Genomic DNA, 57,671 nt, shown 5'->3' with positions numbered 1-57,671 from the left:
AACTACGCCGGCTGGAAGGTGCTGGCCAACGGCCCGATCCGCTCGATCTTCGAGCTGCGCTACGACAGCTGGGACGCGGCCGGCACGTCCGTCACCGAAGTAAAACGCTTCACGGTGGACGCGGGCCACCAGCTCGACCGCATCGACAGCACGTTCGAGTTCAAGGGCCCGTCGTCGCTGACGGTGGCCGTGGGCCTGAACAAGACCCCGACCGACAAGGGCGAGAACGGCGTGGTCGACGTCAAGCGCGACAAGGCGACCGGCACGCTGCTGCAGTGGATCGAGCAGCGCAGCAAGGGCGCCTTCGGCATCGCCGTGATCCTGCCGGGCGCGCAGGACTTCACGGACGATGCGCTGAACAACCTGGTGCTGGCACAGGTGAAATCCGGCGAGCCGCTGCGCTACTACGCGGGCGGCGCCTGGAGCGGCGCGAAGGAGATCACGACGGCGGCGCAGTGGCAGTCGTACGTGGCCGACTTCGCGAAGCGCGCCGCGCACCCCGTCAAGGTCGGGCTGCAGACGCAGCCCTGACCATGAAGGCCGGCACCGCCGGCCTTTTTCTTTGCTAGAGGATCTCGTGCACGATGGCGGGCGGCCGGCACAGCCGCACGCCCTTGTCGGTCACCACGAACGGCCGGTTGATCAGCGACGGGTTCGCATTCATCGCATCCAGCAGCTGGTCATCCGTCAACGCCGGGTCGGCGAGGTTCAGCTGTTCGTACACTTCCCCCTTGTCGCGCATCGCGGCGCGCGGCGACAGGCCCGCGCGGACGATGATGTCCGCCAGCTCGGCGCGCGTGGGCGGGTTCTTCAGGTAGTCGACGATCACGGGCTCGATGCCCGCCTCGCGGATCAGCGCCAGCGCACCGCGCGAATTGCTGCAGGCGTTGTTGTGGTAAATGGTGACGGCCATGGAAAATCCTCGGTCATGTTGACGAGGCGGGATCATAACGGAACCAGCTACGCAAAGGCCCGCCGGCATGGCGGCAGCGAAAAATTACCGCTGAGATAGTTGCCATAATCCCTGAAATCTGGTCTAATAATGCCTCACCAGTCGGGGTGTAGCTTAGCCCGGTAGAGCGCTACGTTCGGGACGTAGAGGCCGGAGGTTCGAATCCTCTCACCCCGACCAAGAATTTCATGCAAAACAGCAGACCTTTGGTCTGCTGTTTTGCTTTGGGCTGCTTGTTATTCCGCCACTGCCACCTCGGCCACTTTGGCCAACTGTACTGCCTGTCCCGCCTGTCCCCTCGCCCCACCAGCAGGCGATACCACAACCGGCTCATCGAACTGGTAATCCCCCGCCGCCAGCACCTCCCAGCACCCCTCCCCCTTCAAATGCAGCACATGGGTGTGATGCCGCAGCACCGCCGGCCGGTGCGCAATGCTGATCAAGGTCGTCCCGCTTTCCCGCAAGCGTCCATACAGCGAGGCTTCGTTGCCGCAGTCGAGCGCGCTGGTCGCCTCATCCAGGATGACGATGCTCGGGCCGTGCACCAGCACGCGGCCGAACGCCAGGCGCTGCTGCTCGCCGACGGACATCAGCTTGGCCCAGTCCTGCACCGCATCCAGCCCGCCGACGCGTTCGGCCAGGTCGGGCAGGTGAACCTGCTCGAGGATGGCCAGCAGTTCCTCGTCGGCCAGATCCGAATGCGCACTTGGGTAGATCAGCTGGCTGCGCAGCGACCCGTGCTGCAGGTAGGGTTGCTGCGGCAGGAAGAAGAAATCTTCCATCGGCGGATGGTGGATCGTGCCGCTGCCCGTGTCCCACAGGCCGGCGATCGCGCGCAGCAGCGAACTCTTGCCGCAGCCGCTGTCGCCGGTGATGAGCAGGGCGTCGCCGGGCTTCAGCGCCAGTGACAGTTCCTTGATCAGCACCCGTTCGGATTGGGGTGGATGCAGCGTGAGCGCTTCCAGCGACAGATGCTTGCCCTGGCGCTTCTCGATGCGCGGGTGCTTGTTGTCGGCATCGGCATCGGCCGTCGGCGCCGCGCCCGGCAGCACGAGGTTCGACAGCGCCTGCAGCCGGCCGATCCCCGCCACGAAACGGCTCAGGCTCTCGAAATTGTCGACGATGATGCCCACCGCCGTGAGCACGGCGGTGAACGCGCCCGCCGCCTGGATGGCCCGCCCCACTTCCAGTTCGCCCGACAGCACGCCGTCGGCCAGGATCACGAACGGCAGCACCAGCGTGAGCTGGCTGAACGTGCGCTGGAAGAAGTTCAGGTTGCGCTGCTTCTTGATCAGCCGGGCGAAATTATGGATCACCTTCTCGAACTTGCTGTTGATATGCGCGCGCTCCTGCGCCTCGCCGCGGTAGAAGGCGATCGATTCGGCATTCTCGCGCAGGCGCATCAGGCTGAAACGGAAATCCGCCTCGCGCCGCAGCTGCCAGAAATTCAGGTGGATCAGCGGGGTGCCGAAGATGTAAAGGGCGATACCCGTGCCCACCAGCGCATACACCGCCAGCACACCCACCAGCACATGGGAGATCGACCACAGCACGGCGCTGAACGCCACCAGCTGCATGATCGAGCCCAGGAAGATCAGCAGGAAGTGCGTGGACCTGCCGGTGAACGTGTTGATATCCTCGCTGATGCGCTGGTCGGGGTTGTCGATCTCGCCGTCCGATTGCAGCGCATAGTATTTACGGCGCTTCAGGTAGCCATCGAGGAAACGGCCCGTGAGCCAGCGCCGCCACTGGTTGGCGAAGAGATCGCGCATGTAGTAATAGAAGGCATAGATCGGAATTGCGAACGCCAGGATGATGAGGCAGGTCCGTACCGAATCCCAGAACCGGCCGCCGCTTCTGGCGGCCAGTGCCGAGGTCATCTCGCCGGCCTGGTCGTTCAGCATGACCGCCAGCTGGGTCTCCACCAGCATCAGGCCGATCAGCAGCGCCAGCAGGAGCCAGGCCTGCTTTTTCTGGTCTCCCTGCCAATAGGGCTTTGCCACGCTGAGGAACTGTTTCCATGCCTCGATCGACAGGGGTGCGGCACGCTGTCTCTTTTTTGGTGCCGGCGTATCGTCGATCGCGGCTTTGGTCTTTGCGGTGCTCATTTCGATGCTTCCAGTAATTGGCCAGGGTGCGGACGTGCTACCTGAGCCATACCTGCAGCATACGAGCCGGAATGGAATCATTCGGTGCGGAAACGGACATAACAACCCAAATCGTTTCCTTGGAAAAAAAGCGACACTGTCTGATGCGGCTGCGCGGCAGGCACGCAACGACCCGGCGCGGCAAGGCACCTGCAGCGCGCGCATTACGTCGGCAAGGCACTGCCGCAAATCAGCCGACCGCCTGACCTGCGCTCGTCTACATTGCCTGCCCTGCGTGCTCCGGGATCGGCCGCACCACCAGGAACAGATAGGACATGGCGCCCAGGAAGGCGATGCCGGCCCCGGTCAGCAGCGCCGGCACGAACGACCACGTTTGCGCGATATAGCCGGTCAGCAGAGGCGCCAGCGCGCCGCCCAGGAACCCGCCGAAATTCTGCAGCGCGCCCAGCGAGCCCACGCCGCTCGGCGGTGCCACCACGGTGGCGAGCGACCACGCACAGGCCGAGGAAGCGTTGGCGAGGAAGATCACGATGGAGATGCAGGCCACGGCCACCACATTGCTTTCGGCCAGCGCCGCCGGGATCGTGAAAGCCACCATGCCCAGCGTGGCCACCACGACCGCGTTGCGGCGGCCCGCCACCTTCGATGTCGATGCCCGGGCCACGCGATCCGAAGCCCAGCCGGCCACCAGCGCGCCGGCGAAACCGCACAGGAACGGGATCGACGCGGCGATACCCGCGTAGGCCAGGTCCATGTGGCGCTCCGTGCGCAGGTAGCCCGGCAGCCATGTCAGGAACACCCAGTTCAGGTACACCGAGCCGAAGAAGCCCAGCATCATGCCCCACGTGGCGCGGTAGCGGAACAGTGCCCGCCAGGCGGCAAAGCCGGCCGCCGGCGCGGCCTTGCCGGCGTCGTCCACTTCGAGATAGGCGCGTTCCTCGGCGGTCAGCTGCTCGCGCACGGGATCGCGATAGACCGCGATCCACACGACCGCGGCAACGATGCCCAGTGCGCCGGTGACGAAGAACGCCCAGTGCCAGCTGGTGGCGGCGATCAGCGGCGGCAGGCACAGGGGGGCCAGCGCCACGCCCAGCGGCGACGCCGAATTGAAAACGCCGGTGGGCGTACCGCGCGAGCGGGCCGGGAACCAGTTGGTGACGACCCGCGCGGCCGCCGGGAATTGCGGAGCCTCGCCGATGCCCAGGGCGATCCGCACGAGCAGGAACCAGCCGAACGTGGAAGCCAGTCCGCCCGCGGCCTGCGCCAGCGACCACAACACGAGGCCGCTGCCGAGCAGCCAGCGCGGTCCCACCTTGTCGACGAGGGCGCCCACCGGCAACTGGCACAGCGCATAGCTCCACGAAAACGCCGACAGCAGCACGCCCATCTCGCCCAGCGACAGGCCAAGGTCGGCGCGGATGTATTCGTTGGCCACGGCCAGCGTGGCGCGGTCCAGGTAATTGATGACGCCGCAGACCACGAGCAGCACGAGCGAGATGGCCTGGCTGCGGCGGATACGGGGCGGAATGGTGGCCGGGGCCGGGTGATTGCGCATGGTCGGATGCAGCCCGTGCCCTGCCCCGGGGCGACAGGCCGGCTGCCTGTGAAAGAAAAATGGACGGGGAAATGACGGCGAGTATAGTCCACCGGCCCTGGCGTTGCGTAAAGAATCGATGGGCACTGGCCGTGCGGCCGCGGGCGCGCCGCGAGCATTACAATGCCCTGGCCAGCACAGACCACAACGACATGGAGACAACATGCACCAAAGCCTGAGCTATGTACACGGAGCGCACGACGTTCCGCTGATCGGCGAAACGATCGGTTCCTTCCTTGCGGGCGTCGCCGCGCGCCATGGCGCCGACGAAGCGCTCGTCGTGCCGCACCAGCAGGTGCGCTGGAATTATGCCGAACTCGATGCGCGCGTGACGAACCTCGCGGCCGGCCTGCTCGGCCTGGGCTTGCAGCCCGGCGACCGGGTCGGCATCTGGTCGCAGAACTGCGCCGAATGGGTACTCGTGCAGTTCGCCACGGCGCGCGCCGGCCTGATCATGGTGAACATCAACCCCGCCTACCGGCGCACCGAGCTCGAATATGTGCTCGACAAGGTGCAGTGTGCGGCCCTGATCCTCGCCCCCGCGTTCAAGTCGAGCGACTATCTCGCCATCGCCGGGGAAGTGCTTCCCGAACTGGCCGGCAGCGCTCCCGGCAAGCTGCACTCGGCAAGGCTGCCGCACCTGCGGCATGTGATCAGGCTCGGTGCCGAAGCGACGCCAGGAATGCGCAACTTCGAGTCGCTGCTCGCGCCGCCCGACGCGGCACGGCGCGAACAGCTTGCCGCCATCGAGGCCGCGCTGCAGTTCGACGATCCCGTCAACATCCAGTTCACCTCGGGCACTACCGGCTCCCCCAAGGGCGCGACGCTCACGCACCACAACATCCTGAACAACGGTTTCTTCATCGGCGAGGCGATGAAGCTCACCCATCGCGACCGCCTGTGCATCCCGGTGCCGCTCTATCACTGCTTCGGCATGGTGCTCGGCAACCTGGCATGCGTCACGCATGGGGCCACCATGGTGTTCCCCGGTGAAGGCTTCGAGCCGAAGGCGGTGCTGGAAACGGTGCAGGCGGAACGCTGCACCGGCCTGCATGGCGTGCCGACCATGTTCATCAGCCTGCTCGATCACCCGGCGTTCGGCCAATACGACCTGTCCACCCTGCGCACCGGCATCATGGCCGGCTCGCCCTGCCCCGCCGAGGTGATGGGCCGCGTCATCGAGAGGATGCACCTGTCGGAAATCACGATCGCCTACGGCATGACGGAAACGTCGCCAGTCAGCTTCCAGAGCTCGGTGGACGACCCGGTCGCGCTGCGCGTGTCCACGATCGGCCGCGTGCATCCGCACCTGGAAGTCAAGATCGTCGATGCCGAAGGCCGCATCGTGCCGCGCGGCGTGAAGGGCGAACTGCTCACGCGCGGCTACTCCGTCATGCTCGGCTACTGGGGTGAAGAGGAAAAGACCCGCGAAGCCATCGACGCGTCGCGCTGGATGCACACGGGCGACCTGGCGGTGATCGACGAACAGGGCTTCGCGGCCATCGTGGGCCGCGCCAAGGACATGGTGATCCGCGGCGGCGAGAACATCTACCCGCGCGAGATCGAGGAATTCCTGTACCGCCACCCCAAGGTGCTCGACGTGCAGTGCGTGGGCGTGCCGGACCCGAAGTATGGCGAGGAACTGTGCGCCTGCATCGTGCTGCGGCCCGGCGCGTTGGCAAGCGAGGACGAGATCCGCGAATTCTGCCGGGGCCAGATCGCGCACTACAAGGTGCCGCGCTACGTGCGCTTCGTGAACGCCTTTCCGATGACGGTCACCGGCAAGATCCAGAAATACGTGCTGCGCCGGCAGGTGACGACGGACCTCGGCCTGGCTGAGTAACGCCGGGCCGAGGGCTTGCCTGCTACGTTGCCCTTACTTTGCCTGAGCCGGCGTCAGCGCCTGCACCGCGGCCGACACGTACACCAGCGGCGCATTCCAGTTGATGGCCACTTCGTTGCTGGCATACGAACAGCCATGGTCCAGGAACGATTTCGCCGGCAGCGCCGATGGGTAAGGCGCGGGGCAGTCGTTCTTGTCCTGCTGCGCCGGCTGCGGTCCGCCGACGATCCAGCCCGGCACCGGCGCCTCGATGCCATCGGCTTCCGAAGGCCGGTGGTGCGGATGCATGGGCGATGCCGTGCCGAAGCCGGTCACGAACGAGATGCCCACGGCATTGCGGCCCAGCGCATAGTCCAGGCCCGCCTGCGCCGCGTCCAGGTACTCGCGCTTGCCCGTCAGCCGGTAGCCATGCGCCAGCACCATCGCCTGGTTCAGCGCCACGGCGCTGCTGCCCCAGATGTAGTCGGCAGGCTGCATCGGAATGCCGTAGGCCGACTTCTTCCAGCCCGCCGCCAGGCTGGCTGACAGCTTGTCGATCCGGTTCGCGATGAGGCCCTGGTCCGCGGCCGCGCCCAGCTTCTTGTGGTGCCGCGCCAGCGACATCCATGCCAGCCCGCGCACTTCGGCCCACGACGGCACCGTCGCCTGTAATGCGGGCGCGTTCATCGCCTTGTAGTAAGCCGCGTCGCCCGTGGTGATGAACAGCTCCGCCGCGGCCCAGCCGAATTCGTCGCTCACATCCTTGTCGCCGTATTCGCCGGTCTTGATGTCCGCCGGCTGCTGGTAATACACCCGGGGATGCGCCTGCCCCCATTGCCATGCGGCCTTCGATGCCGCCAGCATGCGCGCCGACAGGCCCGGCAGCTGCTGTTCATACGGCGCGAACACGCGGCTGGCCGTTGCCATCACGGCGGCGAAGTTCAGCGCCGCCGCCGTGGTCTTCTGCACCACGTAGCGCGGCTGCGTGGCCTGGTCCGGCATCACCATGCCGTCGAAACTCTTGTTGGTGAGCTTGTGGTACACGCCGCCGTCGGCCGGGTCCTGCATGGTGAGCATCCACTCCAGGTTCCACAGCGTTTCGTCGAGCAAGTCGGGCAGCCGGTTGCCGCTCTCCGGAATGCCCAGGTCCTGCCTGTCGAACAGTGCCGGGAAGTCTTCGTATGCCGCCAGCAGCGTGTACGTGGAGATGCCCGAGTTGACGATGTACTTGTTGTAGTCGCCGGCGTCGTACCAGCCCTTGGGGCTGGCGATGACGGTGCCGGCCGGCCGCGCCGGCGATGCGGCCGATTCGTGCACCAGCACGCGCGTGTCCGGGTGCCCCGCCGCCCTCTTGTACACACCCGCGTGCTTTTCATCCAGCGCCGTGCTGTTGCGGTTGAAGTAAAAGGCCTTGATGGAGGCGGCGTTCACGGCCTGCAGGACGGCCGGGCCGATGTCGAACGGCGGCGAATCGGGCAGGCCGGCAACGCGTACCTGGTAGCGGCCCGGCGTGGCCAGCGCCGTGAAATCGGCCAGCCGCACCTTGTCGCCCGACTCGGGCGAAGGCCGCGCCGCCGCCAGAGTACCGGTCCGCACCACGGTACCGGTGCCCGCCTTGACGATGGCGAAGCTGGCCGCCTTTCCATCCGGGACCACGGCGAACTTCGCCGCGCCGGGCAGGAAGCCGAGCTGGTTGACGTGGATGGCCGGGGCTGGCGCTGTCGCCCATGCCGCGGCGGGAATGGCCAGGCAGGCCAGCGGCACCAGTGGTGCAAGCATCCGGTAAATGGGGTGGCGTTTCCGTGCGAGATGTCTCAATGTCGTTATCCTTGGCCGCGTTAGGGGTGAAAACGTTTTCACATGATAGTGGCGCAATTCGGGGCGAAGATCAATGCATGGCGGCGACTTTTCCCGGAAACGGCCGCGCAACGGTTCGACCCGGCGGGGATGCCGGCATCGCGGGTGACGCGGCATGGCGCAACGCCGAAGTCAGTCGAACCGGGGGTCGGCGACCTCCTCCAGCGTTCGCGCGAAACTGCATTCGCGCAGGCGCCTTTCCAGCATGTCGTGGGAAGGCATGTCCATGTTGACGATGCGATGTAAACCTTCGACGTCGGTGTCGTCGAACCCCTCGATGCGGTAGTCGGTCTGCACGGTGCAGCGCGCGTAGAACTCCGCCTTGGGCGACTTGCGCAAGGCCGCGATCATGCCGTCGGCATAGGAGCCCTGCGGCACCGGCTGGACAGCCGCCTCCAGCGTGACTTCCCGGCCCCCGCGCAGCACGCCGAAATACATGGCGCCGGCCAGCACGTTGAACAGTGTATCGACATGGCAGAAGCAAACCCCGTCGTGCGGGAAGCCGTCGCGCAGGTAGGAGTTGGTGGCCACCACGCCGAAGACCCGCTTCACCCTGCCGCGATAGCCATCGTCGCCGGCCCATTCGGCGATCTGGTCGAGGTCGCACGCCAGCGCGGAACATTGTGCCCGGCATTGCCTGGCCTTGTCGTCCAGGCGCTTTTCCGTGTCGTGGAACTCGCGGGGCTCCGCCGGACACGGGATGGAGGCGGTTTCGATGACGAATGCCGCGTCGTCGATGACGATCAGCAGGTCGATCTGCTCGCCCGGTTTGTGACGCGGACGAAGGTGCGAGCCGATAAAGCGCATGCGGTCCCGATACGGATTCTTCGCGATCGCTTCACGAACAGCCTGCAGCAGGATCGCTTCGTTGGCGGTCCCCTTCCTGCCAAAGGCGATTCCAAGTTCGCGATGATCTTTCGCCCAGGCGTTCAGCACGCGGGCATGGTGCGCTCCCATGAGCGGCCACCACAGCAGGACCACATCGCTCCCTGCCGGCAGCAGTGGCCGGTCCCACAACGTCGCGCGCTTGCTGGCGGGCGTATGGCAGAGGAAATCGATGCATTCCCTTACCCTGTCGGCGGACAGCACCACGCATTGCCGTATCACGCTGGCGATCTCCTCGCGCGGCAGGCGGCTCTCGACGATCGTCGCCAGGGCGCCCGCGTCCTTTACCTTGTCCAGCGGGCGTGCCAGTTCATGAAGCTGTCCCGCCATCATGGCCAGCTCGCCCCAGACGAGCAGGATCTCGCGGATCTGCAGTCCCACTTGCGGATGGATTTCGTCCAGAAAATCGCCAAGGGCCGCAACCTGAAACAGGCCACACTCGCGGCGCGCCTCCAGCAATTGTTCGCGCTCGCCATCGGGCACCTGGAATGCCGGCACGCGCCGCACCGTCAGGCGTCCGTCATGCAGCCGCACCCAGGGTACGTAGACATTGCCGTTCGGCGCAGCCGGGTTGCTTTTCCTGAAGTTGGCGAAGTCGCGGGCCATCAATGCCGGCCACCGCGCCAGGTCGATGGCGGCGCGCAAGGCCAGCTCGCTCGCGCTGTCGTCGACGCCATAGCACAGGCAATCGGGCGTGACCGCGACAGTGGACTTCCACCAGACCACCGAATTCCACACCCTCCGGATCGACACGTCGTGCTGGGCAAGGGCCATGAGCCGATCCAGCGCAACGTCGAAGGCGATATCTTCCGGCTGCGCGATGCCCTGCTTGCCGAATCCCCTGTCGCGCCGCAGCAGTTTCAACATGCCGCCGATGGCGTCCACGACCGCCTCGATGGCCCCCGACAAGGCGTGGGAGTTGCCGGCAGAATCGGTGAAACAGCGCATTTGCTGCATCTGCTCGATGGAAACGACATCGACGGTTTCCAGCGCCTTGCCGAGACTACGGAATACCTCGACATGCACCTGATTGATCCGCGCCGAGAAAGAAGGGGCCAATTCGTCGAGCTTGCGAAAGCGAAGGTGCGACGCAAGTTCATCGATGCTTGCCTGCACACGCCCGCATTGCGCACCGATCGCAATGCCCAGCAGGTAGACGTGGTGGTCCGCGGGGCTGCCGTCGCGCTGCGCCAGGAAGGCCTGCTCCCATACCTGCCGGTCGAAGCCTTCTGACGTGGGACCGCGCAGCGACTTGCGCTTCTGCCTCAGTGTTTCAACGAAGTTCAGTCGCATGGGACACCCCTCCCGTCGATGATCCAGGCATGAATATACATGCGGCGTCGCGACGCGAAAAGCCGTTTCGGCACGCGCCGACAGGGTGTCAGGACGACAGCCGCCGAACACGCGCCGGCTTCGAATCTGCTACTGGTCGTAGCTGTGATAGAACGGCCGGTACACATCTTGCGCGGCCGCCGGCTTGCCGAACCACCGCACCAGCGCGCGCGGCCAGCGATCCGCAAGCGGTACCAGCGTGAACGAACCGGCGATGCGCGGTGTCGTCTCGGCCAGGTGCGTTACCTCCGGCGTCGTTCCCTTGTTACCCAGGCTGCCGACGATCGCGTTATGGCTCAACAAGGTGCGTTCGCCGTCCCGCTCCACGGCCACGTCGGCCGGCGGCATGGCCAGCGCGAACCCGCGGCCATCGGCGCCGGTCAGCAGCGCCATGTCGGTGCCGCGCCGGTTCCCCTGGAAGCGCAGGTCGGTGCGGTGCAGGTGGAACAGGCCAAACTCGTTCAGCGCATCCTTGCCCGGATAGCCGGCATGGGGCCCCTGCCCGATCCAGCGGAACTCGCCGCTGCCGGCCGGGGCCACGATCGACAGCCCCGCTTCGCCCAGCAGCCCCGATGCGCTGACGGGGACGAAGGAATACGTGACGGCGATCGCGCCATTGTTCCCGATCTCCAGCCTGTAACCGCCCTGCAAGCCTTCCGGCCTGGTGGCCGTTGCGGTCACCGTGGCGGCACCGGCAGCGGGCGCGGCCCCCTGCAGCAGGTCGTCGAAGCGCTGCGGCGTGCCGGCCGCCTGCGCATCCGGACGTTCCCGGGCACCGGCGGGAAGCGGATAAAAGCCGGAAACCGCCAGTACCACCCGGTCGCCGCGCCGTTCCGCCTTCACTACGGCTTTCTCCAGCCGCGGCAGCGTGGACGCCATCCACAAGCCCGACTGCTTCGCCCGCAGCGCCTCCGCCATCAGCGGCTTGCGCCCGGTGTGCGGGTGGATGCCGTCGACCAGCACGTTACCGGCGCGGTCGCGGATCGTCACCTGCCCGGTGGGGCGCTGCACCGCCACCGTCCACCGCGGCAGCGTGACCTTCACTTCGGCCGCGGTATCGCTCACTACCGCCTGGCCCTGTGTCGGCAGCGCGTCCGTCCACCGCGAACGCGTGGCGCCGGCCTGCTCCAGCAGTACGGCGCGCTCGTTGACATGCATGCCCTTCTCGTCGACGGCGGCGACGTTCAGCGCCAGCACGTCGCCTTCGGCATTGGCGGGAACGTCGACAGGGATGCGCACGGTTTCGCTGCCCCGTGCGGCGGCAGCCAGGGCCGCACTGCCCTGCTGTACTGCGCGGCCGTTTCGCTGCAGGGACCACTGCAGGCGCATGCCGCGCAGCGAGCGGAAGTCGTAACGGTTTTCCACCGTCAGCGCGATGTGCTGCCGGCCGGGCTTCACTGCGGCGCTGCGCTCGCCGATCCGCACCGGCGCATACACCTTGCGCAACTGCCAGTAATCGGCCTGCGGCGTGCGGTCGGCATAGGTGACGCCATCGGTGCCGTCCAGGCCATGCGTATCGTAGAAGCGGTGCCGGTCGAGCCAGGCCTGCCGCGTGGGTTGCGACGGGTCCACCGGTTCGGCACTGGTGCGCAGGATGCCCTGGTCCATGAAGTGCCAGATGGCCCCGCCGGCGAAGACCGGGTGTTGCTGGATCATTTCCCACTGTTCCTGCAGCCGGTCGGTGGCCAGGCCGAGGGCGTGTGCATATTCGGTGAAGATGGTGGGCCGCGTAAGCGTGCGGGCATAGTCGGCCACCTTGGCATTGACCGGATAGTGAGGCGCGTAAATGTCGACCCACTCCGGGATCTTGCCGTAGTTGGCGGCGAAATAGCTGCCGATCTTCGGATAGGTGATCGGCCGCGACGGATCGAGCTTCTTCGCCAGCCGGCCCGCCTCCAGCTCCGCATCGTTGATGGGGTTCTCGTTGCCGATGCTCCAGATGAGCACCGAGGCGCGGTTCCTGTCGCGCGTGATCGTGGGTTCCACGCGCGCAAGGATGTTGGCGCGGTATTCCGGCTTATCGAGGTTCTTCTCGCCATGGCCGATCGATACCTCGTCCATCACGTAGAAGCCCATCTCGTCGCACAGCGCCAGCAGCCGCGCATCCGGCGGATAGTGCGAGGTGCGCACGAAGTTCACGTTCGCCTTCTTCATGAGCTCCAGGTCGGCGCGCATCCGGTCCACGGGGATCGCCCGGCCATGCACGGGATCGAGGTCGTGGTGGTTCACGCCGCGCAGCTTGACGGGCCGGCCGTTCAGCAGCAGCACGCCGCCGGCGATCGTCACTTCGCGCAGGCCGATGCGCTCTTCCACCAACTGCACCGCATTGCCGCCTTCGGTAACGGTGAGCTGCAGCCGGTACAGCGACGGCGTTTCGGCCGTCCACAGCGCCGGCTGGGGCACGCGCATCGTGCCGCCACGCCGCAGGCTGCCGGTGCGCGGCAAGGTGACTTCGGCGGCCGTGCCGCCATCCGGCGCCAGCAGCCGGGCATGCACTTCGCCATCGGGCTGGCTGAGCGCCACGTCGACCGACAGTTCCGCCGTACCGTCTGCGGCCAGCCTCGTGAACGTGCCGAGATCCTGCACGTGCGTGGCCGGCACCGCGAACAGCGTCACGTCGCGATAGATGCCGGACAGCGACCAGTCGTCGTTCAGGTCGAATTCATAGCCGTGCGGCCGGGTGGTGACGCGCACGGCGACCGAGTTCCCGGCATCGTGCCGTACCAGGTCCGTCACGTCGAACGTGTGCCGGTTGAATGCGCTCGCGGTCGACTTGCCCGCCATTTCGCCATTCACCCATACTTCGTAGCCGAAGGCCACGCCTTCGAAGCGCAGCAACGTGCGCTGCCCGCGCCATTCGGCCGGCACGCGGAACGTGCGGCGGTACAGGCCCTTGCCTTCCTTCAGCTCGTCGCCGTACGACGGTTCCGCAAACCCCTTGAGTTCCCAGTTCGACGGCACGGCGATCGTGTCCCAGGCGGAGGTATCGAGCCGGCGCACGTAAAAGCCGGTGTCGGCATCGGTCAGGTCGGCAGGTAGGTAGCGGAACGACCAGTCGCCGTTCAGCGAGCGGGTGAACGCCTGGTCGGCGCCTGCGTATGCCTGCGCGGCACTGGCGGCGGTATGAAAGGCAGTGGCAAGCAACGCCGCCAGGAAAATGTATTTTTGAGGGAGCATGGGTGAACGATAAGACGGTATCGCGATCCGCGGTGGAGCACGCGAAAAAACTCAGGGTGCTGATCGAACGGCTTCCACCCAGCCTATCAGCTCTGCTAGTAACGAATTCATGGCGGGACTGGTTTAATGCAAGTAACACCAACCGCAACAAGGAAGCCGCCATGCTGCATGTCCTCGCCAACGTCGTTCCCCCTCGCGCTGCCCGTTCCGGCTCCAGCGGCAATGCCGGGGTGCCCGCATGAACACCCTCGCCTCGATCGCCGCCCACACGCCGCTATGGGTGTACGGAATCTTCGCGCTGCTCGTCCAGCGCGGCATCGCGGCCGCGCGGGCCAATACCGTGACCCCGGCCCGCCTGTTCCTGCTGCCGCTGGTGATTTCGGTATCCGGCGCCGTGCTGCTGGCGCGTTCCGGTCCGCTGCTGCCGTTTGCCGTGGAGGCGGCAATCGCGGGCCTGGCCGCGGGCGGTGCCCTCGGCTGGCGGCTGTTCGCCGGCCTGCAAGGCTATCGCTGGGATGGCCGGCAACTGGCCCGCCCGGGCACGTGGCGGATGCTGGCCGTAAGCCTGGCCGCTTTCGCAATCAAGTTCGGTTCCGCCACCCTGGCGGGCTGGCATCCCGGACTGGCGGCCGGTGTACCCGGTGCCCTGCTGATGGGAGCGGCGGCCGGCTTTTCCAGTGGCCTGCTGTGGGGCGCGACGATCACGCAGCTGCAGCTGGGCCGGGCCGTTACCGCGGCCCGCGCCGCGCGGGCATAAAAAGGTATGAAGCGAATATGAAGCGGAGATGAAGCCGGCCTGTCAGCCCGGCAGGTCGGCAAGGCCCAGGCGGATCGCCTTCAGCACGACGTCGTTGCGGCGATGCACGCCGAACTTGTTGCGCAGGTTGGCGATGTGGAAGTTCACGCCCGCTTCCGAGATGGCCAGGATGCGGCCGATCTCCCAGGCGGTCTTGCCGGCGCACATCCACCGCAGGCAATCCTGCTCGCGCGGCGTCAGCACCGGCACGGGTTCCGTTGGCGCCGGGGTTTGCAAGGACGGGGCAACGAATGGCTGCAGATACGGGTGCAGCGCATCGAAGGCCACGTCGCGCAGCAGCGACAGGCTGCCCAGGTTGTGCCGCAGGTCTTTCAGGAACGCGGGGCCGGGGTGCTCGTCGCGCACGCAGGTAAGCATGCCGATCTCGCCGTCGACGCCACGCACGGGCAGCGTCACGCCCACCTTCAGGCCGAATGCCGACGCTTCCTCGTACAGCGCCCGCTGCGCGGGGGTTTCAAACGATTGCGGCATCCACACGAGCGGGGAATTCGACCTGAAGCAGTAAGCCACCGTGGGGTCGGCGGCCCGCAGGTCGTGGCGGTCGTAATGGTCGCGCCATTGGGCCGGGTAATTGCTGCGCAGGTAGACCTGGCCGGCATCCACCTTCGGCTGCGGGATCACGGCGAACAGCACGCTGTCGAAACCGAGCCCCTGCGCCGCCGATTCGAGGCGGCGCAGGGCTTCCGGCTCGTTCGCCGCGTTCTTCAGGTCTTCGAATCCCTCATCCATGCAGGCTGCCCATGTCCACCTTCGATGACTGCTTCCGGCCGGAAGGCCGGCTGCGGCGATCTTAGCATGGACAACTTGCGGGATTGAAGCTTACGGCACCACCACCTCGTCGATGTTCGCCAGGCCCATCCCGGTCGACCGCAGCTTGATGGAGTTGTTACGCCCCGCCGCCAGCGCCACCGGCACGGGCAGCGTCGACCACCTGCTCCAGCCGCCGGTCGGCGGGAACACGATCGGCCATGGCTTGCCGTTCACTTCCAGCACACCCACCTTCGGCAGCACGCTGCCATTCGCGTAGCGCAATTTCACGAGCTTGATGCCGCCATGGCCGCCATCGAGGTGGCTGAACGTTGCGCTGCCGCCGCTGGCCGGGAAATCGACGAAGCCCGGCCCGCGATACCCTTCGCGATTGACGGCAGCCGTCGCGCCGCCGCCCAGCACCGCATCCTCGCCCTGGATCGTGCCGCTGCCCGCGTAACGGATGTTCGGCCGCGGCGGCGTGGCCATGCCGTCGCCGATGAAGTAATCGGGAAGGTGCGACTGCATGTAGCCCTTGACCGTCAAGCCGTTGCGGTAGGCCGGGTTGTGCGCCATGGTGTACAGGCGCCGGTCGGTGGGGATGTCGGTCGTGAAGATCACCAGTTCCGAATATGTGGGATTGACCAGCACGACCTCGGTGCGCCAGTCGCCCAGGATATCGCCGAAGAACATCGGGTTGTGGTCCCAGATCTTCGGCGAACCGAAAGCCGCGCTGGACATCGTCAGCAGCCGCGGGGTCGCATTGCTGCGCGTCGGCGCGAGCGGGTTCCACTTCTCGATCTTGTAGTCGTTCAGGCCTTCGGTCAACGCGTCGCCGTCCCACCAGATCGAATGGGTGGGGTAAGGACGAAGGTTCGTGTCCGGCTCCGTCAGCGTATCGGTCGCGCCGTTGAACAGGCCGGAGAACGACCACACTTCGAAGCCCGGGAAGCGCGGATCGACGTCGCCCACGAGGCCGCGGCCCACGTCGCGCAGCACGCCGTCCGTATTCGAATGGCCCCACAGCACGTTGCCGTTCGTCGCATCGTAGTAGTACTCCAGCAGGCCGTTCGGGTTGTTCTGCTGCACGCCATAGCCCTGCAAGCCGGGGCTGGCGGGATCGAGCTTGCCGATGAAGAAGCGGTCGCCATGCACCACGCCGGGCAGGATGTAGCGCAGCGTGCCGTCGCTGTTGACCATGAAGTTACCGGTCGCCATTTCATCCTTGCCGTCGCCATCCACGTCGATCACGCGCATCTGGTGCGACGCCTGCCGCGCATCGCCCGGCGGCATCGGCAGCTTCCAGTTCTCGACGATCTCGCCGCCCTTCCAGCTCCACGAGGCGAAGACATCGTTGAAGCTCTTGCTCGGATTGCGGTTGCGGCCCCAGAAATAGATGCTGGGATTGAGCCCGTCCGGATAGCCGATGCCGAACTGGGTGCCGAGCGGGCCGGCCGCGGCGAAGTCGTTCGGGAACGGGCGCGTGGCCAGCGGCGTGCCGGTCAGGCCATTCAGGATCGCCACGTGCTGCTGGCTGGTGTTTTCGTCGGTGAACGTGCTGCCGTCGCCGAACGTCACGCCATCGGCCACCTTCAGGATCACCTCGGCCTTGCCGTCGCCGTTCATGTCGTACACCGTCACGCCGTCATACATGCCCATGCTGAGCGTCGTCGGGCCGGGACTGATGTTGTAGGTCTTGATGCTGCCCGGCCCCAGGTCGATCTGCCACAGCTTCGTGCCGTCGCGCTTGTAGGCTTCCAGCTTTTGCGGCGCCGTCGCGTAGTCGTCGTTCTCGGTGAACGGGGCGATGCGGTCGATCACGAAATCGTATTCGCCATCGCCATCCAGGTCGCCCACCCACACGTACTTGGTGCGCCAGCCGGGGCCGGGCAGTTCGGACAGCGGCACGCGCACGACCGGCTCCACGGCGTGGTTGGCGGACAGCGTGAAGCGCGCCCCCGCTTCTTCCCGCGCGCCGGCGGTGGCCGGGCGCACGATGTACGTGTTCGCGGCCGTGAGATCGGCGGTGGTGTCCGTGAAGTTCGTGGCACCCGTCAGCGGCGCCGTATTCAGCTTCACCGGCGCGGCGCCGCCCGTGGAACGGTACACGTTGAAACCCAGGTTCGCGGGGTCCAGGCCGAGCAGGCGCCAGTTGACGAACACGGCGTTTTCCGCGGCCCGCACGGCGATCACGCCGCGGCCGAGCTTTTCCATTACCCGGGGCACGGGTGTGGCATCCGTGGTCGCCGCCTGCGCGACCGTACCGCCGCCATAAGCGGCCAGCAAGGCGCCGGCGACGAGTGCCGGCATGGCGCGGCGCGCGAGTCTTCCTGCACGTACCTGTTGCATGGTGTGTCTCCTGTCATGGTTGAAGTGATGCTGCGGTGAGGCGGGGCCGGGCGGGATCGCCACCGCGGCAATCAGCGCCGAGAACGCTGAAATATTAGTATGTCAATGAACGGGAGCGTCCATCGTAGACCTCTCCCCGGGCGAAGTGGAGGGGGAATCCGGAGTTCTCACCAACTTGAGCAGGGTGCACGGCCCGGCGATTTCCCGGGCTTCGGGCAACGCCGGTCGAATCCGTGCGTCGGCCAGATCCGGTATCGCGCTACCATGCCGCGATGACCACGACCGACACCCTCCACCCCCGCCCCCAGCTGACCCGTTCCGAATGGCTCAGTCTTGACGGAACATGGGAATTCGCGTTCGACGACGGCGACCAGGGCCGCAACGATGGCTGGCACGACGGCCGCACGCTGGCGCGCACGATCGAGGTACCCTTCCCTTACCAGAGCGAACGCTCCGGCGTCGGCACGCAGGACGTGCACGAAATCGTCTGGTATGCCCGCACGTTCGAAGTACCCGGCACATGGCGCGAACAAGACCTGCTGATCCATTTCGGCGCCGTCGACTACAGCACCGAAGTGTGGGTCAATGGCAAACTGGCGGGCCGCAACCGCGGCGGCCACGTGCCGTTCTCGTTCAACATCGCCCCCTTCCTCGTCGATGGCGCGAACCGCATCACGCTGCGTGTCGAGGACCTGCAGGACATGTACCAGCCGCGCGGCAAGCAGTCGTCGTCGGGCAAGCCGGTGCGCATCTATTACTGGTGCACCACCGGCATCTGGCAAACCGTGTGGCTCGAGCCGGCACCGCCGGTGCGCATCGATTCGCTGCGCTGGCTGCAGGCGGAACCGGACGGGCGCCTGTCGATCGAGGTGCACCTGCATGCCCCTGCGGCCGGCTGGACCGTGGAGCTGGACGTGCTCGACGAAACGGGCGAGCGGGTCGCCTTCGCCCAGGCGGAAACGCGCTTCGCCACGGCCCGGCTGGATGCGCGCATCGATGCGCCGCAGGCCTGGTCGCCGGACACCCCTTACCTCTACGGGCTGCGCGTGCGCCTCGTCGCCGACGGCCAGGTGCTCGACGACATCGGCTCCTACTGCGGCCTGCGCCGCTTCGAGGCGCACGGTGCCCACTTCCACCTGAACGGCCAGCGCACCTTCCTGCTGATGGTGCTGGACCAGGGCTACTGGCCCGACACGAACCTGGCCGCGCCATCGGCCGATGCGCTGCGCGTGGATGCCGAGTGGGTCAAGCGGCTGGGCTTCAACGCCGTGCGCAAGCACCAGAAGATCGAGGACGAACGCTGGCTGTACTGGTGCGACCGGCTCGGCATCCTCGTGTGGGAAGAAATGCCGAACACGCGCAGCTGGTCGCTGGAAGCGGAGGAGGCGCTGCTGTCGGAATGGGAACGCGCCGTGGAGCGCGATGCCGGCCACCCTTGCATCGTGGCGTGGGTGCCGCTGGTGGAAAGCTTCGGCTTCCCGGCACTGTACCGCCATCCGGGCCAGCAGGCGTTCATCGAGAAACTCGTGCTGCGCACGCGCAGGCTCGACCCGGGCCGCCTCGTCGTCGACAACGACGGCTGGGAGCACACCGACCTCACCGACGTGTGCTCGATCCACGACTACACGCAGCCCGGCGACAAGCTGGTCGCGCGCTATGCCGAAACGGAAAAGACGGGCATCCCGCCGTCGAAAGGGTGGTACAAGGACAAGCCGCTGTTCCTGCCCGGCGGCCAGTACCGCGGGCAGCCGATCGTGCTGTCCGAAGTGGGCGGCTTCCTCAGCGAACCCGAAGGGGACGACGCGCCGCGCGACCGGCTGTTCGATTACTACGGCAGCGTGCGCACTGGCGACGAACTGCTGGCGCGCTACCGCGACCTGATGGAGAGCCTGGGCACCCTCACGTTCCTGGCCGGCGCCTGCTACACGCAGTTTACCGACGTCGAACACGAAAAGAACGGCCTGCTCACGTTCGACCGCCAGCCGAAGATCGACCCGGAACAGGTCGCCGCCCTCCACCGCGCGCTGCTGGAGCGGTACCGGAACGGATGAATGTTTTCGGCCATGACGACCGACGCCCAGTCAGTACAGCTGGGAGTGCAGCTGGGAGTGCAGCCGGGGGAGTCATGCGCCGCACTGTCTTGCAGGCTTGTAGGCTTGCAGACCATGACATGGCAGGAACGCTACCTTCGTACGCCGTAGAGACCGTAGATGCCGCTTTCCATCCATTGGTAAAATCGGTTGATGCGGTCTGAAATCGAATCACTGGTCGCGACGGCCGGGCAATTGCTGTAAGACCCCCAGTCGCCACCGCCGGCACTGATGATTTCTTCGACAAACGACACGCAGTTGTGCGGCACCCCGCCCCATAGCCATTTCTCCGCGAGCAGGCCTTCCAGGTGCAGGTAGGCGCCAGCCGGATCCGGCAACCGCAGCGAACGCCTTCTGAGCTCCCGTTTGCCCGATTCCGTCAAATACCTGCGGTAACCGCTTTCTGTCATGTATCTCGGGGCCTCATGCACACCTGCCACGTGGAAGTAATAGCCGCCCCCGCTTGGGACATACAGCAACAGATGGCCACAGGCATTGATTCCATCGCCGGAAACGGCGATAACGCTGGCATCCGACAGATCGATGTTCACAGTACCGCATGAGGTCAAGACTTCCCCGTGGTAAGGCATGGCACCCTCCTATGTTGAAAAGGTCCGCAACGAAATAAATGCGATCGAGGTTCGACCTGGCCTGCGGCTGGCCTTCTTGCGGCAGGCAGCATCTGTTCCCGCCGTGAGATATGCGTCACTATAGGAGGGCCATGCAACCCGAAATAGGGGAAAAATAGGGGGAATTTGTAACTTCAGCTTGCTCCACGGCCAGGCAAACATTTCCACCCAGAATTTCGTATCGTGTGGCAAGGAAATGTTTCAAATCGTATTATTGCGCCCGGTGTTGAGCTGTTACACTATTCCGTTAGAAATTTTTCTGGAGAGCGCATGAGCATCGCAACGAGCGGCCACCTGGCCAGGATCCTGACCGAGAACCAGGAATCATTGCTGGAGGGCTGGCTGGGCGGAATGCTGTCCCGCATGGTGCGCCGCGACAAGGCTGCCGAGGGCGAAATCCGCCAGCAGGCAAGCCGTTTCCTCGCGCTGGTTGCCCGCACGGTGGGCGCCGGCCAGACCTACGATTTCGATGCGCCGGCCTGGACGGAGGTGCGCCAGCTGCTGGCCGAGATTTCCGCCGCGCGCGTGCGCCAGGGCTTTTCGCCGACCGAAACGGCGAGCTTCATCTTTTCGCTGAAAGAGCCGCTGTTCGCGCTGCTGCGCGCGGGCCTTTCCGCCGACCCGGCAGCGCTGGCCGCCGAGGTCAGCGAAACGGGCACGCTGTTCGACCGCATGGGCCTGTTCACGATCGAGGAATACCAGAAAAGCCGCGAAAGCGTGATCATGCGCCAGCAGCAGGAATTGCTGGAGCTGTCGACCCCGGTCGTGCAGCTGTGGAAGGATGTGCTGGCGCTGCCGCTGATCGGCACGCTGGACAGTGCGCGTACCCAGATCGTGATGGAAAACCTGCTGCAGAAGATCATCGAAACGGGCGCCTCGATCGCCATCATCGACATCACCGGCGTGCCCACCGTCGATACGCTGGTGGCGCAGCACTTGCTGAAAACGGTTGCCGCCGCGCGCCTGATGGGTGCCGACTGCATCATCAGCGGCATCCGTCCGCAGATCGCGCAAACCATCGTCCACCTGGGCGTGAACCTGGAGGATGTGATCACCAAGGCCACGCTGGCCGATGCCTTCCTGGTGGCGCTGAAACGCGTGGGGGCCACCGTGGTCCGCGCCGAAACGGCAGCCTGAGGCGGCCATGGAGCGCATTCCCATCCTGAAAATGGGCGAGCTGCTGCTCGTCACGATCCAGGTCGACATGCATGACCGGCTCGCGATGACCCTGCAGGACGACCTCACCTCGCGCATCGTCAAGGACCGTGCGCGGGGCGTGCTGATCGACATCTCGGCACTGGACATCGTCGATTCCTTCATCGGCCGCATGATCAGCAACACGGCGGCCATGGCGCGCATCCTCGATGCGCGCACAGTGCTCGTCGGCATGCAGCCGGCCGTGGCCATCACGCTCGTCGAGCTGGGCCTCACACTGCACGGCGTGCAAACGGCACTGAACGTCGAAAAAGGCGTCAAACTGCTGAAGCAGACCGCGGAATAACCTGAAAGGCGATCCTTGAGCAATATCGACGTCGACGCAGTAGTGCTGCCGGTCCGTTCCGACGAGGATGTCGTGCGGCTGCGGCAATCCGTGCGCGAGCAGATGATCGCCGCCGGCTTTTCGCTGATCGACCAGACCAAGATGATCACGGCCGCCAGCGAGCTGGCCCGCAATACGCTGCGCTACGGCGGCGGCGGCGAGGCGCACATGGAAAAGCTGCTGAACGGCGCCCGCAAGGGCCTCGGCCTCACGTTCATCGACCACGGACCCGGCATTCCCGACATTCCCCGGGCGCTGACCGACGGTTACACGACCGGCGGCGGCATGGGCCTGGGCCTGTCCGGCGCCAAGCGGCTGGCGGACGAATTCGAACTCGACTCGGCTCCTGGCCAGGGTACTACTGTAAGAATCTGCAAATGGAAACCATACTAGCCGCCGAACACCGCCAGAGCTGCCATGCGCTGGCGGACGGCAGCCAGGTAGCGGCGATACGGCGTATCGCCGTCGACCTGTGCACGCGACTCGACTTCGACGAAACGGCGGCCGGCGAGGTGGCGATCGTCGTCACCGAGGCGGCAACCAATATCCTGAAGCACGCCGGGCATGGCGAGATCCTGCTGCGCCCGCTGTTCCGGCGCGGCGTGCATGGGCTGGAAATCCTCGCGCTCGATAACGGCGCGGGCATGGCCAACGTGGCCGCCAGCATGGCCGATGGCCGTTCCACCGCCGGCAGCTATGGCGTGGGCCTGGGCGCCATGCGCCGGCTGGCAACGGAATTCGACATCTACAGCGCGCCCGGGCGCGGCACGGCCGTCATGATGGGCATGTGGCCGCGCCAGCCCGTGGGCATCTCCCCGGCCGAGGCGGCCCGCAGTGCGCCGGCGCTGCACTGGGGCGCCGTGTGCCTGCCGATGCACGGCGAGGACCTGTCCGGCGACAGCTGGGCGCTGGCCCACGATGCCACGTCGGCCACGGTAACGGTGGCCGACGGCCTGGGGCACGGCCCGCTCGCGGCCCAGGCCTCCGAGCTGGCCGCCGACACGATGGCGCGCGATCCCGCCCTGCCCGCCGGCACGCTGCTCGAAGACATGCATGCGGCGCTGCGGCCCACGCGCGGCGCGGCGGCGGCCGTCGCCCGCATCGACATGCTGGAAGAGACCATCACCTTTGCCGGCGTCGGCAATATCGCCGCCCACCTGTTCGCCGGCGACGACCGGCGCCAGCTCGTGTCGCATAACGGCATCGTCGGCAGCAACGTGCGCAAGGTGCAGGAATTCGGCGCGCCATGGCCCCAGGCGGCGCTGCTGGTGCTGCATTCGGATGGCTTGGGCTCGCGCTGGCGCATGGAGGACTACCCCGGCCTCGCCGCCTGCCATCCGGCCATCATCGCCGGCGTGCTGTACCGCGATTTCAGCCGCGGCCGCGACGATGTGACCGTGCTCGTGATCCGCGATCGCCAAGGGTGGCAGTCATGACAACGATGGTTTCAAGCGCCGTCACCACCACGATCGCGCCAGCGCGGTCACGGTGGACACCAACGAGCCGGGCATCATGAGCCTGCGTATCCTCAACGTGCGCATCGAGCAGGAGCTCGACGTGGTGGCTTCGCGCCAGCGCGCGCGCCAGATCGCCGCGCTGTGCGGCTTCAACGCGCAGGACCAGGCCCGCATTGCCACCGCCGTGTCGGAACTGGCGCGCAACGTCTACAACTACGCGGGCCAGGGCCGGGTGGAATTCGCCATCGAGGGCACCACGTCGCCGCAACTGCTGGTGATCCGCATCGAGGACAAGGGGCCCGGCATCCCGCACCTGGACGTGGTGCTGTCGGGCCGCTACCAGTCGCCGGCCGGCATGGGCATGGGGATCATCGGCGCGCGCCGGCTGATGGACCAGTTCGACATCCAGGCCGCACCCGGCCTCGGTACCACGATCACGCTGAAGAAGCTGCTGCCGCACGACGCGCCGTTGATCACGGCCGCCGGCGTGGGCGAGATGAGCGCGCAGTTCGCCGCACTGTCGCCGGACGTGTCGGTGGCCGAAGTGCAGCAGCAGAACAAGGAACTGCTGGCCACGCTGGCCGAGCTGAAAGCACGCCAGGACGAGCTGCTGCAGCTGACCCGCGAACTGGAAGATACCAACCGCGGCGTGGTGGCCCTGTACGCGGAGCTCGACGAGAAGGCCGACCACCTGCGCCGTGCGGACGAAATGAAGACGCGTTTCCTGTCCAATATGACGCACGAGTTCCGCACGCCGCTGTCGTCGATCCGCGCGCTGACCCGGCTGCTGCTCGAACGCGTGGACGGCGAACTGACGCCGGAACAGGAGAAGCAGGTGCGCTTCATCCTGAAGGGCGCCGAGTCGCTGACGGAACTGGTGGACGACCTGCTCGACCTGGCCAAGATCGAGGCGGGCAAGATCGACGTGCGCGCCGCGCCGTTCGAAGTCAACGACATGTTCTCGGCCCTGCGGGGCATGCTGCGCCCGCTGCTGGTATCGGCCACGGTCGAACTGCTGTTCGACGAACCGGATGGGCCGATCACGATGATGACGGATGAAGCGAAGCTGTCGCAAATCCTGCGCAACTTCATCTCCAACGCGCTGAAGTTCACCGAGTCCGGCCACGTGCGCGTGTCGGCCACGCTGCTGCCGAAGGGCGACGCCGTGCGTTTCGACGTGGCCGATACCGGCATCGGCATCGCGCCCGAGCACCAGCAGATCGTTTTCGAGGAATTCTCGCAGGTGGAAAACCGCCTGCAGCATCGCGTGAAAGGCACCGGCCTGGGCTTGCCGCTATGCCGCAAGCTGGCCGGCCTGCTGGGCGGCTCGGTCTCGCTGAAAAGCGTGCCGGGCCAGGGCTCCACGTTTTCCGCCACCATTCCGCTGCTGCATGACGCCCTGCCGGAACCGCACGTGTTCCGCCCCGATGCGCCCGATGCGGCCGGCATTCCGGTGCTGGTGGTCGAAGACGACCGCTCGACCCAGCTGCTGTACCGCAGCTACCTGCGCAACACGGCCTACCGCGTGATTCCCGTGCGCAGCGTATGGGAAGCGGAACAGGCGTGGTCCGTGGAACGGCCCGTCGCGGTCATCCTCGACCTTTACCTGAACGGTGGCGACAGCTGGCGCTGGCTTGCCCAGATCAAGGACGACGAACGCCGCAAGCACGTGCCGGTGATCATCGCCTCGGAAGTGGCCGACCGACAGAAGGCGTTTTCGCTCGGCGCGGACGCCTATTTCAGCAAGCCCGTCGCACGCGACGAATTGCTGGCGCAGTTGAACGCGCTCTGCCAGCAGGAGAGACCATCATGAAGGTAAACCCGCACGACCCCGTGATCCTGAACGTCGACGATACCGACGCCGCACGCTATGCGAAAACCCGCATCCTGCAGCGCGCGGGATTCCGCGTACTGGAAGCGGGCAGCGGCGCGGAAGCGCTGCGCATGGCCCACGAAGCGTCCCCCGACCTGGTGCTGCTCGACACCAAGCTGCCCGACATCAACGGCTTCGAAGTCTGCCGCCAGCTCAAGCAGAATCCCGATACGTCGATGGTGCTCGTGCTGCAAACGTCGGCTTCCTACCTGTCGTCGCCCGACAAGGTGCGCGCGCTCGACAGCGGCGCCGACAACTACCTGTTCGAACCGATCGAACCGGAAGAACTGGTGGCCAACGTGCGCGCGCTGCTGCGGCTGAGCCGCGTGGAGCGCGAACTGCGCGACATGGACCGCCGCAAGGATGAATTCCTGGCAATCCTGGCGCACGAACTGCGCAACCCGCTCGGGCCGATCCGCAATGCGGTGGAACTGCTGCGCAGCCTGGACCCGCATTCGTCGCCGGCGCAGGAAAACGCCCGGCGCGTGATCCTGCGCCAGACCGACCACATGGTGCGGCTGGTGGACGACCTGCTGGATGTGTCGCGCATCTCACAGGGCAAGATCACGCTGCGCCGCGCCGAGGTGGAGTTGTGCGGCCTGCTGAAAAGCGCCGTGGAAACGGCCGACTCGAACATCGCCGCGCGCCAGCACATCCTGGCCGTGAAGCTGCCCGACCACGATATCTGGGTCGATGGCGACAGCGTGCGCCTCACGCAGGTGGTCGGCAACCTGCTGAACAACGCGGCCAAGTTCACGGCGCCCGGCGGCCACATCGCGCTGGCCGCCTGCCTGGAAGGCGGCCAGGCGGTGATCCGCGTGACGGACAACGGCATCGGCATCGCTCCCGAACAGGCGGAAACGATCTTCGACCTGTTCGAGCAGGCCGGCCATTCGCCGGACCGCGTGCAGGATGGGCTGGGCATCGGACTGTCGCTCGTGCGCACGCTGGTGAACCTGCACGGCGGCAGCGTGGACGTGCACAGCGAGGGCCTGGGCCACGGCAGCACGTTCGAAGTGCGCCTGCCCATGCTGGCCCGCACGCCGGCGGCCGACGAAACCGATTGCAACGCCGCAGCGCCCGCACGGCCTGCCGATGCCTGCCTCATCCTGGTGGTCGACGACAACGTCGATTCGGCCGAGATCGTGTCGGCCCTGCTGCAGTTCGCCGGCCATGAAGTGCACATGGCGCACGACGGAGCCGGGGCGATCGAGGCCGCGCTGCGCCTGCGCCCGGACGTGGTATTCCTCGATATCGGCCTGCCCGACATGAGCGGCGTGGACGTGGCGGAGAAGTTGCGCGGCTATCCCGAACTGGCGAAGACGGTGCTCATCGCACTGACCGGCTACGGCCAGGACAAGGATCGCATGGGTGCGATGGCGGCCGGCTTCAACCACCACCTGACGAAACCCGTCAACATGGAAACACTCAACGATACGGTGCGCACGTTCATGAAACGGGAGTGAGCACGGGCCGGTGAGCCGGCGTGCGCTAGAATGCGCGCGCCATTTCAACGTTCACCGAATCACCATGCGCAGACTCATTCCCGCGGCGCTGCTCGCCGCCGCCTTGCCCCTTCCCTCCTTCGCTGTCACACCGATCACCCTCGACCAGGCCATGGCCGCGCCGGACTGGATCGGCACGCCCGTCGAAACGGCGTGGTGGGGCTGGGACAGCAAGACCGCCTATTACCAGCAGAAGCGTGCCGGCTCGCCGTTGCGCGACACGTATACCGCCAATCCGGCGGTACGCAAGGTGCCGGACGCCGAGCTGGCCGGTGTCGATGCCGACAAGATGTTCTATAACCGCGACCGCACGCGCGCGATCCTGCTGCGCAACGGCGACCTGTTCGAGCGCGACCTGAAGACGGGTGCGCTGGCGCAGATCCGCCGCGATACGACCGCCGCGGCCGATCCGCAATACTCGGCCGATGGCAAGTCGGTGCAGTTCCGCGTGGGCCACGACTGGTTCGGCTGGAACCGCGATGTGCGGCTGGTCGTGCCGCTCGCACTGCCGCGCGCCATGAAGGACCCGGCCGCCGCCGCGGACGACGACGCACTGCGCACCATGCAGCTGCGCCTGATCGCCACGCTGCAGCGGCAAAAGGAAGAGCGCGACGCCCGGCGCGAACAGGCCGATGCCGCGCGCCGTGCCGATGGCACGCGCGCGCCCGTGCCGTTCTACCTGGGCGACAAGATCGTCATCGATGCGAGCGCGCTGTCCCCGGATGGCCGGTATCTCGTGCTGGCGACATCGCCAAAGCCCACGGAGAACGGCCGCGTCGGCAAGATGCCGCGCTACGTGACCGAATCGGGCTACGAGGAATTCGACGACCAGCGCACGCGCGTGGGCCGCAACCTGCCGCTGGCGCAGACGCTGCGCCTCGTCGACCTGAAGGACGGCACGATGCGCGAGCTGGCGCTCGATCCCCTGCCCGGCATCGCCACCGATCCGCTGGCCGCGATGCGCGCCGCGCAAAAGCTGGAACCCGTGAAGGGCAACCGCGCCGTGCGGCTGGAAGAGGACGAAGGCCGGGGCATCGCGTGGGCCGCCGACGGCAGCCGCGTGGCGCTGATGATCCGCGCGGTCGACAACAAGGACCGGTGGATCGCCGCCGTCGACCTGGCTGGCGCGAAGCTGCAACCGCTGCACCGGCTCACCGACAATGCCTGGGTCAACAACAGCTACAACGACTACGGCTGGCTGCCGGACAGCCGCACGCTGTGGTTCCTCTCCGAGGAATCGGGTTATTCGCACCTGTACACGCTGGGTGCGGATGGCAAACAGCGTGCGCTGACGGCCGGCGCCTGGGAGGCTACCAGCGTCACGTGGAATGCGGACGGCAGCGCCGCCTGGGTGATGTGCAACCGGAAGACTCCCGGCGACTACGAGGTGTGCCGTGTGTCCTTGAAGGATGGCGCAGCGGCGCAAGGTGAAGTTCGGGAAGTGACGCAGGTCGGCGGCGGCGTCGAGGAATTCACGCTGTCGCCCGACCAGAAGAAATTGCTGGTGCGCTGGTCGTCGGCCTACGTGCCTCCGCAGCTGGCGATCGTGCCCGCCACCGGTGGCGCGGCCGTGCAGCTGACCGATACCCGCACGGCGGACTACAAGGCGCGCGAATGGGTGCAGCCGCAATTCGTGCAGGTGCCGTCCACGCATGGCGCGGCGCCGGTATGGGCCAAGCTGTACCAGCCCGCGGTCCTCGAACCGGGCAGGAAATACCCGGTGGTGATGTTCGTCCACGGCGCCGGCTACCTGCAGAACGTGTCGAAGCGCTGGTCGAACTACTTCCGCGAGCAGATGTTCCACAACCTGCTGGTGGAAAAAGGCTACATCGTGCTGGACATGGATTACCGGGCATCGAAAGGCTATGGCCGCGACTGGCGCACGGCGATCTACCGGCGCATGGGCCATCCCGAGCTGGAGGATTACGTGGATGGCGCGAAGTGGCTGGCCGCGAACCGCCAGGGCGACATCGACCGCGTGGGCATCTACGGCGGCAGCTATGGCGGCTTCATGACGTTCATGGCGCTGATGCGCGAACCCGCCATGTTCAAGGCCGGCGCCGCGCTGCGTCCTGTGACCGACTGGACTTCGTACAACCACGGCTACACCGCCAATATCCTGAACACGCCGGATATCGATCCTGAAGCGTACCGGATCTCGTCGCCGATCGAATACGCCGGCAAGCTGCAGGGCCATCTGCTGATCGCCCACGGCATGGTCGACGACAACGTGTTCTACCAGGACTCCGTGCGTATGGCGCAGCGGCTCATCGAACTGAAGAAGGACCACTGGGAACTGGCCAGCTACCCGCTCGAACGGCACGCCTACACGCAGCCGGAAAGCTGGTACGACCAGTACCGGCGGATCTACCAGCTGTTCGAACGCACGCTGAAGTAATGTTTCCCAGAAAACAGGGGCGTAGCTGGGGTTTCAAGGAGCACAGCTCCTTGCCAGCGTAGCGGTACAGCCATGCATGGCTGTACTCCTCCCGTAGTTGGGGTTTCAAGGAGCACAGCTCCTTGCCAGCGTAGCGGTACAGCCATGCATGGCTGTACTCCTCCCGTAGCTGGGGTTTCAAGGAGCACAGCTCCTTGCCAGCGTAGCGGTACAGCCATGCATGGCTGTTCTCCTCCCGTAGCTGGGGTTTCAAGGAGCACAGCTCCTTGCCAGCGTAGCGGTACAGCCATGCATGGCTGTACTCCTCCCATACCCCATTTTTCTGGCAACTTTCCCTAAAAATGGGGACGTACCCCATTTTTCTGGCAACTTTTACTGCTGTGAAACTTGCCTGGACTATTCCAGGGTGGCTGGGGTTATGCATGACGAATGAGCAAAGAAGTGTGGCCTGTTGCCATCTATTTTCAGTCGATACATCTCCGACATGCTCGCGGCATGAAAGTTCACGTATATTTGACATATCCGTATTCGTATAGACAGAGCCCCCGCCATGTCCGCCCTGCCGCAACACCTCGACCTGCACCTGATCCGCATCCTGTACCTGTTGCTGGTGGAGAAAAACGTATCGCGCGTGGCGCTGAAGCTGAACCAGCCGCAGCCTTCGATCTCCGCCTCGCTGCGCAAGCTGCGCGAATTGACGGGCGACCCGCTGCTGGTGCGCGGCGCGCGCGGCATGGTGCCCACGCAGCATGGCGAAAGCCTGCTGAAGCCGGCCAAGCGCATTCTCGACGAGACCGAGAACCTGTTCGTCAAGAAGTCGCCGTTCGCACCGCAGGAAGAAGCACGCACCTTCCACATCGCCGCGCCCGATTACCTGGACAGCCAGTTCCTGCCCAGTGTGGTGGCGCTGCTGCGGCGCGGCTCGCCGAAGAGCCGCGTCGTGATCCACGGCCTGGGCCCCGGCGTCGACTACGTGCGCCTGCTGTCCGATGGCGACATGGACCTGGTGATCGCCAACTGGGATGAACCGCCCCAGCACCTGCACATTTCCAAGCTGTTCGAAGATCCGATCGTGTGCGCGATGCACGCCGCCAGCCCGTACGCGAAGCGCACCGCCGAGGATGCGATGACGCTGCACGAATACCTCACGCTGCCGCACGTGGCACCGTCGCAGATGGTGCAGGGTTCCGTGGGCGTGATCGACGCCTTCCTCGAACGCCAGAACCTGCACCGCAACGTGGCGGTGGAATCGGCCTATTTCGGCCTGATCCCCTACATGCTGACGCAATCCGACCTGGTGCTGACGACGGGCCGCCAGTTCGTGCAGTTCTACGAACGCACGCTGCCCCTGAAGATCTTCACGATCCCCGTGAAATTCCCGCCGATGCGCTTCTACCAGTTGTGGCACGAGCGCGTGCACCAGTCGCCCGAGCACAAATGGCTACGCGACCAGGTTACCACCGCCGCCAAGGCGCTGGTCAAGGGACGGTAGCGAAAACATGGCGCCGCCCGCTCGACGCCAGGGCCGGTGGCGCGGGTTGAGTGCCAGCGAAATGCGACGTCAAGTACGGCATTATGCGGTGCGCGGCTTTCGTATGGCCGGCGACCGATACGCGAGAACCGTCGGCACCATGATCCCTGCCATATGGGAGAGGGCTTGCGCACTGCAGCAAACACTGCTGGCATCGTCGCCGGTTTATGGCTAGGATTGCGCTAACTCTTCACTGGAGCGCGAATGTCCTATTCGATGCAATGCCGATTCATGCAACAGACCGCGCTCTGCTGCACTGCAAAAGGAAACATGCGATGAGTGCCCTCGGCACCGGCCATCCCTACTTCGACAGGCTGATCGACCTGGCCCGCGAGAGCGGCCCCGTCACCGTGGCAATGGCCCACCCCTGCGATGCCCATGCGCTGGAATCGGCGCTCGATGCCAGCCGGCTGGGACTGATCCAGCCGATCCTCGTGGGCCCGCGTGCCAGGATCGAACAGGCTGCTGCCGCGGCCGCGCTCGATATCTCTGCCCTCCCCCTCGTCGACACGCCGCACAGCCATGCCTCCGCGGCGCGCGCGGTGGAAATCGTGCGCGAGGGCGGCGCGCAGGCCCTGATGAAGGGCAGCCTGCATACCGATGAACTGATGGGCGCCGTCGTGTCGGCCACCACGGGCCTGCGCACCGCGCGGCGGCTCAGCCATTGCTTCGTGATGGACATCCCGGGCCATGGCGAGCCGCTGATCATCACCGATGCCGCCGTCAACATCGTGCCCGCGCTGGCCGACAAGGTCGATATCGTGCAGAACGCGATCGACCTCGCGCACATCCTCGGATTCGGCGAGGCGCGGGTGGCCATCCTGGCGGCGGTGGAGACGGTCAATCCGAAAATGCCCGCGACGCTCGATGCCGCGGCCCTGTGCAAGATGGCGGACCGCGGCCAGATCACCGGCGGCATCCTCGATGGGCCGCTGGCGATGGACAACGCCATCGATCCGGGAGCGGCCGCGATCAAGCACCTGGTATCCCCCGTCGCCGGCCGCGCCAACGTGTTGGTCGCACCGGACCTGGAAGCGGGCAACATGCTGGCCAAGAGCCTCACGTTCATGGGCGGCGCCGGGGCGGCCGGCATCGTGCTCGGCGCCCGCGTGCCGCTGATCCTCACGAGCCGTGCCGATTCGGTGGCCGCGCGGCTGGCCTCGTGCGCGGTGGCCGTGCTGGTCGCCCGCCGCAAGCTGGCGGAACCGAAGATCCTGGGCGGCTGACATGCTGGCGCCGAACGATGCCGTGGTGGTCATCAATGCCGGATCGTCGAGCATCAAGTTTTCCCTGTTCCGCGGCGCGGCGCTGGCGCCGGCACTGAAGGGCAAGGTGGAAAACCTGTACGCCGGCACGACCCGCTTCGTGGCCTTCGATGCCGCCGGCCTGCCGGTGGGGGAACGTACCTGGGACGGCGCGCCGCTCGATCACGAGCAGGCGATGGCTTTCCTGATCGACCATGCCGGGGAACACCTGCAAGGCTTGCGGGTACGCGCAGTCGGCCACCGCATCGTGCATGGCGGCGTGCGCTACAGCGGCCCTCAGCGGCTGGACAGCGCCGTGCTCGACGAGCTCGAAAAGCTCATCCCGCTCGCCCCGCTGCACCTTCCGCATAACCTCGCACCGGTGCGTGCCGTGCTGGCGCTGGCACCGCAGGTACCGCAGGTGGGGTGCTTCGACACGGCGTTTCACACGGCGCAGCCGCCGCTGGCGCAAGCCTTCGCGCTGCCGCCGTCGATTACGGAACGCGGCATCCGGCGCTACGGATTTCACGGGCTGTCCTACGAATACATCGCCAGCCGCGTGCCGGACTTCGCGCCCGGCCTGGCCGGCGGGCGTGTCGTGGCCGCCCATCTGGGCAACGGCGCCAGCATGTGCGCGATGCGGGCCGGCCGCAGCGTCGCCAGCACGATGGGCTTCACCGCCGTGGACGGCCTGCCGATGGGCACGCGCTGTGGGGCGCTCGATCCCGGCGTGGTGCTGTACCTGATCGACGAGCTGGGCATGGACGTGGCGGCTGTCCAGCGCTTGCTGTACCAGCAATCGGGGCTGCTGGGCGTGTCCGGCGTGTCGGCGGACATGCGCACGCTCGAGGCCAGCGACGAACCGCGCGCACGCCTGGCGATCGACCTGCTGGTCTACCGCATCGGCCGCGAACTCGGTTCGCTGGCCGCCGCGCTGGGTGGTCTCGATGCCCTGGTCTTCTCCGGCGGCATCGGCGAAAACTGCGTGGCGGTACGCGCCGCCGTGTGCCGCGATGCGGCGTGGCTGGGCGTGTCGCTGGACGAAGCAGCCAATGCCGCCGCCGGTGCGGACAAGATCTCCCGCATCAGCGCCCCCTCCAGCAGGGTCGAGGCGTGGGTGGTGCCGGCCAACGAAGAACTGATGATCGCGCAGCATACGGCTGCGCTGGTGGAGGAAGCATGAGCCCTGAAACAGTCCATCCGATCCTGGCGGGAAAGCGCGCGCTGGTCGTCGGCGTGGCGAACGAACACTCGATCGCCTACGGCTGCGCGCTGGCGTTCCGCAAGCTGGGGGCGGACCTGACGCTGACCTACCTGAACGACAAGGCGTTGCCGCACGTGGCCCCGCTGGCCGAGGCGATGGGTGCCGAGCTGCTGCCGCTGGACGTCGAGCAGCCGGGGCAGCTGGAAGCCGTGTTCGAGGCGCTGGCACGCCACGGCCGCCTCGATATCGCCGTCCACTCGATCGCGTTCGCGCCGAAGGCCGACCTGCAGGGCGGCCTGCTCGACTGCTCGCGTGAAGGCTTCCTCCGCGCGATGGATATTTCCTGCCATTCGTTCGTGCGCATGGCGCGCCTGGCCGCACCGCTGATGACGGAAGGCGGCAGCCTGTTCGCCATGAGCTACCACGGAGCGCGGCAGGTCGTGCCGAACTACGACGTGATGGGCCCCGTCAAGGCGGCACTGGAGGCGTCGTGCCGTTACCTGGCGCACGAACTCGGCCCGCGCGGCATCCGCGTGCATGCGATCTCGCCCGGGCCGCTGAAAACACGGGCCGCATCGGGGCTGAAGGATTTCGACCTGCTATTGGCCGATGCGGTGGCGCGCGCGCCCCTTGGGGAACTGGTCGATATCCTCGACGTCGGCAACACCTGCGCCTTCCTGGCCACCGACTATGCGCGCCGGCTGACCGGCAGCACGGTGTACGTGGACGGCGGCCTGAATATCATCGCCTGACGGCGCACCGGCAAACAACGGAGGAAACGATGCAGGTCATCCAGTTGTCGCTGCGGGACATCACGATTCCCGTGTACCTGCTGGCCGGCGCGGAAGACGACATCACCACGCCGGAACAGGTGTTCAATGCCGCTGCCCTGCTCGGCACGCCGCCGCAGGAGATCGTCACCAACCTGGTCCCCGGCGGCCACATCGGCCTGTTCATGGGCAGCAGGACGTTGCGCGATGCGTGGCCCGGCATCACGGCCTGGATCACCAGCCATGCCTGACCCGAATCACGAAAGGATCACGATGACACGTTCCTCCCTGCTGGTCGCCGGCGCGGTGTTGTGCGGCGCGCTGGCATGGCTGCCATCCGGCGCCGTGGCGGCCGACAAGGTCGAGAAGTACACGGTCGATGCCAGCATGCCTGGCATGAAAACCTTGCGCGGCAAGATCCGCGGCTACGACACGGCCGAGTACAAGGTGCGGCTGCGGCAGGGCCAGACACTGGCTGTCGGCATGAAGACGGATTCGCGGTCGAATTACTTCAACATCACGGCGCCGGGCGCGCAGGAAGCGCTGTTCATCGGCTCGATCAAGGGCCTCGATTACCGGGGCAAGGTGGAGCGCGATGGCGAATACACCGTGAACGTCTACCTGATGCGCAACGCCGCGCGCCGCAACGAACGCGCGAGCTATACGCTCTCCGTGGGCACGCAGCAGTGACGGAAAAGCGCATGAAATTCACGATTCGAGCCAGGGCGGCATGCCTGGCTATGGCGGCGCTGCTGTTGGCCGGAACGGCATCGGCGCAGGGGCGCACCGTATCGTCCGCGGTCGAACTCGCGCGGCAGTCGGCCAGCCTAAAGCCCGGCGAATGGGTGTGGGCGCCGCGCATCGCGCCGCAGGGCCCGATACTGGTCTACGTGGACCTGTCGAAACAGCTGGCCACCGTGTACCGGAACGGCGTGCGCATCGGCGTCGCGACTGTCTCGAGCGGCAAGCCCGGTTACCAGACGCCGACCGGCGTCTTCACGATCCTGCAGAAGGATGCCAGGCACCGCTCCAGCAAGTACCACAACGCGCCCATGCCCTACCAGCAGCGGCTGACCTGGGACGGTGTTGCGCTGCATGCCGGCGGGCTGCCTGGCTATCCCGAAAGCCACGGCTGCGTACACCTGCCGATGGCTTTTGCAAAGCAGCTGTTTTCGGCCACCCGGCTCGGTACCACGGTCGTCGTGGCAGGCGATTCGGCACACCCGGTGGCGACGGGTGGCGGCGAAGTACTGGCACCGTCCACGCTGGAACTGGACCGCGCTGCGGATTTCTGGACGCCGGAAAAGTCGGCTGAGGGGCCCGTTACGATCGTGCTGTCGCGTGCCGACCAGGCCGCGGTCGTGCTGCGCAACGGCGTGCCGATCGGCCGTTCCGCCGTGACGCTGCCGCGCGACGACGACGCCACGCACGTCCTGACGCTTGCCGGCGGCAGCGGCGACGGACAGCAATGGATCTACGCGGGCGTGGCCGGCCACGAAGGCGAGGACGGCCGGCCCGTGGACGAGGTGGCCCGCAACCGGGTGCAGATACCGCCGGATTTCTACCGGCGCGTGACCGCGCTGCTGGAGCCCGGTGCCACCCTGCTGGTGACCAGCGCGCCGCTGGGCGAAGGCGGCACGGGCAAGCAGCTGGCGGTGCTGAGCGGCCAGTAACGCCTGAAGCGTGGTGCCCGTCAGCCGGCGGCCCTGGCCGGCGCGGCATACGGCATTGCCCCCCGCATACCGCGCAGCAGGTACAGGCCATACAGGAAGATCGGCAGCACCAGCAGCAGCGAAGCCCAGGGCAGCAGCGGCGCCGTCTCCTCGGGTGGCGCCGACAGCAGGTGCAGCATCAGGGAAAAGTCCCAGATGCCATGCACCACGGCCATCGGCCAGACCGATCGCGTGCGCAAACGGATCGCAGCGTAGCCCACGCCTTGCAGGAATGCCCCGACGGACTGCCACAGCGCGGCCGTAACATCGCCCGTGGTGAAACCGTTCAATGCGTGGACGACGCCGAAAATGGCCGAGGATGCGAGAACCGACTGCCATATCGTATACCGCGTCAGGAGACCGGCAAGCAGCACGCCGCGAAACATCAGCTCTTCGGACAGGCCGACCGCGGCCATGTTGACTGCGAGGGTCAGCATGGCGGCATGCGGGATCGTCGACTCGTTCGTGAAGGCGATGAGCAGCGCAAAGGCCGCATACGACAGCGGCAACCAGACAAGGCCCGCGGACCGCAAGGGATCGGGCGCGCCGATGCCAGTGACGCCGCGATCCCGGGAGGCGAACGCGAACCACCCCGCGAACAGTGCCGCGACGATCCAGGCGAGGCCGATGTGCCCGGTTGCCGCATCGGCCAGCGACTGCGGCTGGCTGCCCGAGCCGATCCAGCCGCCCGCAATCGTCAAGACAAGCCAGCCCAGCAAGACGGCGAGCGACAATCGCAGCGTGATACGCACTCTTTTCATGGCGCTTCCTGGTATGCGCGTTGCAGCTTGATCGTGAATCGGCTCCCCTGCCCTTTACCTCGACTGTAGCAATGGACTTCACCGCCCTGCAGTTCGACCATGTTCTTGACCAGGGCGAGTCCGATTCCCAGGCCCGACCGGCTTTTGTCGGAGGCACGCATTTCCTGCGCAAACAGATCGAACACGCGCGGCACCATATCGCTTGCGATGCCGATTCCATCGTCGCTCACCGATAACGCCAGTCGCTCCCCATCGGCATGAAGATCGATGTCGATATGGCCGCCGGCATTCGTGTAACGGACCGCATTGTTAAGTAAATTTGCAATGACCTGTACCATGCGCTCCCGATCACAGAGCGCAAGCAATGGTTCGTCATCCATATTGACGGTCAATCTGTGCCCTTTCTGCTCGAGCATCGGCTGGATCTGCTCGATTGCGCTCGTCACGACAGGCTGGATCGGATGCGCGCCGAGTTTCAGGTGGACCTTTCCCTGTGCGACGCGCGATACATCGAGCAGGTCTTCAACCAGGCTCAATATATGCCGGGCCTGGCGGGTAATGACGCTGCCCATCTGGCGCACCTGCGCGGCGTCGGGTCCCGATTCCAGCAGCTGGGCCGCAGACAGGATCGGGGCCAGTGGATTGCGCAGCTCGTGCGCCAGGGTGGCCAGGAAATGGTCCTTGTTGCGCTCGGCATCACGCATCAGCTGGGCATCGGCCTGTCGCTGTGTAACGTCGCGGATGACCATGACTTCCCCAAGCTTTTCGCCGTCCGGCAGGCATACGGGGGTCGTGACATTTTCGATGACCTTCCTCCCGCCCAGGGGGTGTTCGACGATCACGACGGCGACCCCATCGGATGCATCAGCGGCATTCAGCAGGTCGCCCTCCTCAGGGCGTTGCAGGGCCGGATCGACGACATGGAGCACATCGCCGATCTCCCTGCCGTATGCGGATGTGGCACTCCAGCCAGTGATCTGTTCGGCTTTGCGATTGACAAAACCGATATGCCCCTCCGGGTCGACAGAAATGACGCCGTCGCCAATCGACTCGAGGGTCACCTCCACTTTCTGTTTCTGCTCCAGCAGTTGCGCCTGCAAGCTGCGGAATGCCGTGATATCCCGGGTGACCTTGCAGAACCTGACCAGTCGCCCCTGATCGTCATGGATCGCGATGAGCTCGGTCATCGCCCAGAACATGCGCCCGTCTTTTTTCTGCCGCAATGCCTGTTCCTGGAAGGTCCCCTGCGCCGCGGCGCGCCGCAGATTACGCTCCGGCTCTCCACGGTCGCGTGCGTCGGGCGAATACAGCATGCTGTAATGCATGCCGATCGCTTCCGCTGCGCTATAGCCTTTCATCTGTTCAGCGGCCTGGTTCCAGTACGTGATGTATCCATCCACATCGGTCAGGAACACCGCGTAATCGGAGATTTTCTCCATCGCGATAAAAAAACTATCCTTGATATCGGACGCTTCATCGGGAGTCATCGGTGCTCCGGTCTGTGGGTCGAAAGCAGATTGCAGATTACCATGAGCACACGGGCGATCAGTACTCGCCCGGACGGACCATACACGGCAAGGTCGAGCCACGCGAATGGCGATCGACAAATCGCTTCGGCCGGCCGATGCGATTGCCGCGCAGGGCAAGTCACCAGGCAGCGGCGATTGCCAGTTGCACCCCGAGCAGCAGCAGGGTGCCGAAGAAACAGCGCCGGAACACGTGGGGTTTCAGCCGCCCGCGCAGCCGGCTGCCCAGGGCAAGGCCAACGAGCGCGGGCAGCTGGGCGGCGAACGACATGCCGGCGTTGGCGGGCTCCCAGGCGCCATGCCCGGCCAGCATCGCGGCCAGCGCCAGCGTCGACACGGTGAACGACAGGCCCATCGCCTGCACGAGTTCTTCCTTTTCCATCCCGAGCGCCTGCAGGTAGGGCACGGCCGGCAGCACGAACACGCCCGTCACCGCCGTGAGCACGCCGGTCGCCACGCCGACCGCAGGGCCCAGCCACCACTCCTGCTCCGCGCGCACCCGCCACTGCCACGACGACAGCCCGAGCAGTGCGTACAGCACCAGTGCCAGGCCGAGCACCGCCTTGCCGTCGCCTCTGGCGAACAGCGCGCCACCGAGCAGCGTGCCGGCGCAGACGCCCAGCAGCATCGGCCGCAGCCGCAGCCACAGCGCATATAAACCCCGCCGCTCCAGCATCTGCCACATATTCGTCAAAAGCGAAGGCACGACGAGGATCGCGGCAGCCTGCAGCGGCGGCATCACCAGGCCCAGCAGTGCCATCGCCACCGTCGGCAAGCCCATTCCCGTCACGCCCTTCACCATGCCTGCCAGCACGAACACGATGCAGATGTAAAAAAGATGATTTTCCATGGCTGCAGTATGGCCTGGGGCCCCGCAGCGGAAAATGTGGAATATACTGCCCCAGCCTTCGGCCATTCCGAAGGCAGACACACTTGTTCCCTGCTTCATGCGATTCGATCTCACCGACCTGAAACTGTTCCTGCGCGTGGTGGAAACCGGCAGCATCACGGCCGGCGCCGCGCAGGCCCACCTTGCCCTGGCGTCGGCCAGCGCGCGCGTGCGCGGCATGGAAGAAGCACTCGGCGTGCCGCTGCTGGAGCGCAACCGCCGCGGCGTGGAACCGACGGCGGCGGGCCGCACGCTGCTGCACCACGCGCGGCTGATCACGCAACAGATGGAAAAGATGCGCGCCGACCTGGGCGAATACGCCACGGGCCTGAAGGGCCACGTGCGCCTGCTGTGCAACACGTCGGCGCTGACGGAGTTCCTGCCGGACGTGCTGGCCGCGTTCATGGCCAGTCATCCGCAGGTGAATGTCGACCTGGAAGAGCGGCTGTCCAGCGACATCGTGCAGGCGATGCGCGACGACCTGGCCGACATCGGCATCGTCACCGATTCGGTGGACAGCAGCGGCCTGGAAACGCAGCTGTTCTGCGAGGACAGGCTCGTGCTGGCCCTGCACCCCGGCCACCCGCTCGCCAAGGGTCTGCGGCGCAATGCCTCGTTACCCTTCCATGCCACGGTGGAGCATGACTTCATCGGCCTGGCGGGCGACAGCGCACTGCAGATGTACCTGGGCGAGCAGGCGACAAAGCTGGGCAAGCGGCTGCGCTATCGGGTGCGGGTGCGCAGTTTCGACGCCGTGTGCCGCATGGTGGCCAGCGGCGCCGGCCTGGCCGTGCTGCCGGAATCGGCCGTGGTGCGTTCGCGCGACGCGGCAAACGTGAAGATCGTGCGGCTGGCGGACGCGTGGACCCGGCGCCGCCTGCTGCTGTGCACGCGCAGCTATGCCGACCTGCCCGGCCATGCGCGCGATCTGGTCGACGCGCTGGCCCGCCATGCGACAATACCGGCCTCCGACTGAAAGACGCATCATGGAAAACTTCGCACGGCGGCGCGACCGCTTCGACCTCTTCAACGGCATGGACAGCCCGGCCGTCAACCTGTCGTTCCCCCTGGAGCTGCCGGACTTCCGGCCCTGGTGCAAGGCCAACGCCCTGCCGCCATTCCACGTGCTGCTGTGCGCGATCCTGCGCGCGGTGCTGAAGGTGGAGAACTTCCGCTATCGCATCCACGACGGCGAGGTGTTCATGATCGACCGGCTGATCCCGGCCTTTACCGTGATCAACCAGCACAACGACCTCAATTTCGCGATGTTCGACTGGTCGGACGATCTGCGCGAGTTCGTCGCGCGCGGCAGCGCCGCCCGGGAGGCGGCGTCGAACATGGAGGCGCTCAATGCCGGCTACGCCCGGCTGTCGCCGCGCGAAGCAAAGCACCAGGTGCACGTCACCTGCATTCCGTGGCTCGCCTTCACTTCCATCCAGCATCCGGTGGCGGCGCTGGACTGCCCCGACATTCCCTCGATCGCCTGGGGCAAGTTCCGCGACGGCGTGCCCGGCGAACTGCTGCTGCCGTTCTCGGTGCAGGCCCACCACGGCTTCGTGGACGGTTTCCACATCCACCAGCTGGCGCAGCAGATCGCCGCCGAAGTGGCGGCGATCATCGAAGCCTAGGCAACGTTCCTAGACCACCTTCGCCCGTTCCAGCATCGCGTGCAGCAGCACGTTGCAGCCGGCTTCCAGGTGGGCCGGCTGGGCATCCTCGATCTCGTTGTGGCTGATGCCATCCTTGCACGGCACGAAGATCATGCCCGAAGGCGCCAGACGCGCCGCATAGATCGCGTCGTGTCCGGCGCCGGACACCACGTCCATCGTCGAATACCCGAGCTTAGCCGTGGCACTGCGCACGGCGCCCACGACATTCGGGTGGAACGGGCATGGCGGGTAGTACGACACGCGCTCCAGCTTCACGTCCAGGCCCGAATCGGCCGCCACCCGCGCCACGAACGCCGTCATCTCCTCGTGCATCGTGTTCAACAGCTCGTCGTTCACGTTGCGCAGGTCGATCGAGAACTTCACCTGGCCGGGGATCACGTTGCGGCTGTTCGGGAACACCTGCATCATGCCGACCGTGCCGCGGCCGTACGGCGGGTAGCGGTTGGCGATGGCCACCACCTCCGGAATGATCTGCGCGGCCACCTGCATGGCATCGCGCCGCAGGTGCATCGGTGTCGGCCCCGCATGCGCTTCCATGCCCGTCACCGTGCAGTCGTACCACGACAGGCCCATCACGGCGGGCACCACGCCGATCACCTTGTCCGCATCCTCCAGCACGGGGCCCTGTTCGATGTGCGTCTCGAAATAGGCGCCGATCGGGTGGTCGCCCGGCACCTGGTCTCCACGATAGCCGATGCGTTCCAGCTCCTCGCCGACCGTCTTGCCGTCGACATCCCTGGCCGCATAGGCGGTTTCCAATGTGAAGGCCCCGCAGAAGACGCCGGAGCCCATCATCACGGGCACGAAGCGCGAACCTTCCTCGTTGGTCCAGAACGCCACCTCGATCGGCGCTTCCGTGCGGATGGCGTGGTCGTTCAGCGTACGCACCACTTCCAGCCCGGCCAGCACGCCGTAGTTGCCGTCGAACTTGCCGCCGGTCGGCTGCGTGTCGATGTGGCTGCCCGTCATCACGGGCGGCAGCGCATCGTTCGTGCCGGCGCGGCGCATGAACACGTTGCCGATCTGGTCCACCGTGACCGTCATGCCGGCCGCCTTGCCCCAGCCGACGACGAGGTCGCGGCCTTGCCGGTCCAGGTCCGTCAGCGCCAGGCGTTTCACGCCGCCCTTCTCCGTGGCGCCGATTTTCGCCAGCTCCATCAGCGCATCCCACAGCCGTTGGCCATCGACCCGCAGCGCCTCCGGATCCACGCCAGTCTTTACTGCCTCGGTCATGTCGTTCATCTGCTGTCCTCTCAAGATGCGGTAACGGGTTGGAACGCGGGACGGTCCACGTGCCGGCCGGCGCCTTCCACGGCCATCAGTTCGCCGCCGTGGAACACCACCTTGCCGGCGGCCACCGTGGTGCTGGGGATGCCCTTCACGGTGCGGCCTTCGAACACGTTGAAGCCGCCCTTTGCGAATTGCGTTTTCGCCGAGATCGTGCGCGTGCCGGCCGGGTCCCAGACGACGACGTCCGCATCGGCACCCGCCTGCACCACGCCCTTGCGCGGATAGATGTTGAAGATCTGCGCCGCGTTGGCGGACGTGACCTTCACGAATTCGGAGGGCGTCAGCAGTCCGCTGTTGACGCCTTCGTCCCAGATGACGGCCATCCGGTCTTCGACACCGCCGCAGCCGTTCGGGATCTTCGTGAAATCGTCTCGTCCGGCGGCCTTCTGCGCGTCGCAGAACGTGCAGTGATCGGTGGCGGTCGTGTGCAGGTTGCCGGCCCGCAGGCCCTGCCACAGCGCGCGCTGGTGTTCCTTGCTGCGAAACGGTGGGCTCATCACATGGCCGGCGGCGAAATCGAAGTCGGGATGCTGGTACACGCTGTCGTCGATGATCAGGTGCCCCGCCAGTGCCTCGCCATATACGCGCTGGCCGGCCGCGCGGGCGCGCGTGATGGCGTCCAGCGATTCCTTGCACGACACGTGCACGATGTACAGCGGCGTTTCCAGCACGCCGGCGATCGCGATCGCCCGGTTGGCCGCCTCGGCCTCCACCGCCGGTGGCCGCGACAGCGGGTGCGCCGCCGGCCCGGTGATGCCCCTGGCCAGCAGGTCGCGCTGCAGCTGGTAGACCAGTTCCCCGTTCTCCGCATGCACGGTGGGGATCGCGCCCAGTTCCAGCGAGCGCCGGAAGCTTTTCACGAGCGTTTCGTCATCGGCCATGATGGCGTTCTTGTACGCCATGAAGTGCTTGAAGCTGTTGACGCCGTGGTCGCGCACCAGCACGCCCATCTCTTCGTGCACGCGGTCGGACCACCATGTGATCGCCACGTGGAACGTGTAGTCGCCGGCCGCCTTCGCGGCCCAGCCGCGCCACTGGTGGTAGGCTTCCAGCAGCGACTGCTGCGGGTTCGGGATGACGAAATCGATGATCGTCGTAGTGCCGCCCGCCAGGCCGGCCGCCGTGCCCGTGTAAAAATCGTCCGCCGTCACGGTGCCCATGAAAGGCAGGTTCATGTGCGTGTGCGGATCGATCCCGCCCGGCATGATGTACTGGCCGGCGGCGTCGATGACTTTCGCGCCCACGGGTGCATCCAGGTTGTCGCCCACGGCGACGATCCGGTCGCCGTCGCACAGCACATCGGCGCGGAAGGCGCGGTCGGCGTTGACGACGGTACCGCCTCGAATGATCAGGCTCATTTGGTGTCTCCGTTCAGGATTGGGGTGGGCGGCCGGAATGCGGCCAGCTGCATCATCACCGCATAGGTTACGGCGGCGATCGCGATGCCCACGAACCAGGCATAGGTATAGATGGTCTTGAAGGTAGCGCCGACATTCGGGAATGCTTCGGGAAAGGCCGCGTTCAGGAAGCCGGGAATGTTCGGCAGCACGCCGAGGATGAACGCGATGACGGCGGCCAAGTTCCAGCCGGTGCCGTACGAGTAAATGCCATCTTCGCGGTACAGCTCGGACACCGTCAGCTCGGTCTTGCGGACCAGGTAGTAGTCGACGATCAGCACGCCGGCGATGGGGCCCAGCAGCGCGGAGTATCCGATCAGCCACGTGAAGATGTAGCCCTGCGTGGTTTCCAGCAGCTTCCACGGCATCATCGCCAGCGCGATGCCGGCCGTGATGTAGCCGCCCGTGCGGTACGAGATGCGTTTCGGCGCCAGCGCGGAAAAGTCATACGCCGGGCCGACCAGGTTGGCGGCCAGGTTGACGCTGACGGTATCGACCAGCAGCACGATCAGCGCGACCAGCACGGCCACGCCGGTCATCCGCGCGGCCAGGTCCACCGGATCCCACAGCGCCTTGCCATACAGGACCACGGTGGCCGACGTGACGATCACCGCCAGCGCCGCCAGTAAACCCATCGGCACCGGCAGGCCGATCGACTGGCCCACGATCTGGTCCTTCTGCGACTTGGCGAAGCGGGTGAAGTCCGGGATATTCAGCGCCAGCGTGGCCCAGAAGCCCACCATCGCCGTCAGCGACGGCCAGAAGGCGTTCCAGAACTGGCCTTCCTTCGGCTGGCCCGGCGCGAACTGGGAAGGCTTGTCCAGCAGCGGGCCGAATCCGCCCGCCTTGTCGTAGACCCACCACAGCAGCACGAAGCAGATCAGGATCTTCAGCGGTGCGGTGTAGGTCTCGAGCTTCCGGATCGAATCCATGCCATGCACGATGTAGTACATCTGGATCGCCCAGAACGCCAGGAAGCACAGCAGCTGTGCGCCGTTGATGCCCAGCCAGCCGATCTTCTCGCCGCCGATCGGGGCGCCCATCAGCACGCCCAGCAGCGTGTAGATCATGCTGCCGCCAAACCAGGTCTGGATGCCGTACCAGCCGCACGCCACGATGGCACGCAGCAGCGCAGGCAGCTTGGCGCCGTCCGTGCCGAACGATGCGCGCGCCAGCACCGCGTACGGAATGCCGTACTTGGTGCCCGCGTGGCCGATCGCCAGCATCGGCACCAGCACGATCGCATTGGCCAGGAACACGGTCCATACGGCCTGCCACGCGGACATGCCGCCCTCGATGAGGCTGGCGGACAGTGTGTACGCGGGAATGCACATCACCATGCCCACCCACAGCGCCGCGAAGTGGTACCACAGCCAGGTGCGCTGGGCGGCGGACGTGGGCGCGAGGTCTTCGTTCCACAGGTGGGGGTTGGCTTTGATGTCTTGGTTCACTGGGCTCTCCTGGTTTGGATCCTGTTTTGCTGAGTGGTCGCCTCAGCTATTTAACCCGGAGGCAGAGGCCGGGGTCAGACCCGCCGGGTCCGACCCCAGGTTCTGCTTTGGGGGTCAGGTTTGAGGGCAACTGCCTTCAACAAGTAATCACATCACGCCGCGGTCGGCACCTGCTCCGCCCGCGGATTGCGCGGATCCTGCGTCCAGTTCATGTACGCCTTGCCGCTCTGCTGCGGCACCATCGTGATGCAGTCCTGCACGGGACACGTGATCTCGCACAGGTTGCAGCCCACGCATTCGCTGTCGATCACTTCATACGTGCGCTTGCCGGTGGCCTCGTCTACCAGCCGGGCGATGGCCTGGTGCGACGTATCCTCGCACGCCACGTGGCATTTTCCGCAGCCGATGCAGTCGGCCTGGCTGATGTGCGCGATCGTCTTGAAGTTCATGTCGAGGTATTTCCAGTCGGTGGTGTTCGGCACCGCGCGGCCCCGGAACTCCTCGATGGTGCGGTAGCCCTGCGTGTCCATCCAGCGCGACAGGCCGTCCTTCATCTCCTCGACGATGCGGAAGCCATGCAGCATCGCGGCCGTGCAGACCTGCACGCAGCCGGCGCCGAGCGCGATGAACTCGGCGGCGTCGCGCCAGTTGTTGATGCCGCCGATGCCGGAGATCGGCAGGCCGCGCGTTTCCGGATCGCGTGCGATCTCGGCCACCATGTTCAGCGCGATGGGTTTCACGGCGGTGCCGCAGTAGCCGCCGTGCGTGCTCGCTGAACCGACCGTGGGCAGCGCTACCATCCGGTCCAGGTCGATCGACGTGATGGAATTGATCGTGTTGATCAGCGAGACCGCGTCCGCGCCGCCTCCTTTCGCGGCGCGCGCCGGGTGGCGGATGTCGGTGATGTTCGGCGTGAGCTTGACGATCACCGGCAGCCTGCTGTGCTTCTTGCACCACGCGGTGACCATGCCCACGTATTCCGGCACCTGGCCGACGGCCGCGCCCATGCCCCGCTCCGGCATGCCATGCGGGCAGCCGAAATTGAGCTCGATGCCGTCCGCGCCTGTCGCTTCCACCTTCGGCAGGATGTCGGCCCAGTAGTGCTCTTCGCACGGCAGCATCAGCGACACGACGATCGCCCGGTCCGGCCATGCCTCCTTGACGGCGGTGATCTCGCGCAGGTTGATGTCCAGCGAGCGGTCGGTGATCAGTTCGATGTTGTTGAAGCCGATGACTTCGCGGTTCTTGCCGTAGATGGCGGAATAGCGCGACGACACGTTGACGGCCGGCGGATCCTCGCCCAGCGTTTTCCACACCACGCCGCCCCACCCCGCCTCGAAGGCGCGGATGACGTTGTAGGCCTTGTCGGTGGGCGGCGCGGAGGCCAGCCAGAACGGGTTCGGCGACTTGATGCCGCAGAATTCCACGGCGAGGTTGCTGTATTCGTCGCTCATTATGCTGCCTCCAGTTTCGATTGAAGTTCGGCGTGGATCGCCATGGCCGCCAGCTTGCCGTGCTGGACCGCCTGCACTGTCAGGTCCTGCCCCGGCGCCACGCAGTCGCCGCCGGCGTAGATCCCCGGCAGCACGGTGCGGAAGTGTTCGTCGACGTGGATGCGGTCGCCGTCGCGCTTGAGCAGCGTGGCCAAGGGGTCGGCGAGCGCGCCATCGTCCATCGTCTGGCCGATCGCCTTGAACACGGCATCGGCGGCGATCTCGAACGTTTCGCCTGTGCCCACGAGGCGGTTGCCTTCCAGCCGTGTCTTCTCGAAGCGCATGCCCTGCACGCGGCCGGCCGCGTCGAGCAGCACCTGCCGCGGCTGGGCCCACGTGCGCATGCGCACCTGGTTGGCCTTGGCGATTTCCTGTTCGTGGTGCGTGGCGCTCATCGCCTCGAAGCCGCGGCGGTACACCAGCGTCACCTCCTCGGCGCCCAGCCGCTGGATCTGCACGGCCATGTCGATGGCGGTATTGCCCGCGCCGATCACGATCGCGCGCTTCGGCACCGGCAGCGCGGTGAGGTCATCGGCCTGGCGCAGTTCGGCGATATAGTCGACGGCGGCCAGCAGGCCCGGCGCATCTTCGCCGGTCAGGCCCAGCTGGCGGCTGGCGCCGAGGCCAAGGCCAAGGAACACGGCATCGTAGTTCGCGTGCAGGTCCTTCAGGTGCAGGTTGTCGCCCAGCTTCTGGCCCAGGCGGATCTCGATGCCGCCGATGCCCATCAGGAAGTCGACTTCGCGCTGGGCGAAATCGTTCGTGAGCTTGTACTTCGCGATCCCGTACTCGTTCAGGCCACCGGCCTTGTCCTGCGCCTCGAACACCACGACGTCATTGCCCAGCATGGCGAGGCGGTGCGCGCACGACAGCCCCGCGGGGCCGGCACCGACGACGGCGATCCTGCGGCCCGTGGCTTTCGCACGCTGGAACGGGTGCCCGGTAAAACTCATGTTGTCGGTGGCGTAGCGCTGCAGCAGCGCGATTTTCACAGGCTGGCCCTCGGCATCGTGGTTGCGTACGCAGGCGTCCTCGCACAGGATTTCGGTGGGGCACACGCGCGCGCAGCTGCCGCCGAAGATGTTCTGCTTCAGGATGCCGAGCGCGGCGCCGTCGACGTTGCGGTCGTGGATATTGCGGATGAAGCTGGCCACGTCGATGTCCGACGGACAGATGCGCGTACACGGCGCGTCATAGCAGTACAGGCAGCGGGATGCTTCGATCGCCGCCTGGCGGGCGTTCAACGGTGGCGCGAGGTCGGTGAAGTGGGTGGCCAGCTCGCTGTTCGTGGAGCTGGGGTGGGGGATGTAGTTGAGTGAGTCGAGCATGGTTCTGGTTCCTGGCTTGGCTGGGTTGGATCCTGACTTCACTGCGGGAATGAGAACCGGTGTCAGGCACCGCTCATGCACCGCGGGCTTTCATGCGCCGCGGCTTTGCGGTGACTGACACCAGTGCTCACAGGCCGCTGGCTTAGAACTACTGCTTGATTCGGCTACTTACTTCATCTGTGGGAATGCAAATTCCGCGCCAGCCGTGGCGGTGTTGGGCCACCGCTGCATCACGGCCTTGTGCCGCGTATAAAACCGCACGCCTTCGGGACCATACGCATGGTGGTCGCCGAACATGCTGCGCTTCCAGCCGCCGAAACTGTTGAACGCCATCGGCACCGGCAGCGGCACGTTCACGCCCACCATGCCCACCTGGATCTGGCGCACGAATTCGCGGGCCACGCCGCCATCGCGCGTGAACACGGCCACGCCGTTGCCGTATTCGTTGCGGTTGATGAGATCCACCGCGCTGCCCACGTCCGGCAGGCGCATCACGCACAGCACGGGGCCGAAGATCTCCTCCTTGTAGATCGTCATGTCCGGCGTGACGTGGTCGAACAGCGTGCCGCCGACGAAGAAGCCGTTCGGCCGTTCCGGCACCTGGTAGTTGCGGCCGTCGACGACGAGCTTCGCGCCCTGCTCCACGCCTTCGCCGATCAGGCGCTCGATGCGCTGCTTGGCGGCGAGCGTGACGACAGGCCCCATTTCGGCATCGTGCGCCGCACCGTCGCGTACTTTCAGTGCGGCGGTGCGCCGTTCCAGTGCGCCCACCAGCGCGTCGCCCGCATCGCCGATGGCAACCACGACGGAGATCGCCATGCAGCGTTCGCCGGCCGAACCGTATGCGGCGCCCATCAGCGCATCGACGGCCATCTCCATGTCGGCATCCGGCATCACCACCATGTGGTTCTTCGCGCCGCCCAATGCCTGCACGCGCTTGCCGCTCGCGCTGCCTTTCGCATAGATGTATTCGGCGATCGGCGTGGAGCCGACGAAGCTGATCGCCTGCACGTGCGGGTGCTCCAGCAGCGCATCGACGACCAGCTTGTCGCCCTGCACGACGTTGAACACGCCGTCCGGCAGGCCCGCCTTCTTCAACAGCTCCGCATGCAGCAGCGATGGCGAGGGATCGCGCTCGGAAGGCTTCAGGATGAACGTGTTGCCGCAGGCGAGGGCCACCGGGAACATCCACATCGGCACCATCACGGGGAAGTTGAACGGCGTGATGCCGGCCACGACGCCGAGCGGCTGGCGCATCGACCAGGCGTCGATGCCGCGCGAGATCTGGTCCGTGAACTCGCCCTTCAGCAGTTGCGGGATGCCGAGCGCGAACTCGACGACCTCGATGCCGCGCGCCACTTCGCCGCGCGCATCGGCCAGCGTCTTGCCGTGTTCGCGCGTCAGCATGGCCGCGAATTCCTCGGTGTGCTGCTGGCACAGCTGCAGGTATTTCGCCAGCACGCGGGCGCGCGCCAGTGGCGGCGTGTCGGCCCAAGCGGGAAACGCGGCGTGCGCGGCCTGCACGGCGGCGTCCACTTCTTCCGGCGTGCCGAGCGCCACGCGGGCGACGGGCTCGCCGAGCGCGGGATTGAAGACGTCGGCATAGCGGCCGCTGCGAGTGTCCGCCTTGGCGCCGCCGATGTAATGGGTGATGGTGTCAATGTCGCTCATCTTGGTCTCGTTCAGGTTATTGGGATTGAGGCGGGGGTTCAGGACAGCAGAGGATCACGCGAGGAGCATGTCGGCCGGCACATGGTCGTAGCCGAGGTCGCGGGCCACCGCTTCGTACGTGACCTGGCCCTGGCAGACGTTCAGGCCGTTCTTCAGGTGCGGGTTGGCTTGCAGCGCTTTGTGCCAGCCCTTGTCGGCCAGCGCCAGCGCATGCGTGATGGTGGCGTTGTTCAAGGCGAACGTGGACGTGCGCGCGACGGCGCCCGGCATGTTCGCGACACAGTAATGCACCACGCCGTCGACGATGAAAGTGGGTTGTTCGTGGGTAGTCGCGCGCGACGTTTCAAAACAGCCGCCCTGGTCGATCGCCACGTCGACGATGACGGCGCCCTGCTTCATCTTGCCCACCATCTGGCGCGTGACGAGCTTGGGCGCCGCGGCACCGGGGACAAGCACGCCGCCGATCACGAGGTCGGCGCCCAGCACCGCTTCCTCGATCGTGTGCGCATTCGAATACATGGTCTGCACGCGGTTGCCGAACACGAGGTCGATCTGGCGCAGCCGGTCGACGTTCTTGTCCAGCACCGTCACGCGCGCGCCCATGCCCACGGCGATCTGCAGCGCATTGGTGCCGACCACGCCGGCGCCGATGATCGCCACGTGGCCGGGCGCCACGCCGGGCACGCCGCCCAGCAGCAGGCCCATGCCGCCCTTGGACTTTTCCAGGTGCGCGGCGCCGGCCTGCACGGCCATGCGCCCCGCCACTTCACTCATCGGCGCCAGCAGCGGCAGGCCGCCGTTCGGGCCGGTGATGGTTTCGTAGGCGATACAGACGGCCTTCGATGCAACCAGCGCTTTTGTTTGCTCCGGGTCGGGAGCAAGATGCAGGTAGGTGTACAGGATCTGGCCTTCGCGCAGCATCGCGCATTCCTGCGGCTGCGGTTCCTTGACCTTGACGATCATGTCGGCACGTTCGAAGATCTCCTGCGCGGTGGCGGCGATCGTGGCGCCGGAAGCTTCGTACATCGCATCCGTGAGGCCGATGGCGGCGCCGGCATTGCGTTCGACGAGCACGGGGTGGCCGCGCAGCGTCAGTTCCTTCACGCTGGCCGGGGTAAGGCCCACGCGGGATTCCTGGTTCTTGATTTCCTTGGGTACGCCTACGAGCATGGTATGTCTCCTTTTAGGCTTTTGGGGTGGTGATGCGTGGTGCGTGGCGCGGGATACCTTGGCTGTTGGCGGCTGAGAACCGGTGTCTGACACCATTTTCCTCCGGAAAATGGTGTCAGACACCGGTCTTCCGCGGCCAACTACTGTCGCTTGTGGCGACCGATATGCAAGCAGACTGCTTAGCCCAGGTCCTTCAGGATCTTCGCCAGCTTGCCGAACAACTCATCGATATGCTGCTTCTCGAACACCAGCGGCGGCGACAGCGCGATGATGTCGCCGGTGACGCGAATGAGCACGCCGTCGGCGAAGGCTTTCTTGAAGGCGGTATAGCCGCGCACGCCGGGCTTGCCGGGGATCGGCGCCAGCTCGATGCCGGCGATCAGTCCGATGCAGCGCAGGTCGATCACGTTCGGCAAGTCCTTCAGCGAGAACACGGCGTCGGCCCAGTAGTCCTGCAGGCCTTTCGCATGTTCGATGATCCGCTGTTCCTCGAACACTTCGAGCGTGGCGAGCGATGCGGCGCAGGCCAGCGGGTGGCCCGAGTACGTGTAGCCGTGGAACAGCTCGATGCCGGCGGGCGAATCCATGAACGCGTCGTGAATGAAGCTTTTCGTGAACACGGCGCCCATCGGCACGGTGCCGTTGGTCAGGCCCTTCGCCGTGGTCATCATGTCCGGCTCGACGTCGAAGTAGTCGGCCGCGAACGGCGTGGTCATGCGGCCGAAGCCCGTGATCACCTCGTCGAAGATCAGCAGGATGCCGTGCTTCGTGCACAGCTCGCGCAGCCGCTTCAGGTAGCCCTTCGGCGGGATCAGCACGCCGGTGGAACCGGCCACCGGTTCGACGATCACGGCGGCGATCGTGGAAGCGTCGTGCAGCGCGACGATGCGCTCGAGTTCATCGGCCAGGTGCGCGCCATGTTCCGGCTCACCGCGCGTGAAGGCGTTCTTTTCCAGGTTGTGCGTGTGCGGCAGGTGATCGACACCCGGCAGCAGCGTGCCGTACTGCTTGCGGTTGCCGGCGATGCCGCCCACCGAAATGCCGCCGAAGCCCACGCCGTGGTAACCGCGTTCGCGGCCGATCAGCCGAGTGCGCGCCGGCTCGCCGCGCGCCTTGTGGTACGCCAGCGCCATTTTCAATGCCGTATCCACCGCTTCCGAGCCGGAGTTCGTGTAGAACACGTGGCCGAACTTGTGGTTCGTGTAGTCCATCAGCTTGTCCGCCAGTTCGAACGCGGTCGGGTGGCCCATCTGGAACGTGGGCGCGAAGTCCAGCGTGCCGACCATCTCGCGCACGGCCGCCACGATCTTCGGCTGCGCATGGCCGCACGGCACGCACCACAGGCCGGCGGTGCCGTCGAGCACCTGGTTGCCGTCGACGTCCCGGTAATGCACGCCGGCGGCCGAGACCAGCAGGCGTGGACTGGCCTTGAAGTCGCGGTTGTTGGTGAAAGGCATCCAGAAAGCGGACAGGGAATGCAGCTGCTCGGGTTTGTTCATGCGATCTCCTTCGGCCGGATCGGCCCGCAAATTTCTTTACCAGTTGGCAAAATCATGATGCAATAATAGACACGCCGGTCACTATGTCACATATACACAATTGGCAAGGCAATCCAACCGTACTGGTCATAAAAACACTACAGTTCAAACGATGGTACCGAGACGAAATAGCGCGGAAGAGGCTTCCGAAGTCGTGGCATGGCCGGCGATCGTCATCGAGCGGGCCAGCAAGGGCAGCCTGGTGGACAAGATCGTTGCCGTGCTGACGGCCATGATCTCGGGCAAGGCGCTACGGATCGGCACGAAAATGCCCTCCGTGCGCCAGTTCGCAAAGTGTAATGGCGTGAGTACCTTCACAGTCGTCGAGGCCTATGACCGGCTGGTCAACCTGGGCCTGCTGTCGTCGCGGCGCGGTTCGGGCTACTACGTGGCGCGGCACGACATCGCCTCGCAGCTGCCTCCGGCGGTGGTGGCCGGCCCGGTTACCATCGATGCGCTGACGTCCGACCTGTACTCCGGCGTGGCCGATGCGCTGCCCGTCGGCGCCGGCTGGCTGCCGCCGGAGTGGTATGGCGAGGACACCATCCTGGACGCGGTGCGCCACGCGATGCGCATCCCGGCCAACCGCCTGCGCGGCTACGGCCATCCGCTCGGTTTTCCCGCGCTGCGCCAGCACGTGGCGGCGGTGCTGACGGACGAGCTGTTTCCCGTCGAGGCGGACCAGGTGCTGCTGACGCACGGCGCCACCCATGCGTTCGACCTGATCCTGCGCACGCTGACGCGGCCCGGCGACACGGTATTCGTCGAAGACCCCGGCTACAGCAACCTGCTGTCGCTGATCCGCCACCATGGCTGCAACGCCGTCGGCGTTCCGCGCGGCGAACATGGCCTCGATCTCGACGCGCTGGCCGCGCATGCGCGCGAGGCGCAGCCCAGGCTCATGTTCGTCAACACGGTGCTGCAAAATCCGCTGGGCACCTCGCTGTCGCAGGCGCAGGCGCACCGGCTGCTGGCCATGGCCGAGCAGTTCGATTTCTGGCTCGTCGAGGACGACATCTACCGCGACCTGGCCGGCCGGGGCGAAGCGTCGCTGGCGGCGATGGATGGCCTGCGCCGCGTGATCCGCGTGGGCAGTTTTTCCAAGACGCTGTCGCCGGTGCTGCGCGTGGGTTCGATCTGCGCTTCCGGCTCGCTGATGCCGGAACTGCTGCGCGTGAAGATGCTGACGGGGCTGACGACTTCGGAAGTCAACGAGCGCGCCGTCTACCATGCGGTCACGGCCCGCGCCTACCGCAGGATGGTCGACAAGCTCGTGGCGCAGCTCGACGAGGGCCGCGAACGCACGATCGAGGCGCTGGCGGAGGTGGGCATGGAACCCGTGGCGCGGCCGCGCGGCGGCATGTTCGTTTCCGCCGGCTGGAACGTGGCGCCGACGCCGCAGCACAATGCCCGCACCATCGCCGATGCCGCGCTGCGGGCCGGCATCCTGCTGTCGCCGGACGAATTCTTCCTGCTGCGGCCCAGCACCACGATCTGGTTCCGCTTCAACGTGGCGTATGCGCACGATCCCGTGCTGCGCGCCTTCCTGCAATCCGCACTCAGGAACCCCGCAGTCCAACGTCCCGCATCGAACATCCCTTAAGGAGACCGCAATGGCCGGCAATAACGAAGTGCGCACCGGCGCCGCCTCGCGCCGCATGCAGAACCGCGACCGGGTGGAGGCCGACATCGCCGCCGTGGCCGTGCGCGTGTTCGCCGAATGCGGCTACGAAGGCACGTCGGTCGCGGCGATCGCGGAAAGCGCCGGGCTGTCGAAGCAGAACCTGATGTATTACTTCCCCACCAAGCTGGAGCTGTACCATCGCGTGCTCGACGAGGTGCTGGACGACTGGCTGGAGCGCATGTCCAGCCTGGCCCAGGCCGGCGGCAACGATGCGCCGGCCGACGTGCTGCGTGCCTATGTGCAGGCGAAGCTGCGCTTTTCACGCGAGCAGCCCTACGCATCGCGCGTGTATGCGATGGAGGTGATCGGTGGTGCCCAGCTGTATGGCGGGCAGATCAGGGAACGCGTGGTGCCGGTGCTGAAACGCGACATCGAGGTTTTCGAACGGTGGATCGCCACTGGCCGCATCGCTCCCGTGAGCGCCACGCACCTGCTGTTCGCGATCTGGGCGATGACGCAGTCCTATGCGGACTTCGCCCCGCAGATGGCGCTGGTGCTGGACCGGCGCCAGTTGCTGAAGAAGGATTACGACGAGGCCGAGGAAACGATCCTGGCCCTCGTGCTGGCCGCCACGCGGGCCACCGGCTGAAGGCGGGCGCCGGCCACGCTCATTCGCGTGCGAAGCATTCCTTGCGGCGTGCGCGGCCAATGCCGAAAACGGCCAGGCCTGCCATGATCATCGCGACCATGGTCGGTTCCGGCACGGGCGACAGGAAACCGACGTTGCCGGTGAACGGCTGCACGTGCACCTGGGCCTGCAGGTCCAGCGCGTTGGCGAACAGGCCGCCTTCGATGTCGCGGGTATTGGTGACCAGCGCGCCGGTGGCGAGCACCGAGCCGCCGAACTGCGTGCCGATCGCCAGGCTCGTGGCGTCGTGGAAGTTCCAGATCACCTTGCTGCCGATCTTCTGCGCGGCGCCGCCCAGGAAATCCGCATGGATCGACGCGGTGGTCACGTCCGAATTCATGATCACGGTGGTGGCACCGTTGAGGTTGAATTCGAACCCGTCCAGCGTGAACAGCTTGTCGTCGAATCCGGTCAGGTCGAACACCGCCACGCCGCCGGCATCCGCGACCGCCGTGAAGGTGGCCTTGGTGCCGCTGATGTCGACGGTGCTGCCGGTCGATTTCATCTGCGCCAGCGAATCGGAAAGGCCGTTCAGCACCTTGCCGAAGTTGGTCGACGTGGCGGCGGCCTTGTTGGTGTTCATTTCCGCCGTCATGCCGCCGAAGCCCTCGCCATTGATGTTCGAGTTCGCCACCGCGCCGCCGATGGTCGCGCCGCCATTGATGCTCGAATGGGCGACGCTGCCGCCAACCCAGGCGCCGCCGTTGAACGTGGCATTCGATACGCTGCCGCCAACCCAGGAGGCGCGGTTCAGCGTGGAGTTGCCCACGCTGCCGGCCACGACGTTCGTGCCTTCGTTGACGGTCACGCCTTCGAGCGAGCCGCTGGAGACCACGCCGCCGCGGTTGACCGTAACCCTGCCGTGGTTGCCCGCCGCATCCGTCGACCAGGTCACATTCCCCGCGGTCAGGCCGGCATAACTGGATGCCGGGGCCTTCTCGAGCTGGTTGCCGTATTCGCCGCCGGTCACGGAGCCCGCGGCCCACGTGCGGCCATGCACATGGCCATTCGACGATGCCGTGATATCCGTCAGCGACACGGCGTTCATCTGGTTCAATACCTGCGTCGCGGTCAGGGGAGCGGCAGAAGGCGCTGCATGGGCGGCCGCGAATGCGACGGATAGTACAGCGGCGACGGCACTGGTTCGCAACATGGATTTCCCTCTGAATTATTTTATTTTGTTAATGAACATTTCTTATAGGATAGCACGAATAGCGTTTTGGCTTGCGCGAACACAAGGAAAGCAGTCATATCCAGTGCGTTTGCTTGACCATTCGTGTTGCTTTCACGCCCGTTTGTCCCGCCCTGCCGCAAGTCACCCCCCGGAAAATTCCGTTCGTCGGATCGGCTCCCCTGCTTGCGGGCGAACGCGCTACAGTGAATGCATCGACTCATGGAGAATTGCCAATGAAGACCATCAATAAAACCTGTACCGATACCGTGCAAGAAGCATGGAGCGCCATGGTGCGGATCGTGCGGCATGCGATGCGCCGCCTGGAGCGGATGCCGTGGCCGACCCTGCTGGCCGCGTGCGTGATGCTCGCGCTGCTGATCACGGTGTTGCCGCTGGCGCTCACGCTGTTCGTGCTGTTCCTGCTCGTGAAGCTGGCGGCAAACGCGCTCGGCGGGCATCGCCATCCGCCGCGCCACCGCGACCACGCTCATCCCGATGTTCAGTGAAGCCCCCTGAGCGGCCAATCGAGGACAATGCGCCACCAATGCGCCACTAATGAGCTACCAACGAGCAACAGATGAGTAACGAGATGATGAAGACGGCAACGGGCGGCGCCCGCGGCGCGCTGGGATTCGTGCGCGAGCTGGGCGAAACCGCCAGCTCGCTGTGGTGGCAGTTCTTCGACTGGCTGGCACAGGTGCCGATGCGCCAGCTCGTGGTGACGTGGGTGCTGGCAATGCTGCTGGCCTGCACCCCGGTGATCCACCCCAAGCAGGCGGCCGCGTTCATCGTCATTTCGCTGGGCTTGAAGGTGCTGGCGGGCGGCAAGCGCAAGGCCGAGATCGAGGCGCGCCGGGCTTCCGAGCAGGCGGGCACCGAGGAGCTGGAACGCCGCCTGGTGGAAGCGCGCATGGCCGCGCTGCAGGCCCAGGTGGAGCCGCACTTCCTCTTCAATACCCTGGCACTGATCGGCCAGCTGATCGAAACGGATCCGCCGCAGGCGGCGGGCATCCACCAGCACCTGATCGATTACCTGCGCTCCACGCTGCCGCAAATGCGCTCGCGGGGCAACGGCACGCTGGGCCGGCAGATCGCCCTGTCGCGCTCCTACCTGGCGATCATGCAGGCGCGCATGAAGGCCCGGCTGGCCGTGTCGATCGACGTGCCGCCGGGGCTGGAAAGCGCCACCTTTCCGCCGATGATGCTGCAGATCCTGATCGAGAACGCGATCAAGCACGGGCTGGAACCGAAGATCGAGGGCGGCCGCATCGACATCCGCGCATCCGCCGCGGGCAGCGTGCTGCAGGTGGACGTGCAGGACGACGGCGTGGGCTTTTCATGCTACGCGGGCGACGGCATCGGCCTGGCCAACGTGCGCGAGCGGCTCAAGCTGATGTATGGGGCGCGGGCCGAACTGCAGATCGAGACACCGTCCGAAGGCGGATGCCGTGCTGCGATCCGCGTGCCGTTCGCGCCGGACATCTTCGCGGAAAAGACACCATGACGGGCGGCCCCATGACGCCCACTGCCCTGATCGCGGACGACGAAGAGCCGATGCGCGACATGCTGCGCGCCCGGCTGCGCGAATGCTGGCCCGAACTGGCGATCGTGGCCGAGGCGGCAAACGGCGTGGAAGCGATCGCGCTGGCCGGTCAGCACCGGCCGGACGTGGTATTCCTCGACATCCGCATGCCCGGCCTGTCCGGCATCGAAGCGGCGCGCATGCTGTTCAACCGCTGCCACATCGTCTTCGTCACCGCCTACGACCAGTATGCGATCGAGGCCTTCGAGCAGGGCGCGCTGGACTACCTGCTGAAACCCGTCGGCGGCGAACGGCTGCGGACCACCTGCGCACGGCTGAAGGCCCGCATCGGGCAGCAGCCGAGCGATATCGCGGCGCAGCTGACCCGCCTGCTCGACGGGCGTGCCGGCGGCGGCAAGGGCGGGCGCGAATACCTGCACTGGATCCAGGCCCAGGTGGGCAGCAGCCTGCGCATGATCAGCACGCGCGAGATCCTGTTCTTCCAGGCCGACGAAAAGTACACCCGCGTGCAGACGGCACAGGGCGAAGTCCTGATCCGCAAGACGCTGAAGGAACTGGCGGACGAGCTGGATCCGGACGAATTCTGGCGCATCCACCGCTCCACCCTGGTGCGCGTGGATGCGATCGCGGAAGTCACGCGCGACCTGCGCGGGCGGCAAATGGTGCGCGTGAAACACTGCGCGGAACAGCTCGAAGTCAGTCGCGGCAACACCCATTTATTCCAGCAAATGTGAGTGTTGCGCGCCTGTTGGCCGGGTCCGTGGAGAGTGCCTGACTTCGCTTGCCCCGCCTTCTACCCTGGTCTATATTGGGGTTTCGCCTACCAGAAACCCGCAACAGAACAGGGAGAAGCGGAATGACGACA

At 66.1% G+C, this 57,671-nt stretch carries 47 protein-coding genes, 1 tRNA gene and 1 pseudogene (2 of these 49 running past the window's edge); 28 read left to right on the top strand and 21 right to left on the bottom strand.

What is annotated here, in order from left to right:
- Positions 1-531: the 3' end of a DUF4861 domain-containing protein gene (locus tag ACY65G_RS13665; RefSeq protein WP_464997903.1), read on the top strand. It extends 702 nt beyond the left edge of the window; only the last 531 of its 1,233 coding nucleotides appear in the window; its start codon lies off the left edge, out of view; its stop codon occupies positions 529-531.
- A 34-nt stretch (positions 532-565) separates the two neighbouring features.
- On the opposite strand, the gene arsC is transcribed toward ACY65G_RS13665, so the two are convergent.
- Positions 566-913 carry an arsenate reductase (glutaredoxin) gene (arsC, locus tag ACY65G_RS13660; RefSeq protein WP_464997902.1) on the bottom strand — a complete coding sequence of 116 codons (348 nt, stop codon included), beginning with the start codon at positions 911-913 and terminating at the stop codon, positions 566-568.
- 142 nt (positions 914-1,055) lie between these two features.
- On the opposite strand from arsC, the gene ACY65G_RS13655 reads away from it, so the two are divergent.
- A tRNA-Pro gene (locus ACY65G_RS13655) sits at positions 1,056-1,132 on the top strand.
- A gap of 56 nt (positions 1,133-1,188) precedes the next feature.
- Here ACY65G_RS13655 and ACY65G_RS13650 read toward each other — a convergent pair.
- Both ACY65G_RS13650 and ACY65G_RS13645 read right to left on the bottom strand, forming a co-directional pair.
- Entirely contained in the window at positions 1,189-3,060 is a 1,872-nt protein-coding gene (locus ACY65G_RS13650; protein WP_464997901.1) for an ABC transporter ATP-binding protein/permease, read from the bottom strand.
- A 256-nt stretch (positions 3,061-3,316) separates the two neighbouring features.
- On the bottom strand, positions 3,317-4,615 hold the full coding sequence (locus tag ACY65G_RS13645) for an MFS transporter (RefSeq protein ID WP_464997900.1): 1,299 nt from the start codon (positions 4,613-4,615) through the stop codon (positions 3,317-3,319).
- Between the two features lie 202 nt (positions 4,616-4,817).
- Here ACY65G_RS13645 and ACY65G_RS13640 point away from each other — a divergent pair, with 202 nt between their 5' ends.
- Complete coding sequence (locus ACY65G_RS13640) at positions 4,818-6,497, top strand: AMP-binding protein (RefSeq protein WP_464997899.1); 1,680 nt, start codon at positions 4,818-4,820, stop codon at positions 6,495-6,497.
- A 33-nt stretch (positions 6,498-6,530) separates the two neighbouring features.
- Here ACY65G_RS13640 and ACY65G_RS13635 read toward each other — a convergent pair whose 3' ends face one another.
- The 3 genes from ACY65G_RS13635 to ACY65G_RS13625 form a co-directional block, all read right to left on the bottom strand.
- Positions 6,531-8,255, bottom strand: coding sequence for a glycoside hydrolase family 9 protein (locus ACY65G_RS13635; protein WP_464997898.1), 1,725 nt, complete (start codon positions 8,253-8,255; stop codon positions 6,531-6,533).
- 210 nt (positions 8,256-8,465) lie between these two features.
- Complete coding sequence (locus ACY65G_RS13630) at positions 8,466-10,511, bottom strand: hypothetical protein (protein WP_464997897.1); 2,046 nt, start codon at positions 10,509-10,511, stop codon at positions 8,466-8,468.
- A gap of 129 nt (positions 10,512-10,640) precedes the next feature.
- Positions 10,641-13,727 carry a glycoside hydrolase family 2 protein gene (locus ACY65G_RS13625; RefSeq protein ID WP_464997896.1) on the bottom strand — a complete coding sequence of 1,029 codons (3,087 nt, stop codon included), beginning with the start codon at positions 13,725-13,727 and terminating at the stop codon, positions 10,641-10,643.
- A gap of 2 nt (positions 13,728-13,729) precedes the next feature.
- On the opposite strand from ACY65G_RS13625, the gene ACY65G_RS13620 reads away from it, so the two are divergent.
- Entirely contained in the window at positions 13,730-13,969 is a 240-nt protein-coding gene (locus tag ACY65G_RS13620) for a hypothetical protein (RefSeq protein ID WP_464997895.1), read from the top strand.
- On the top strand, positions 13,966-14,484 hold the full coding sequence (locus ACY65G_RS13615) for a hypothetical protein (RefSeq protein WP_464997894.1): 519 nt from the start codon (positions 13,966-13,968) through the stop codon (positions 14,482-14,484). Before ACY65G_RS13620 ends, ACY65G_RS13615 begins: the two co-directional genes overlap by 4 nt.
- Positions 14,485-14,526: 42 nt before the next feature.
- Here the strand turns inward: ACY65G_RS13615 and ACY65G_RS13610 are convergent, their stop codons facing one another.
- Both ACY65G_RS13610 and ACY65G_RS13605 read right to left on the bottom strand, forming a co-directional pair.
- Complete coding sequence (locus ACY65G_RS13610; RefSeq protein WP_464997893.1) at positions 14,527-15,273, bottom strand: helix-turn-helix transcriptional regulator; 747 nt, start codon at positions 15,271-15,273, stop codon at positions 14,527-14,529.
- Positions 15,274-15,363: 90 nt separating this feature from the next.
- Positions 15,364-17,640 (bottom strand): rhamnogalacturonan lyase family protein, encoded by a 2,277-nt coding sequence (locus ACY65G_RS13605; RefSeq protein ID WP_464997892.1) that lies wholly within the window; start codon positions 17,638-17,640, stop codon positions 15,364-15,366.
- Positions 17,641-17,912: 272 nt separating this feature from the next.
- Between ACY65G_RS13605 and ACY65G_RS13600 the strand changes: the two genes are divergently transcribed.
- Positions 17,913-19,691: a sugar-binding domain-containing protein gene (locus ACY65G_RS13600; protein WP_464997891.1), complete on the top strand. Its 1,779-nt coding sequence runs from the start codon at positions 17,913-17,915 to the stop codon at positions 19,689-19,691.
- A gap of 131 nt (positions 19,692-19,822) precedes the next feature.
- On the opposite strand, the gene ACY65G_RS13595 is transcribed toward ACY65G_RS13600, so the two are convergent.
- The gene (locus ACY65G_RS13595; protein WP_464997890.1) at positions 19,823-20,281 is read right to left on the bottom strand and encodes a hypothetical protein; all 459 of its coding nucleotides are present in this window, start codon (positions 20,279-20,281) and stop codon (positions 19,823-19,825) included.
- 348 nt (positions 20,282-20,629) lie between these two features.
- Here ACY65G_RS13595 and ACY65G_RS13590 point away from each other — a divergent pair, with 348 nt between their 5' ends.
- The 14 genes and pseudogenes from ACY65G_RS13590 to ACY65G_RS13525 all read left to right on the top strand — a co-directional run bounded on the left by ACY65G_RS13590 (position 20,630) and on the right by ACY65G_RS13525 (position 35,554).
- Positions 20,630-21,496 (top strand): STAS domain-containing protein, encoded by an 867-nt coding sequence (locus tag ACY65G_RS13590; RefSeq protein ID WP_464997889.1) that lies wholly within the window; start codon positions 20,630-20,632, stop codon positions 21,494-21,496.
- Between the two features lie 7 nt (positions 21,497-21,503).
- The gene (locus ACY65G_RS13585; RefSeq protein WP_464997888.1) at positions 21,504-21,860 is read left to right on the top strand and encodes an STAS domain-containing protein; all 357 of its coding nucleotides are present in this window, start codon (positions 21,504-21,506) and stop codon (positions 21,858-21,860) included.
- 15 nt (positions 21,861-21,875) lie between these two features.
- Complete coding sequence (locus ACY65G_RS13580; protein ID WP_464997887.1) at positions 21,876-22,292, top strand: ATP-binding protein; 417 nt, start codon at positions 21,876-21,878, stop codon at positions 22,290-22,292.
- On the top strand, positions 22,277-23,335 hold the full coding sequence (locus tag ACY65G_RS13575) for an ATP-binding protein (RefSeq protein WP_464997886.1): 1,059 nt from the start codon (positions 22,277-22,279) through the stop codon (positions 23,333-23,335). Before ACY65G_RS13580 ends, ACY65G_RS13575 begins: the two co-directional genes overlap by 16 nt.
- A gap of 76 nt (positions 23,336-23,411) precedes the next feature.
- Positions 23,412-25,169 (top strand): ATP-binding protein, encoded by a 1,758-nt coding sequence (locus ACY65G_RS13570; RefSeq protein WP_464997885.1) that lies wholly within the window; start codon positions 23,412-23,414, stop codon positions 25,167-25,169.
- Entirely contained in the window at positions 25,166-26,695 is a 1,530-nt protein-coding gene (locus ACY65G_RS13565; protein ID WP_464997884.1) for a response regulator, read from the top strand. Before ACY65G_RS13570 ends, ACY65G_RS13565 begins: the two co-directional genes overlap by 4 nt.
- 64 nt (positions 26,696-26,759) lie before the next feature.
- The gene (locus ACY65G_RS13560) at positions 26,760-29,132 is read left to right on the top strand and encodes a S9 family peptidase (protein WP_464997883.1); all 2,373 of its coding nucleotides are present in this window, start codon (positions 26,760-26,762) and stop codon (positions 29,130-29,132) included.
- A gap of 550 nt (positions 29,133-29,682) precedes the next feature.
- On the top strand, positions 29,683-30,624 hold the full coding sequence (locus ACY65G_RS13555) for a LysR family transcriptional regulator (RefSeq protein ID WP_464997882.1): 942 nt from the start codon (positions 29,683-29,685) through the stop codon (positions 30,622-30,624).
- A 314-nt stretch (positions 30,625-30,938) separates the two neighbouring features.
- On the top strand, positions 30,939-31,889 hold the full coding sequence (locus ACY65G_RS13550; RefSeq protein ID WP_464997881.1) for a phosphate acetyltransferase: 951 nt from the start codon (positions 30,939-30,941) through the stop codon (positions 31,887-31,889).
- A gap of 1 nt (position 31,890) precedes the next feature.
- Entirely contained in the window at positions 31,891-33,090 is a 1,200-nt protein-coding gene (locus tag ACY65G_RS13545) for an acetate/propionate family kinase (RefSeq protein ID WP_464997880.1), read from the top strand.
- Positions 33,087-33,863 carry an enoyl-ACP reductase FabI gene (gene fabI, locus ACY65G_RS13540; RefSeq protein ID WP_464997879.1) on the top strand — a complete coding sequence of 259 codons (777 nt, stop codon included), beginning with the start codon at positions 33,087-33,089 and terminating at the stop codon, positions 33,861-33,863. The genes ACY65G_RS13545 and fabI overlap by 4 nt, the downstream gene beginning before the upstream one ends.
- A gap of 44 nt (positions 33,864-33,907) precedes the next feature.
- Positions 33,908-34,132, top strand: a pseudogene (locus tag ACY65G_RS13535) (alpha/beta fold hydrolase); the annotation flags it as partial.
- Positions 34,133-34,154: 22 nt separating this feature from the next.
- Entirely contained in the window at positions 34,155-34,571 is a 417-nt protein-coding gene (locus tag ACY65G_RS13530; protein WP_464997878.1) for a hypothetical protein, read from the top strand.
- A gap of 11 nt (positions 34,572-34,582) precedes the next feature.
- The gene (locus ACY65G_RS13525) at positions 34,583-35,554 is read left to right on the top strand and encodes a L,D-transpeptidase (protein WP_464997877.1); all 972 of its coding nucleotides are present in this window, start codon (positions 34,583-34,585) and stop codon (positions 35,552-35,554) included.
- Between the two features lie 20 nt (positions 35,555-35,574).
- On the opposite strand, the gene ACY65G_RS13520 is transcribed toward ACY65G_RS13525, so the two are convergent.
- The 3 genes from ACY65G_RS13520 to ACY65G_RS13510 all read right to left on the bottom strand — a co-directional run bounded on the left by ACY65G_RS13520 (position 35,575) and on the right by ACY65G_RS13510 (position 38,730).
- Positions 35,575-36,354: a lysostaphin resistance A-like protein gene (locus ACY65G_RS13520; RefSeq protein WP_464997876.1), complete on the bottom strand. Its 780-nt coding sequence runs from the start codon at positions 36,352-36,354 to the stop codon at positions 35,575-35,577.
- A complete protein-coding gene (locus ACY65G_RS13515; RefSeq protein WP_464997875.1) occupies positions 36,351-37,841 on the bottom strand; it encodes a sensor histidine kinase in 1,491 nt (496 codons plus the stop codon). The genes ACY65G_RS13520 and ACY65G_RS13515 overlap by 4 nt, the downstream gene beginning before the upstream one ends.
- 160 nt (positions 37,842-38,001) lie before the next feature.
- Entirely contained in the window at positions 38,002-38,730 is a 729-nt protein-coding gene (locus tag ACY65G_RS13510) for a sulfite exporter TauE/SafE family protein (RefSeq protein ID WP_464997874.1), read from the bottom strand.
- 97 nt (positions 38,731-38,827) lie between these two features.
- Here ACY65G_RS13510 and ACY65G_RS13505 point away from each other — a divergent pair, with 97 nt between their 5' ends.
- Positions 38,828-39,745, top strand: a complete 918-nt coding sequence (locus tag ACY65G_RS13505) for a LysR family transcriptional regulator (RefSeq protein ID WP_464997873.1) — start codon at positions 38,828-38,830, stop codon at positions 39,743-39,745.
- 10 nt (positions 39,746-39,755) lie between these two features.
- Positions 39,756-40,397, top strand: a complete 642-nt coding sequence (locus tag ACY65G_RS13500) for a CatA-like O-acetyltransferase (protein ID WP_464997872.1) — start codon at positions 39,756-39,758, stop codon at positions 40,395-40,397.
- A 9-nt stretch (positions 40,398-40,406) separates the two neighbouring features.
- On the opposite strand, the gene ACY65G_RS13495 is transcribed toward ACY65G_RS13500, so the two are convergent.
- The 8 genes from ACY65G_RS13495 to aptA form a co-directional block, all read right to left on the bottom strand.
- The gene (locus ACY65G_RS13495) at positions 40,407-41,681 is read right to left on the bottom strand and encodes a Zn-dependent hydrolase (RefSeq protein ID WP_464997871.1); all 1,275 of its coding nucleotides are present in this window, start codon (positions 41,679-41,681) and stop codon (positions 40,407-40,409) included.
- A gap of 11 nt (positions 41,682-41,692) precedes the next feature.
- Complete coding sequence (hydA, locus tag ACY65G_RS13490; RefSeq protein ID WP_464997870.1) at positions 41,693-43,087, bottom strand: dihydropyrimidinase; 1,395 nt, start codon at positions 43,085-43,087, stop codon at positions 41,693-41,695.
- Positions 43,084-44,577 (bottom strand): NCS1 family nucleobase:cation symporter-1, encoded by a 1,494-nt coding sequence (locus tag ACY65G_RS13485; protein WP_464997869.1) that lies wholly within the window; start codon positions 44,575-44,577, stop codon positions 43,084-43,086. The genes hydA and ACY65G_RS13485 overlap by 4 nt, the downstream gene beginning before the upstream one ends.
- Before the next feature lie 152 nt (positions 44,578-44,729).
- Entirely contained in the window at positions 44,730-46,031 is a 1,302-nt protein-coding gene (gene preA, locus ACY65G_RS13480) for an NAD-dependent dihydropyrimidine dehydrogenase subunit PreA (RefSeq protein WP_464997868.1), read from the bottom strand.
- Entirely contained in the window at positions 46,031-47,398 is a 1,368-nt protein-coding gene (locus ACY65G_RS13475; protein ID WP_464997867.1) for an NAD(P)-dependent oxidoreductase, read from the bottom strand. Before ACY65G_RS13475 ends, preA begins: the two co-directional genes overlap by 1 nt.
- 168 nt (positions 47,399-47,566) lie before the next feature.
- Complete coding sequence (locus ACY65G_RS13470; RefSeq protein WP_464997866.1) at positions 47,567-49,069, bottom strand: CoA-acylating methylmalonate-semialdehyde dehydrogenase; 1,503 nt, start codon at positions 49,067-49,069, stop codon at positions 47,567-47,569.
- A 54-nt stretch (positions 49,070-49,123) separates the two neighbouring features.
- Positions 49,124-50,239, bottom strand: a complete 1,116-nt coding sequence (gene ald / locus ACY65G_RS13465) for an alanine dehydrogenase (protein ID WP_464997865.1) — start codon at positions 50,237-50,239, stop codon at positions 49,124-49,126.
- 179 nt (positions 50,240-50,418) lie between these two features.
- Positions 50,419-51,738 carry an omega-aminotransferase AptA gene (gene aptA, locus ACY65G_RS13460; protein ID WP_464997864.1) on the bottom strand — a complete coding sequence of 440 codons (1,320 nt, stop codon included), beginning with the start codon at positions 51,736-51,738 and terminating at the stop codon, positions 50,419-50,421.
- A 151-nt stretch (positions 51,739-51,889) separates the two neighbouring features.
- On the opposite strand from aptA, the gene ACY65G_RS13455 reads away from it, so the two are divergent.
- Positions 51,890-53,380: an aminotransferase-like domain-containing protein gene (locus tag ACY65G_RS13455; protein WP_464997863.1), complete on the top strand. Its 1,491-nt coding sequence runs from the start codon at positions 51,890-51,892 to the stop codon at positions 53,378-53,380.
- 10 nt (positions 53,381-53,390) lie between these two features.
- Positions 53,391-54,050, top strand: a complete 660-nt coding sequence (locus ACY65G_RS13450) for a TetR family transcriptional regulator C-terminal domain-containing protein (protein WP_464997862.1) — start codon at positions 53,391-53,393, stop codon at positions 54,048-54,050.
- Between the two features lie 19 nt (positions 54,051-54,069).
- Here the strand turns inward: ACY65G_RS13450 and ACY65G_RS13445 are convergent, their stop codons facing one another.
- The gene (locus ACY65G_RS13445; protein ID WP_464997861.1) at positions 54,070-55,242 is read right to left on the bottom strand and encodes a collagen-binding domain-containing protein; all 1,173 of its coding nucleotides are present in this window, start codon (positions 55,240-55,242) and stop codon (positions 54,070-54,072) included.
- Positions 55,243-55,496: 254 nt separating this feature from the next.
- Here ACY65G_RS13445 and ACY65G_RS13440 point away from each other — a divergent pair, with 254 nt between their 5' ends.
- The 4 genes from ACY65G_RS13440 to ACY65G_RS13425 form a co-directional block, all read left to right on the top strand.
- On the top strand, positions 55,497-55,769 hold the full coding sequence (locus tag ACY65G_RS13440) for a hypothetical protein (protein WP_464997860.1): 273 nt from the start codon (positions 55,497-55,499) through the stop codon (positions 55,767-55,769).
- Positions 55,770-55,840: 71 nt separating this feature from the next.
- Positions 55,841-56,767 (top strand): sensor histidine kinase, encoded by a 927-nt coding sequence (locus ACY65G_RS13435; RefSeq protein WP_464997859.1) that lies wholly within the window; start codon positions 55,841-55,843, stop codon positions 56,765-56,767.
- Positions 56,764-57,540 (top strand): LytR/AlgR family response regulator transcription factor, encoded by a 777-nt coding sequence (locus ACY65G_RS13430; RefSeq protein WP_464997858.1) that lies wholly within the window; start codon positions 56,764-56,766, stop codon positions 57,538-57,540. The genes ACY65G_RS13435 and ACY65G_RS13430 overlap by 4 nt, the downstream gene beginning before the upstream one ends.
- A 122-nt stretch (positions 57,541-57,662) precedes the next feature.
- Positions 57,663-57,671: the start of a VOC family protein gene (locus ACY65G_RS13425; protein WP_464997857.1), read on the top strand. It continues 459 nt past the right edge of the window; the window shows 9 of its 468 coding nt (coding positions 1-9); the start codon lies at positions 57,663-57,665; the stop codon falls past the right edge of the window.

Source organism: Pseudoduganella sp. jia 12 (genome assembly GCF_055502675.1).
Note: the sequence above shows the minus strand (reverse complement) of the source record. Positions and strands in the feature narration are given on the sequence as shown.

Bases quoted from the DNA above. Each gene is read 5' to 3' on its own strand.
- ACY65G_RS13505 (WP_464997873.1), top strand. From the start codon at position 38,828: ATGCGATTCGATCTCACCGACCTGAAACTGTTCCTGCGCGTGGTGGAA.
- ACY65G_RS13440 (WP_464997860.1), top strand. From the start codon at position 55,497: ATGAAGACCATCAATAAAACCTGTACCGATACCGTGCAAGAAGCATGG.
- ACY65G_RS13555 (WP_464997882.1), top strand. From the start codon at position 29,683: ATGTCCGCCCTGCCGCAACACCTCGACCTGCACCTGATCCGCATCCTG.
- ACY65G_RS13525 (WP_464997877.1), top strand. From the start codon at position 34,583: ATGAAATTCACGATTCGAGCCAGGGCGGCATGCCTGGCTATGGCGGCG.
- ACY65G_RS13530 (WP_464997878.1), top strand. From the start codon at position 34,155: ATGACACGTTCCTCCCTGCTGGTCGCCGGCGCGGTGTTGTGCGGCGCG.
- ACY65G_RS13625 (WP_464997896.1), bottom strand. From the start codon at position 13,727: ATGCTCCCTCAAAAATACATTTTCCTGGCGGCGTTGCTTGCCACTGCC.
- ACY65G_RS13640 (WP_464997899.1), top strand. From the start codon at position 4,818: ATGCACCAAAGCCTGAGCTATGTACACGGAGCGCACGACGTTCCGCTG.
- ACY65G_RS13575 (WP_464997886.1), top strand. From the start codon at position 22,277: ATGGAAACCATACTAGCCGCCGAACACCGCCAGAGCTGCCATGCGCTG.
- ACY65G_RS13550 (WP_464997881.1), top strand. From the start codon at position 30,939: ATGAGTGCCCTCGGCACCGGCCATCCCTACTTCGACAGGCTGATCGAC.
- ACY65G_RS13495 (WP_464997871.1), bottom strand. From the start codon at position 41,681: ATGAACGACATGACCGAGGCAGTAAAGACTGGCGTGGATCCGGAGGCG.
- ACY65G_RS13610 (WP_464997893.1), bottom strand. From the start codon at position 15,273: ATGGATGAGGGATTCGAAGACCTGAAGAACGCGGCGAACGAGCCGGAA.
- ald (WP_464997865.1), bottom strand. From the start codon at position 50,239: ATGCTCGTAGGCGTACCCAAGGAAATCAAGAACCAGGAATCCCGCGTG.
- ACY65G_RS13630 (WP_464997897.1), bottom strand. From the start codon at position 10,511: ATGCGACTGAACTTCGTTGAAACACTGAGGCAGAAGCGCAAGTCGCTG.
- ACY65G_RS13565 (WP_464997884.1), top strand. From the start codon at position 25,166: ATGAAGGTAAACCCGCACGACCCCGTGATCCTGAACGTCGACGATACC.
- ACY65G_RS13455 (WP_464997863.1), top strand. From the start codon at position 51,890: ATGGTACCGAGACGAAATAGCGCGGAAGAGGCTTCCGAAGTCGTGGCA.
- ACY65G_RS13520 (WP_464997876.1), bottom strand. From the start codon at position 36,354: ATGAAAAGAGTGCGTATCACGCTGCGATTGTCGCTCGCCGTCTTGCTG.
- preA (WP_464997868.1), bottom strand. From the start codon at position 46,031: ATGAGCGACGAATACAGCAACCTCGCCGTGGAATTCTGCGGCATCAAG.
- ACY65G_RS13585 (WP_464997888.1), top strand. From the start codon at position 21,504: ATGGAGCGCATTCCCATCCTGAAAATGGGCGAGCTGCTGCTCGTCACG.
- ACY65G_RS13430 (WP_464997858.1), top strand. From the start codon at position 56,764: ATGACGGGCGGCCCCATGACGCCCACTGCCCTGATCGCGGACGACGAA.
- aptA (WP_464997864.1), bottom strand. From the start codon at position 51,738: ATGAACAAACCCGAGCAGCTGCATTCCCTGTCCGCTTTCTGGATGCCT.
- arsC (WP_464997902.1), bottom strand. From the start codon at position 913: ATGGCCGTCACCATTTACCACAACAACGCCTGCAGCAATTCGCGCGGT.
- ACY65G_RS13545 (WP_464997880.1), top strand. From the start codon at position 31,891: ATGCTGGCGCCGAACGATGCCGTGGTGGTCATCAATGCCGGATCGTCG.
- ACY65G_RS13650 (WP_464997901.1), bottom strand. From the start codon at position 3,060: ATGAGCACCGCAAAGACCAAAGCCGCGATCGACGATACGCCGGCACCA.
- ACY65G_RS13600 (WP_464997891.1), top strand. From the start codon at position 17,913: ATGACCACGACCGACACCCTCCACCCCCGCCCCCAGCTGACCCGTTCC.
- ACY65G_RS13435 (WP_464997859.1), top strand. From the start codon at position 55,841: ATGAGTAACGAGATGATGAAGACGGCAACGGGCGGCGCCCGCGGCGCG.
- ACY65G_RS13605 (WP_464997892.1), bottom strand. From the start codon at position 17,640: ATGCAACAGGTACGTGCAGGAAGACTCGCGCGCCGCGCCATGCCGGCA.
- ACY65G_RS13570 (WP_464997885.1), top strand. From the start codon at position 23,412: ATGAGCCTGCGTATCCTCAACGTGCGCATCGAGCAGGAGCTCGACGTG.
- ACY65G_RS13500 (WP_464997872.1), top strand. From the start codon at position 39,756: ATGGAAAACTTCGCACGGCGGCGCGACCGCTTCGACCTCTTCAACGGC.
- ACY65G_RS13515 (WP_464997875.1), bottom strand. From the start codon at position 37,841: ATGACTCCCGATGAAGCGTCCGATATCAAGGATAGTTTTTTTATCGCG.
- fabI (WP_464997879.1), top strand. From the start codon at position 33,087: ATGAGCCCTGAAACAGTCCATCCGATCCTGGCGGGAAAGCGCGCGCTG.
- ACY65G_RS13645 (WP_464997900.1), bottom strand. From the start codon at position 4,615: ATGCGCAATCACCCGGCCCCGGCCACCATTCCGCCCCGTATCCGCCGC.
- ACY65G_RS13470 (WP_464997866.1), bottom strand. From the start codon at position 49,069: ATGAGCGACATTGACACCATCACCCATTACATCGGCGGCGCCAAGGCG.
- ACY65G_RS13475 (WP_464997867.1), bottom strand. From the start codon at position 47,398: ATGCTCGACTCACTCAACTACATCCCCCACCCCAGCTCCACGAACAGC.
- ACY65G_RS13615 (WP_464997894.1), top strand. From the start codon at position 13,966: ATGAACACCCTCGCCTCGATCGCCGCCCACACGCCGCTATGGGTGTAC.
- ACY65G_RS13635 (WP_464997898.1), bottom strand. From the start codon at position 8,255: ATGCTTGCACCACTGGTGCCGCTGGCCTGCCTGGCCATTCCCGCCGCG.
- hydA (WP_464997870.1), bottom strand. From the start codon at position 43,087: ATGAGCCTGATCATTCGAGGCGGTACCGTCGTCAACGCCGACCGCGCC.
- ACY65G_RS13445 (WP_464997861.1), bottom strand. From the start codon at position 55,242: ATGTTGCGAACCAGTGCCGTCGCCGCTGTACTATCCGTCGCATTCGCG.
- ACY65G_RS13590 (WP_464997889.1), top strand. From the start codon at position 20,630: ATGAGCATCGCAACGAGCGGCCACCTGGCCAGGATCCTGACCGAGAAC.
- ACY65G_RS13450 (WP_464997862.1), top strand. From the start codon at position 53,391: ATGGCCGGCAATAACGAAGTGCGCACCGGCGCCGCCTCGCGCCGCATG.
- ACY65G_RS13510 (WP_464997874.1), bottom strand. From the start codon at position 38,730: ATGGAAAATCATCTTTTTTACATCTGCATCGTGTTCGTGCTGGCAGGC.
- ACY65G_RS13560 (WP_464997883.1), top strand. From the start codon at position 26,760: ATGCGCAGACTCATTCCCGCGGCGCTGCTCGCCGCCGCCTTGCCCCTT.